The 57,671-nt window shown below is 63.0% G+C and carries 34 protein-coding genes (1 of these 34 running past the window's edge); 20 read left to right on the top strand and 14 right to left on the bottom strand.

What is annotated here, in order from left to right; all coding sequences use genetic code 11:
• The 3 genes from ASC85_RS15280 to ASC85_RS15270 all read left to right on the top strand — a co-directional run.
• Nucleotides 1-8,992 carry the 3' portion of a non-ribosomal peptide synthetase gene (locus ASC85_RS15280; protein WP_057450165.1) on the top strand. It extends 4,547 nt beyond the left edge of the window, so 8,992 of the gene's 13,539 nt are visible here — the last part of the coding sequence; its start codon lies beyond the left edge, outside the window; its stop codon occupies nt 8,990-8,992.
• Nucleotides 8,989-12,216 carry a non-ribosomal peptide synthetase gene (locus ASC85_RS15275; RefSeq protein ID WP_057450164.1) on the top strand — a complete coding sequence of 1,076 codons (3,228 nt, stop codon included), beginning with the start codon at nt 8,989-8,991 and terminating at the stop codon, nt 12,214-12,216. The genes ASC85_RS15280 and ASC85_RS15275 overlap by 4 nt, the downstream gene beginning before the upstream one ends.
• A gap of 439 nt (nt 12,217-12,655) precedes the next feature.
• Complete coding sequence (locus ASC85_RS15270) at nt 12,656-15,136, top strand: TonB-dependent siderophore receptor (protein ID WP_057450161.1); 2,481 nt, start codon at nt 12,656-12,658, stop codon at nt 15,134-15,136.
• 296 nt (nt 15,137-15,432) lie between these two features.
• On the opposite strand, the gene ASC85_RS15265 is transcribed toward ASC85_RS15270, so the two are convergent.
• The 5 genes from ASC85_RS15265 to pvdM all read right to left on the bottom strand — a co-directional run bounded on the left by ASC85_RS15265 (nt 15,433) and on the right by pvdM (nt 25,057).
• Nucleotides 15,433-19,572: a non-ribosomal peptide synthetase gene (locus ASC85_RS15265; protein ID WP_057450195.1), complete on the bottom strand. Its 4,140-nt coding sequence runs from the start codon at nt 19,570-19,572 to the stop codon at nt 15,433-15,435.
• 35 nt (nt 19,573-19,607) lie between these two features.
• Nucleotides 19,608-21,266: a cyclic peptide export ABC transporter gene (locus ASC85_RS15260; RefSeq protein WP_057450160.1), complete on the bottom strand. Its 1,659-nt coding sequence runs from the start codon at nt 21,264-21,266 to the stop codon at nt 19,608-19,610.
• A gap of 243 nt (nt 21,267-21,509) precedes the next feature.
• Nucleotides 21,510-22,385, bottom strand: a complete 876-nt coding sequence (gene pvdO, locus ASC85_RS15255) for a dihydropyoverdine dehydrogenase (RefSeq protein WP_057450158.1) — start codon at nt 22,383-22,385, stop codon at nt 21,510-21,512.
• 24 nt (nt 22,386-22,409) lie between these two features.
• On the bottom strand, nt 22,410-23,690 hold the full coding sequence (gene pvdN, locus ASC85_RS15250) for a pyoverdine-tailoring periplasmic protein PvdN (RefSeq protein ID WP_057450156.1): 1,281 nt from the start codon (nt 23,688-23,690) through the stop codon (nt 22,410-22,412).
• The gene (pvdM, locus tag ASC85_RS15245) at nt 23,687-25,057 is read right to left on the bottom strand and encodes a pyoverdine-tailoring dipeptidase-like protein PvdM (protein WP_057450155.1); all 1,371 of its coding nucleotides are present in this window, start codon (nt 25,055-25,057) and stop codon (nt 23,687-23,689) included. The genes pvdN and pvdM overlap by 4 nt, the downstream gene beginning before the upstream one ends.
• A 268-nt stretch (nt 25,058-25,325) precedes the next feature.
• On the opposite strand from pvdM, the gene pvdP reads away from it, so the two are divergent.
• Complete coding sequence (pvdP, locus tag ASC85_RS15240; protein ID WP_082534385.1) at nt 25,326-26,942, top strand: pyoverdine maturation tyrosinase PvdP; 1,617 nt, start codon at nt 25,326-25,328, stop codon at nt 26,940-26,942.
• Between the two features lie 74 nt (nt 26,943-27,016).
• On the opposite strand, the gene ASC85_RS15235 is transcribed toward pvdP, so the two are convergent.
• Genes ASC85_RS15235 through ASC85_RS15225 form a run of 3 tightly spaced genes read right to left on the bottom strand, consistent with a single transcriptional unit; the run spans nt 27,017 to nt 31,541 of the window.
• A complete protein-coding gene (locus ASC85_RS15235; protein WP_057450152.1) occupies nt 27,017-28,411 on the bottom strand; it encodes an efflux transporter outer membrane subunit in 1,395 nt (464 codons plus the stop codon).
• A gap of 10 nt (nt 28,412-28,421) precedes the next feature.
• Nucleotides 28,422-30,392 carry a MacB family efflux pump subunit gene (locus ASC85_RS15230; protein WP_057450150.1) on the bottom strand — a complete coding sequence of 657 codons (1,971 nt, stop codon included), beginning with the start codon at nt 30,390-30,392 and terminating at the stop codon, nt 28,422-28,424.
• The gene (locus ASC85_RS15225) at nt 30,393-31,541 is read right to left on the bottom strand and encodes an efflux RND transporter periplasmic adaptor subunit (RefSeq protein WP_057450148.1); all 1,149 of its coding nucleotides are present in this window, start codon (nt 31,539-31,541) and stop codon (nt 30,393-30,395) included.
• A 469-nt stretch (nt 31,542-32,010) separates the two neighbouring features.
• Between ASC85_RS15225 and ASC85_RS15220 the strand changes: the two genes are divergently transcribed.
• From ASC85_RS15220 to ASC85_RS15170, 11 genes are all read left to right on the top strand, one after another.
• Nucleotides 32,011-32,493, top strand: coding sequence for a sigma-70 family RNA polymerase sigma factor (locus ASC85_RS15220; protein ID WP_057450146.1), 483 nt, complete (start codon nt 32,011-32,013; stop codon nt 32,491-32,493).
• Nucleotides 32,494-32,637: 144 nt separating this feature from the next.
• The gene (locus ASC85_RS15215) at nt 32,638-33,972 is read left to right on the top strand and encodes a lysine N(6)-hydroxylase/L-ornithine N(5)-oxygenase family protein (RefSeq protein ID WP_057450144.1); all 1,335 of its coding nucleotides are present in this window, start codon (nt 32,638-32,640) and stop codon (nt 33,970-33,972) included.
• A 282-nt stretch (nt 33,973-34,254) separates the two neighbouring features.
• Nucleotides 34,255-37,467 carry a transporter substrate-binding domain-containing protein gene (locus ASC85_RS15210; RefSeq protein ID WP_057450142.1) on the top strand — a complete coding sequence of 1,071 codons (3,213 nt, stop codon included), beginning with the start codon at nt 34,255-34,257 and terminating at the stop codon, nt 37,465-37,467.
• A gap of 295 nt (nt 37,468-37,762) precedes the next feature.
• Nucleotides 37,763-38,197 carry a response regulator gene (locus tag ASC85_RS15205; protein ID WP_057450139.1) on the top strand — a complete coding sequence of 145 codons (435 nt, stop codon included), beginning with the start codon at nt 37,763-37,765 and terminating at the stop codon, nt 38,195-38,197.
• 114 nt (nt 38,198-38,311) lie between these two features.
• Nucleotides 38,312-38,926, top strand: a complete 615-nt coding sequence (locus tag ASC85_RS15200; RefSeq protein ID WP_057450193.1) for a response regulator transcription factor — start codon at nt 38,312-38,314, stop codon at nt 38,924-38,926.
• Between the two features lie 141 nt (nt 38,927-39,067).
• Complete coding sequence (locus ASC85_RS15195; RefSeq protein ID WP_057450138.1) at nt 39,068-39,934, top strand: pirin family protein; 867 nt, start codon at nt 39,068-39,070, stop codon at nt 39,932-39,934.
• Between the two features lie 192 nt (nt 39,935-40,126).
• Nucleotides 40,127-41,569, top strand: coding sequence for a mechanosensitive ion channel family protein (locus tag ASC85_RS15190; protein WP_057450136.1), 1,443 nt, complete (start codon nt 40,127-40,129; stop codon nt 41,567-41,569).
• A gap of 269 nt (nt 41,570-41,838) precedes the next feature.
• Complete coding sequence (locus ASC85_RS15185; protein WP_003203930.1) at nt 41,839-42,279, top strand: carboxymuconolactone decarboxylase family protein; 441 nt, start codon at nt 41,839-41,841, stop codon at nt 42,277-42,279.
• Nucleotides 42,280-42,487: 208 nt separating this feature from the next.
• A complete protein-coding gene (locus ASC85_RS15180; RefSeq protein WP_057450134.1) occupies nt 42,488-42,988 on the top strand; it encodes a sigma-70 family RNA polymerase sigma factor in 501 nt (166 codons plus the stop codon).
• 37 nt (nt 42,989-43,025) lie between these two features.
• Nucleotides 43,026-44,009, top strand: a complete 984-nt coding sequence (locus tag ASC85_RS15175) for a FecR family protein (protein ID WP_057450132.1) — start codon at nt 43,026-43,028, stop codon at nt 44,007-44,009.
• A 97-nt stretch (nt 44,010-44,106) separates the two neighbouring features.
• Entirely contained in the window at nt 44,107-46,545 is a 2,439-nt protein-coding gene (locus tag ASC85_RS15170; protein WP_057450130.1) for a TonB-dependent siderophore receptor, read from the top strand.
• A gap of 133 nt (nt 46,546-46,678) precedes the next feature.
• Here the strand turns inward: ASC85_RS15170 and ASC85_RS15165 are convergent, their stop codons facing one another.
• Nucleotides 46,679-47,830: an MFS transporter gene (locus ASC85_RS15165; RefSeq protein WP_057450128.1), complete on the bottom strand. Its 1,152-nt coding sequence runs from the start codon at nt 47,828-47,830 to the stop codon at nt 46,679-46,681.
• 169 nt (nt 47,831-47,999) lie between these two features.
• Between ASC85_RS15165 and ASC85_RS15160 the strand changes: the two genes are divergently transcribed.
• Nucleotides 48,000-48,992 carry a diaminopimelate epimerase gene (locus ASC85_RS15160; protein ID WP_057450126.1) on the top strand — a complete coding sequence of 331 codons (993 nt, stop codon included), beginning with the start codon at nt 48,000-48,002 and terminating at the stop codon, nt 48,990-48,992.
• 208 nt (nt 48,993-49,200) lie between these two features.
• Here ASC85_RS15160 and codA read toward each other — a convergent pair whose 3' ends face one another.
• The 5 genes from codA to ASC85_RS15135 all read right to left on the bottom strand — a co-directional run bounded on the left by codA (nt 49,201) and on the right by ASC85_RS15135 (nt 54,496).
• Entirely contained in the window at nt 49,201-50,448 is a 1,248-nt protein-coding gene (gene codA, locus ASC85_RS15155) for a cytosine deaminase (RefSeq protein WP_057450124.1), read from the bottom strand.
• Between the two features lie 12 nt (nt 50,449-50,460).
• Nucleotides 50,461-51,732, bottom strand: a complete 1,272-nt coding sequence (gene codB / locus ASC85_RS15150; protein WP_057450123.1) for a cytosine permease — start codon at nt 51,730-51,732, stop codon at nt 50,461-50,463.
• A gap of 190 nt (nt 51,733-51,922) precedes the next feature.
• Nucleotides 51,923-52,753, bottom strand: coding sequence for an alpha/beta fold hydrolase (locus tag ASC85_RS15145; protein ID WP_057450121.1), 831 nt, complete (start codon nt 52,751-52,753; stop codon nt 51,923-51,925).
• Between the two features lie 224 nt (nt 52,754-52,977).
• Nucleotides 52,978-53,334 (bottom strand): 6-carboxytetrahydropterin synthase QueD, encoded by a 357-nt coding sequence (gene queD / locus ASC85_RS15140; RefSeq protein ID WP_003203918.1) that lies wholly within the window; start codon nt 53,332-53,334, stop codon nt 52,978-52,980.
• Between the two features lie 82 nt (nt 53,335-53,416).
• Nucleotides 53,417-54,496 (bottom strand): hypothetical protein, encoded by a 1,080-nt coding sequence (locus ASC85_RS15135; RefSeq protein ID WP_057450120.1) that lies wholly within the window; start codon nt 54,494-54,496, stop codon nt 53,417-53,419.
• Nucleotides 54,497-54,821: 325 nt separating this feature from the next.
• On the opposite strand from ASC85_RS15135, the gene ASC85_RS15130 reads away from it, so the two are divergent.
• The 4 genes from ASC85_RS15130 to ASC85_RS15115 are packed head-to-tail and all read left to right on the top strand — an operon-like array spanning nt 54,822 to nt 57,419.
• Nucleotides 54,822-55,130 carry a PepSY domain-containing protein gene (locus ASC85_RS15130; RefSeq protein ID WP_014337433.1) on the top strand — a complete coding sequence of 103 codons (309 nt, stop codon included), beginning with the start codon at nt 54,822-54,824 and terminating at the stop codon, nt 55,128-55,130.
• Nucleotides 55,130-55,441 carry a PepSY domain-containing protein gene (locus ASC85_RS15125; protein ID WP_057450117.1) on the top strand — a complete coding sequence of 104 codons (312 nt, stop codon included), beginning with the start codon at nt 55,130-55,132 and terminating at the stop codon, nt 55,439-55,441. The genes ASC85_RS15130 and ASC85_RS15125 overlap by 1 nt, the downstream gene beginning before the upstream one ends.
• Nucleotides 55,441-56,109, top strand: a complete 669-nt coding sequence (locus ASC85_RS15120; protein WP_003203909.1) for a response regulator transcription factor — start codon at nt 55,441-55,443, stop codon at nt 56,107-56,109. The genes ASC85_RS15125 and ASC85_RS15120 overlap by 1 nt, the downstream gene beginning before the upstream one ends.
• A complete protein-coding gene (locus ASC85_RS15115) occupies nt 56,106-57,419 on the top strand; it encodes a sensor histidine kinase (protein ID WP_057450115.1) in 1,314 nt (437 codons plus the stop codon). Before ASC85_RS15120 ends, ASC85_RS15115 begins: the two co-directional genes overlap by 4 nt.
• The last annotated feature ends 252 nt before the right edge of the window (nt 57,420-57,671 follow it).

The following is a 57,671-nucleotide window of genomic DNA, read 5'->3' as shown; positions in this document are numbered from 1 at the left end:
GGGCCAGCACTGGCTCAACCTGCTGCACGGCTTGGTTCAGGACCTGCAACGGCCTGTTGCGCAGTGGGCGTTACTGGACGCTGACGAGCGTCGGCACATGCTCGTCGACTGGAATGCGACGGCGGTTTCCTACCCGCTGGATCGCAGCGTGCACGGGTTGATCGAAGATCAGGTACGGCGGACCCCGGACGCTCCTGCGCTGGCTTTCGGCACGCAACGCCTGACCTACGCCGAGCTTAACGCCCGGGCCAACCGGTTGGCGCACCGGTTGATCGACCAGGGTGTCGGTCCGGATGTGCTGGTGGGTATCGCCGTGGAACGTTCCCTGGACATGGTCCTGGGGCTGTTGGCGATTCTCAAGGCCGGCGGTGCCTATGTGCCGCTGGACCCTGAATATCCACGGGATCGCCTGGCCTATATGTTCAAAGACAGCGGCATCGGTTTGCTGTTGACCCAGCAGCATCTGTTGGAGCAGTTGCCGATCCCGGACGGGCTGCGCAGCCTGGTGCTGGACCTGCCGGACGACGGGCTGTACGCAGGCCGCGACAGCAATCCGGGCGTCGAGGTCCACGCTGAAAACCTCGCGTATGTGATCTACACCTCCGGTTCCACTGGCAAGCCCAAGGGCGCGGGCAATCGTCATTCGGCCCTGGTCAACCGGCTGTGCTGGATGCAACAGGCCTACGGGCTCGATGCCACGGACAGCGTGCTGCAAAAAACGCCGTTCAGTTTCGACGTGTCGGTGTGGGAGTTCTTCTGGCCGCTGCTGACCGGCTCGACCCTGGTGGTGGCCGCGCCGGGCGTTCATCGCGACCCGAGGCAACTGATCGAGCTGATCACCGCGCAGCGCATCACCACGCTGCACTTCGTGCCGTCGATGTTGCAGGCATTTGTGCAAGACCCAAGGGTGGCCGAATGTACCAGCCTGAAGCGCATCGTCTGCAGCGGTGAAGCCCTGCCGGTGGATGCCCAGCAGCAGGTGTTCGCCAAACTGCCGAACGCCAGCCTCTACAACCTCTACGGCCCGACCGAGGCCGCCATCGACGTGACCCACTGGACCTGTGTCGAGGAGGGGCGCGACAGCGTGCCGATTGGCCAGCCGATTGCCAACCTGGGCACCTACATTCTCGATGATGAGTTGACCCCGGTGCCGGTGGGGGTGATTGGCGAGCTGTACCTGGCGGGCGAGGGCTTGGCCCGCGGTTACCATCGGCGCGCGGCGCTGACAGCCGAGCGGTTCGTGACCGGCCCCTTCGGTCACGGTCAGCGGTTGTACCGAACCGGCGACCTGGCGCGTTACCGCACCGATGGCGTGATCGAATACGCCGGACGCATGGACCATCAGGTGAAAATCCGTGGTTTGCGCATTGAGCTGGGGGAAATCGAAGCGCGCCTGGCCGAACACGATGAGGTGCGCGAAACCGTCGTCATCGCCCAGGACGGTACTTTGCTGGTGGCCTACCTGGTGCCCACCGGCGCTGAACTGCTGAGCGCCGAAGACGCTGTTCGCCAGGCGCTGCAAGGCCGCCTCAAGGCGCATCTGAGTCAGTCGTTGCCCGACTACATGGTGCCGCAGCATTGGGTTTGGCTGGAAAAAATGCCCGTCAGCCCCAACGGCAAACTGGAGCGCAAGGCGCTGCCCAAAGCGGATATCGGCGCCAGCCCCAAGGCTTACATCGCGCCGAATACAGCCATCGAACAGACGCTGGCCGGTATCTGGCAAAGCGTGCTCGGCCGCGAGCAAGTGGGTGTCAGTGACAACTTCTTCGAGCTGGGGGGCGATTCGATTATCTCCATCCAAGTGGTTAGCCGGGCACGTCAGGCCGGGATCCATTTCAGCCCCAAGGATCTGTTCGTCCACCAGACCATCCAGGGACTCGCCAGCGTGGCGACCCTGGGTGACAGTGGTCCGGGCGTTGACCAGGGCCCGGTGACGGGGAATGCGGTGTTGCTGCCGTTCCAGCAATTGTTCTTCGAACAGGACATGGCCGAGCCGCATCACTGGAATCAGTCGGTGCTGCTCAAGGGGCTGCGACCGGTCCACGCCGGGCATCTGGAGCAGGCGTTGCAGGCGGTGGTGACCCATCACGATACCTTGCGCCTGGCTTTCGTGCGGGAGAACGATGCCTGGACCGCCCGCCATCAAACCCTCACCGAGCAAGCAGCGGTTTGGCAGCGCTCACCGCTGTTGTGGACCGCCGAGGTGGCAGATGCCCCGGCGCTCGAGCGCTTGGCCGAACAAGCCCAGCGCAGCCTGGAACTGGAAAGCGGCGCCTTGTTGCGTGGGGTATTGGCAAGTCTGGCCGATGGCAGCCAACGGCTGTTGCTGGTGATTCATCACCTGGTGGTGGACGGTGTGTCCTGGCGCATTCTGCTGGAAGACCTGCAACAGGCTTATGAACAACTGCAAGCCGGTCAGGCCCCGAAACTGCCGGCCAAGACCAGTGCCACCCAGGCCTGGGCGCAACGCTTGAAAACCCATGCCGGCAGCGCGGCGCTGCAGGCCCAGATGGCTTATTGGCAAGGGCAACTTGAGGGCGCTCGCAACGATTTGTCCTGTGACCGGCCTGAGGGTGAATTGCGCAGGTGTCATGAGGCGCAGGTGCAGACGCGTCTGGACAAGGAGCAGACCCGACGACTCTTGCAGCAAGCGCCAACGGCCTACCGCACCCAGGTCAACGATTTGCTGTTGACGGCGCTGGCCCGGGTGATCGGTCGTTGGACCGCCGATGCCTCGACCTTGATTCAGCTGGAGGGTCATGGTCGTGAGACGCTGTTCGATGGCCTGGAACCGGATCTGGACCTGAGCCGCAGCGTTGGCTGGTTCACCAGCCTGTTCCCAGTGCGGCTGACACCGGCGGCGACCCTTGAGGATTCGATCAAGGCGATCAAGGAGCAATTGCGCGCGATACCCGATAAAGGGCTCGGCTTCGGTGTGCTGCGTTACCTGGGGGATGAGGTGACACGTCGCACCCTGGCGGCGCTGCCCATGCCGCAGATTACCTTCAATTACCTGGGACAGTTCGACAGCGGATTTACCGATGACGCCGACGGGCTGTTCATTCCGGCCAGCGAACCGGCGGGCACGCCACAGAGCCCTTTGGCGCCGCTGGACAATTGGCTGACGCTCAACGGCAGCGTCTACGCGGGCGAGTTGAGCATTGACTGGACATTCAGCGCGCAGATGTTCGATGAGTCGACGATCCAGGCGCTGGCCTTGGATTATGGTCGGGAGTTGCAGGCGTTGATTGACCATTGTTGCCAGGCGCAGCATCAGGGTTTCACACCGTCGGACTTCCCGCTGGCCGGCTTGAACCAGACCCAGCTGGACGCATTGCCACTGGAGCCGCGGCAAATCGAAGATATCTATCCGTTATCGCCGATGCAGCAGGGCATGCTGTTCCATTCGCTGTATGAGCAACAGGCCGGTCACTACATCAACCAGCTGCGGGTTGACGTCCAAGGGCTGGACGTCGAGCGCTTTCGCCAGGCCTGGCAAGCGGCCATGGACGCCCATGAAGTGCTGCGCAGCAGTTTCGTCTGGGAGGGTGATTTCAAGCGGGCGCTGCAGGTCGTACACAAACAGATGGAGGTTGCGTTCCTGTTCCACGACTGGGACGCCAGAGCGAATCCCTCTCAGGACCTGAACGCCCTGGCGTTGGCGCAGCGCCAGCAGGGTTTCGAGCTGGACGCGGCGCCGCTGTTGCGCTTGGTGGTGGTGCGTGTGGCAGGGGACCGCTATCACCTGATCTACACCAGCCATCACATCTTGATGGACGGCTGGAGCAACTCGCAGTTGCTCGGTGAAGTGCTGCAACGCTACAGCGGTCAGGCACCGGCCCGGTCGTCCGGACGCTACCGGGACTACATCGACTGGTTGTCGGTCCAGGACCCACAGGCCAGCGAGCAGTTCTGGACGGCGCAACTGGCCGAACTGGACGAGCCGACCCACCTTGCCGGAGCCTTTGCCCGGGATCATCGCGGCGAGGCAAGCGACGGTCACGGCGAACACGAGCAGGTGCTCGATACCCAGGCCACGGCCCGGCTTCATGCCTTTGCCCGCGAGCAGAAAGTGACGGTCAACACACTGGTGCAAGCGGCCTGGCAGTTATTGCTGCAACGTTGCACCGGGCAATCGGTGGTTGCCTTTGGCGCCACGGTGGCCGGACGCCCCGCGCATATTCCCGGCGTGGAGCAACAGATCGGTCTGTTCATCAACACCTTGCCGCTGGTTGGCAGCCCGCGGGCGGAGCAGAGCATCGGCCAATGGTTGCAAGAGGTCCAGGGACGCAACCTGAGCTTGCGCGAACACGAGCACTCGCCGCTGTTCGACATCCAGCGCTGGGCCGGGCAGGGCGGTGCGGCGCTGTTCGACACGTTGCTGGTGTTCGAGAACTATCCGGTGTCCCAGGCGTTGCAGCAGGGCGCCCCGGACACGCTGCGCTTCGGCGACGTGGCCAATCACGAGCAAACCAACTATCCACTGACCCTGGCGGTGAACCTGGGGGACACGCTGTCGTTACTCTTGAGCTACAGCCACGCCAGCTTCGCGTCAGAAGACATTGCCAGGATCGGCCAGTGCCTGCGTCATCTTCTGGAGCAGATGGTGCTCGGCGGTGAGCGGTTGGTGGGGCAGCTGTCATCGCTCGATGCAGGACAGCAACGGGCCCAGCAGGCTTGGAACACCACCGCGACGCAGTACCCACTCGATTGCAGCGTGCAGCGACTGATTGAAGCGCAGGTGGCTAAAACGCCTGATGCGTGTGCCCTGGTATTTGCCGGGCAACGGCTGAGCTATGCGACCCTCAATGCCCAGGCCAACCAACTGGCCCATGTACTGATGGAGCAAGGCGTCGGACCGGATGTGTTGGTGGGTATCGCCGTGGACCGTTCGGTGGAAATGGTGGTCGGCCTGCTGGCGATCCTCAAGGCCGGTGGTGCCTACGTACCGCTGGACCCTGAGTACCCCGAGGATCGCCTGGCCTATATGGTCGAAGACAGCGGTATTGGATTGTTGCTGACCCAGCGTCACTTGCTTGAACAATTGCCGGTGCCCACAGGCCTGCGCAGCCTGGTGCTGGATCAGCCGGGCGACTGGCTGGCCGGCCGCAGCGAGGCCAATCCGGCGGTCGAGCTGCATGGCGAAAACCTGGCCTATGTGATCTACACCTCCGGTTCCACCGGCAAGCCCAAGGGCGCGGGTAACCGGCATTCGGCCCTGGTCAATCGGTTGTGCTGGATGCAGGACGCCTATCGGCTGGACGCCAGTGACCGTGTGCTGCAAAAAACGCCATTCAGTTTCGACGTATCGGTCTGGGAGTTCTTCTGGCCATTGCTGACCGGCTCGACCCTGGTGATGGCGCCACCGGGTGCCCACCGCGATCCGGAGCAACTGATCGAGCTGATCACCACGCAGCAGATCACCACCTTGCACTTCGTCCCTTCGATGTTGCAGGTCTTCATGCAAGACCCCGCGGTCGGCGGTTGCCAGAGCCTGACGCGGATTATTTGCAGCGGTGAAGCCTTGCCGGTGGACGCCCAATCGCAGGTGTTCGCCAAATTGCCGGCTGCCGGCCTGTACAACCTGTACGGTCCCACCGAAGCGGCCATCGACGTGACGCATTGGACCTGCGTGGACGAGGGCCGCGACGCGGTGCCGATCGGTCAACCGATTGCCAACCTGAGTACGTTTATCCTCGACCACAACCTGGCGCCGTTGCCGGTGGGGGTGACGGGCGAGTTGTACCTGGGCGGTGAAGGCCTGGCTCGCGGCTACCATGCGCGCCCGTCGTTGACGGCCGAGCGCTTCGTTACCAGCCCATTCGGTAACGGCGCACGCCTGTACCGCACCGGAGACTTGGCGCGCTACCGTGCCGACGGCGTCATCGAATACGCCGGGCGCATGGACCATCAGGTGAAAATCCGCGGGCTGCGCATCGAACTGGGTGAAATCGAGGCGCGCCTGGCCGAACATGCCGAGGTTCGCGAAACCGTGGTGATCGCTCAGGACGGCACGGTGCTGGTGGGTTATGTGGTGCCGCAATCCCCGGCGATATTGAGCGCCGATGGCAATGTTGGCCATGAATTCGAGCAGGCATTGAAGACCCATTTGAGCCAGCATCTGCCGGACTACATGGTCCCGCAGCACTGGGTACTGCTCGAACGCCTGCCGGTGAGCCCTAACGGCAAACTGGAGCGCAAGGCGCTGCCTCGCTTCGATGCCAGCCAGGCGCAGCAAGGCTTCGCGGCGCCCGAAGGGGCGTTGGAGCAACAGATTGCCGGTGTCTGGCAAGAGGTACTGGAGCTGGAGCAGGTCGGCCGCAACGATCACTTCTTCGAGCGCGGTGGCCACTCGTTGCTGGCGACCCAGGCCGTTTCACGCTTGCGCCAGTTGACGGGTTATCCGTTGAGTCTGCGTGACCTGTTCAATCATCCGCAGCTCAAGGCGCTGGCGGTCCTGATGGCCGGGAAGGTGGAGGGACAGGTTCGCGCGGGTGATTCCCGTGAGGTTCGGCTCAAGGCCCATGGGCCGCGGCGCTCGGCACCGCTGTCGTTGGTGCAGCGGCGTTTGTGGATCGCCGAACAGTTGTCCGGCGGCACTTCGGCGTATGGCATGCCCGTGGCGCTGCGCCTGTGCGGTGGGTTGTCGGTACCGCACCTGATGGGTAGCTTTGCTGAAGTGGTGCGCCGCCATGACGTGCTGCGCACCGCGTATGTCCAGGACGAAGAAGGCGATCCGCTGGCGCTGATTGCCGATGAGGTGCAGCTGGATTTCCCGCTGATCGATCTGTCCGACCTCTCACCGGCTGCCCAGCAGGAGCAGGTGGTTCGGGCGACGCTGGAGAACGCGCGCACCCCTATCGACCTGGAGCAGGCACCGCTGCTGCGCGGGCGGATCCTGCGCCTGGGGCCGAGCGAACATGTGTTGTTATACGCCATGCATCACATCATCTTCGATGGCTGGTCGATGGGGCTGTTGATCGACGAACTGGTGCAGGTCTATGAAGCGTCCCTCACCGGTAAACCGATGCCGCTGGCACCCCTGGAGGTTCAGTACCAAGACTTTGCGCTGTGGCAGCAGGCGCTGGAAGAGCAGGGCGTCCTGGCGCGTCAGGCCGAGTACTGGAAACACCGCCTCAGCGGCTACGAGGGACGCCTGGACCTGCCGCTGGACAGCCCTCGGGGCCAGACAGCGTCCTATGACGGCGATGCGCTGCAGTTCCAGCTTTCCAGCGGGTTGAGCGGGGCATTGCGCCGGTTGTCCAGCGAAGTCGGGGTCACGCTGTACAGCACGCTGCTGGCGTCCTTCCAGGTGCTATTGCATCGGGTTAGCGGGGCGCAAGACCTGGTGGTCGGCGCCGACGTGGCGGGTCGTGAACAGCCGGAGCTTGAGCGGCTGATCGGTTTCTTCGTCAACGTGCTGCCGCTGCGTTCGCGCTTGGACGCCGATGCCACGTTCGCCAGCTTCCTGGCGCACACCCAGGACAACCTGCTTGGCGCGTTGGAGCATCAGGACTTGCCGTTCGACCAGATCGTCGACGCCTCGGGCGTACCTCGCCACAAGGCCATGAACCCATTGCTCCAGGTGTTGTTCGTGATGAACAACGTGCCGGTGCGCCCTCGGTCCATGGCGGGATTGAACATGGAGTTCCTGCCGGCGCTGGAGACCCATTCTAAATTCGACATGGCGTTGTTCGTTGACGAAGAAGAAGGGCAATTGCGCGGTAATTGGCAATTCGCCACAACCTTGTTCGGACATGAGCGCATTCAGCACCTGATTCAGGCCTGGACAGCCCTGTTGGAACAGATCGTCGCTGATCAGGACATTCAATTGGGAGCTATCAGCATGCCAGTCGACAACGTGGCGGCAGCCGTCACGCCTGCCACCGTCCCAGGGCCCAAGGCCGACAAACTGGGCAAGTTTCTCAAGCGCTCCGTGACACCGCTTGCCACGCCTCGTGCGGCGCGGGTGCGTGAATCACTGGTGGCTGCGCCCCAGCGATTCCCCTTGATGCTGGAGCCGGGTGAGCCCCATCTGGACGTCATTGAGTGGATCCACCAGAACCGGCCGTTGATCGAGCAAAAGCTGGCCGAGCATGCGGGCATTCTGTTCCGCGGTTTCGAGCTGGACGGTATCCAGGGTTTTGAAGCGTTCGCCGAAGCGATACAGCCAGGCCTCTATGGTCAGTACGGTGATCTGCCGAAGAAAGAAGGGGGCAAGAACACCTACCGTTCCACGCCGTACCCCGAGCGCAAGATGATCCTGTTCCACAACGAAAGCTCCCACCAGGACCGCTGGCCGCGCAAGCAGATGTTCTATTGCGAGCAGGCCGCGCCCGTAGGGGGGGCAACCCCGGTGGTGGATTGCCGCTTGATGTTTGAAAAGTTGCCGGCCGATCTTCGCGAGAAGTTCGAAGACAAAGGCCTGCTCTACGTACGCACCTTCACCGACAAACTCGACGTGTCGTGGCAGCACTTCTTCAAGACCGAAGACCGCCTTGAAGTGGAAGCCCGTTGCCGGGCGGGTGGTATCCAATGGCGCTGGCTCGATAACGACGAATTGCAGACCCGCACACCGGGGCCCGCGATCATCACCCACCCGATCACCGGGGAGAAGTCGTTCTTCAATCAGGTGCAATTGCATCACATCTATTGGCTGGACCCGGACGTACGGCAGGACTTGTTGTCGATGTTCGGTCTGGAGCGCATGCCCCGGCACGTGTATTACGGCGACGGCACACCGATTGAAGACGAGGTGATGGCGCGTATCGGTGAGTTGTACGAAGCCTGTGCGGTGCGTTTCGACTGGCAGAAAGGCGATGTGATCCTGCTGGACAACATGCTGGTGGCCCACGCCCGCGATCCATTCGAGGGACCACGCAAGATCGTGGTCGCCATGGGCGACATGTACGAGCGCAGCAGTCTTGAGCGTTCGTCGGCCGCCGGGCAAACCGCCCAGGGCGCACTCAATACCGAGGAAGCTGGAGCATGAACGAGAACACGATGGATGCGTACAACCCGGGTTTCGCCCTGACGCCCGAGCAACAACGGGCACTTGAGCAACTGTCCAGTACGGCGACCAGCGGCCAGGCGTTGCGCTGGCTGGACGTGCTCATTGACGGCGATCTCGATCCGCAGCGATTACAGGCCGCCTTCGATACGCTACTGGCGCAGCAGCCGATGCTGCTGACGCAGTTGGCCAAGGTCGCCGGTTTCCACGGTTTGCGTCAGGCCGCCGCCAGTGCCGGGCGTTTCCCTCTGACGATACGGGCGGGGGAGCAGCAGGCCGAGGAAGTCCAGGCGCAGATCAGCGAATCGATGAGCCGTGCTTTTGTGATCGGCGAATCCGAAAGCGTCCAGGCCGTGCTTTATCGCTTGGCGCCACGGCAATGGCGACTGGTGCTGGGCATCGTCCGTTCCAGTGCCGATGCGCAGTCCCTGAATCTGCTGCTTGAACACGTACAGCAAGCGTACGCCGGGGGCCAGGTGGCGCAAGACGAGGCGCCGGGCGAGTTTGCCCAGTACCTGGAATGGCGCAGCGAAGTGGTGCTGGATGAAGACGCCGCCAGCGCACGAACCTACTGGCAGCAACACCTGCAAGGCGCGCAGGTGGATATCGCCACGCCATGGTTGGCGGCGCGGCGTGCCAGCGGTGAGGCCGGTGCCGCCGACACCCGCGTCTCGCTGCCCCTGGCGCCGGCGCAAAGTGAGGCTTTGCAACGCCTCACCGAGCAGCTTGGCCAGCCGCTGGCCACGCTGCTGCAAGGCGCGTGGTGGGCGTTGCTGGGACGTTTGAGCGGGCTTGAACAGGCCTTGGTCGGCGTGCGTCATGACAGCCGCGACGACTATGAATACTTCGCCAATGCCGTGGGCGTGTTCGAGAAAACCCTGCCGCTTTGCGTTTCGTTGCCTGCCACCGTGTCGTTCAGTGAGTGGTTGGGCGAGCTGGCGGCGCGTCTCGAAGCGCATCGCACCTGGCAGGAATACTGGGCGCCGGAACTGTCACCGGATGCGGCGTACCCGGCCTACGGCTTTACGGTAGGGCAGGCGAGCCCTGCCGGGAATAGTGGCGGTCTGAACTGGGTTGCCTCAGCGCCCGCGCGCGTGCCGGCAGAACCGTTCGAGTTGCTGTTGCAGGTTCAATTGAACGGTGCCCAGCGGCTTGTCGCCGTCGATCTGTATTACGCCAGCTCGCATTATTCAGCGGCCTCGGCCAACGTCGTGCTGGAGCAGTACGGTGTGCTGTTGGACTCGATCCTTGCCGCTCCCCACGCTGCACTGGCGCAGCTTGGCCTGCTCGGTCACGCCCAAGCGCAGCGCTTGCTGGCGATCAACCCGCCGATGCAGGCCTTGGCGGATAATCGTTATCTGCCGCAGCGCATCGCCGACCTGGCGATTCTTACACCGGACGCCATCGCCCTGAGCGACGCCCTTTCGCAACTGAGCTATGGCCAGTTGCAAGCCCAGGTCGACAGCGTGGCGCTGGGGCTCAAGCAGCAAGGCGTGGGCCGCGGTTCGATTGTCGCGCTGGCGTTGCCGCGCTCGGCGGATCTGGTGATTGCAATGCTGGCGAGCTGGCGCATCGGGGCGGCGTATCTGCCACTTGACGTGCAGTGGCCCCAGGCGCGCCAGGCGTTGATGCTGGAACAGGCCGGCGCGGTACTGTTGCTGACCGATGCGGCGCATCTGCCAACCTGGCAGGACCAGCCGTATAACGCGCTGACAGCGGCGCAGTTGAGTCAGTCGCCGGCGGCATTGCCAACGCTCGCCACCCAAGGCAATGACATCGCCTATGTATTGTTTACGTCCGGTTCCACCGGGGTGCCAAAAGGTGTGGTGATCGAGCATCGGCAATTGCTCAACTACACCGCCCAGGCCAGTCAGGCCCTGGGGCTGGCGCAGTGCAAAAACGTCGGGTTCAGTTCCACCGTGGCGGCGGACCTGGGCAACACGGCGTTGTTTGGCGCGTTGTTCAATGGCGCCACCCTGCATGTAGCCAGCGACGAGCAAATGCAGGACGGCGCGTTGTTTGCCCAGTACCTGCAACAGCAACGGATCGACTGCCTGAAAATCGTGCCGTCGCACCTTGCGGCGCTGCTCGACAGTGAGCAGGCGACCCTGCCGCATACGCTGATTCTGGGTGGCGAGCCGATTGCGCCGACGCTGGTCGAGCGCATCTCGCGGTTGCGCAGCGATTGCCGGGTGTTCAACCACTACGGGCCGACCGAAGCCACGGTCGGAGTGATGATTCATCCGGTGTCGCTGGACGGCGCTGCCGACGATTGTTCGGCGCTGACCCAGGTGCTGGGCAACAACCAGGTCTACGTGCTGGATGCCGATCTGCATTTGGCGCCGGAGGGGGTGCTGGGCGAGGTGTACCTGGGCGGTGCGCAGTTGTGCCGGGGTTACCTGAATGCCGAGGCCGATGAGCAGACGTTCATCCAGAGTCCGTTTGATCCGGCGCAGCGTTTATATCGCACCGGCGACCTGGCGCGTTATCGCCCGGACGGGGCGATCCAGTTGCACGGTCGGCGTGATCAGCAGGTCAAGGTGCGTGGGTTCCGTATCGAGCTGGCAGAGATCGAGGCCGAGCTTCTGCGCCTGCCACAGGTGGCCGAAGCAGTGGTGCTGCCGGCGGCGTCGGCCGAGCAGGGGCTGTTGGCCTTTGTCGTGGCGCAGCAGGGGCGGTCGGCGGGCTTGCTGGACGCCGCGCGCGCTGAACTGAGCGCGCGCCTGCCCAGCGTGATGGTTCCCCAGCGCATGCAACTGATCGAACAGTTCCCACGACTGGCCAACGGCAAGATCGATCGCAAAGCGTTGCCACAGTTGGCCGATGTCGCGGCGGATGACCAAGACGCTGCGCCGCGCGATGCGCTGGAGCAATTGCTCGCCGCACGCATGGCGCAATTGCTTGGGCTGGAGCGATTGGGCATCGACCGCGACTTCTTCGCCGCCGGTGGGCATTCGTTGCTGGTGATCAAGTTGGTGGCCGGTATCCGCAAGTTGTTGCAGTGCGAAATTCATCCGGGGCTGGTCTTCGATCATCCGACCGTGGCGTCGTTGGCACTGGCCTTGCGAGCGCTGGAGAGCAGTCCGGGGCAACTGGAAAAAATGGCCCAGGTGCGCCTGCGCATGGAGGCGATGAGTCCCGAGGAAAAGGCGCTTCTGACCGAACAGGCTCGGCAGCTGCAAGCCGCCAAGGCTGCGATCTTTTGATTTGATCGTTCCCACGCTCCTGCGTGGGAATGCATCCCGTGACGCTCTGCGTCACCTCCCTGAAGCGGAACGCGGAGCGTCCCAGGCGGCATTCCCACGCGGGAGCGTGGGAACGATCGATTAAAAAGGCCGGCGCCCATAAGCGTCGTTTTTTTTATTTTCTTCGCGAATGATAAATAAACTCATTCCGGTTTTTGGCAAGTGCTGCGTCTTACTTAGGTATGTGGGCAAATCAGGTCGGGCAGGACGTCCAGGCACCGGGTCTGTCCAGCAAAGATTTCGCCGTCGTCCAGCAGATGACCGCGCCCGGGGAGGGGCCGGTCGGCCACGCACTGACCATTGCCCTGGGGCAATCGACCGTGCGGGTTCACGTGTGCTGGCGAGCGGCGGGCCCTTCGGCCCCATGGACTTTTACTTCTACCAATAATAGAGAGCATTGATGTCAGCAATTCATGAGTTGAAACCTCTGTTCAAGGCACTCGTCATGTCCCGCAGCGTGCGTTCGCGGCGGGTGTTGGCCGGTCTGGGGTTGGCCTGCGTACTGCCACTCAGCGCTCAGGTGATGGCTGAAGACGTCAGCATCAACATCCCTGCGCAACCGCTGCCGCAGGCATTGCAAGCGTTCGGTCAGCAGACCAACCAGCAAGTGATCTATAACGCCGCCGACATGGCCGGCCTGAAAAGCACCCGCGTCAGCGGCAAGATGAGCCCGCAGGCGGCCATCGCCGAATTGCTCAAGGGCACTGGGGTGCGCTACAGCCTCGAGGGCAACACCTTGATGCTGATGCGCGGCCCTGCCACGGGAGGCCTTGAGCTGGGTGCGACCACCATCAACGCACAAGCGTTGGACGCGACGACCGAAGGCAGCAATGCCTACACCAGTAACGCCGTGACCATCGGCAAGGGCACCCACACCCTCAAGGAAATTCCCCAGTCGATCACCGTGATGACGCGCAAGCAGATGGATGACCAGAACCTGGTCAGCCTCAAGGACGCCGTCAACCAGACCACCGGCATCGTCGGTCTGCAGGGCGTCGGCCAAGGCATGATCCTGTCGTCACGCGGTTTCCAGATTGACGATTGGCAATACGACGGTGTGCCGATCCTGCGTAACAACTATTCGCTGGGCAACTGGGCGACCCAGGACCTGATCTTCTTCGACCGCCTGGAAATCATGCGTGGCGCGGCCGGCTTGCTGCAAGGCACCGGCAGCCCCGGCGGCGCCGTCAACCTGGTGCGCAAGCGTGGCCAGAGCGCACCGACCGTGACCCTGACCGGCAAGGCCGGGTCTTGGGATCACTACGGCCTGCAATTGGACGCTGGCGGCCCGTTGAACCAGGCCGGCAACATCCGCGGCCGCGTGGTCATCGACGAAGACCAGAGCAACTCGTTCGTCGACCATGCATGGACAACGACTCACTCGCTGTACGGTGCGTTGGACGTCGACCTGAGCGAAGACACCACCCTGGGCTTCGCGGTCAGCCAATCCGATGGTGAATCGCGCGGCAACATCCGTGGCCTGCCACGCTACGCCGACGGTTCGATGCCGGACGTGTCGCGTTCGACTTACACGGGTGCGCGCTGGAACCGTTCAGAAATCGATGTCACCACCTACTATGCCGACCTGGAGCATCGTTTCAACGAGGACTGGGCGTTCAAGGTGGGTGCCGTGTACATGACCGAAGACAACCAGGCGAAAAACCAGCGAACGCAAAATGGCGGTGTCGGTCTCAACCCTGATGGCACAGGTGTGCAATATGCTGACTTCGTGACCGATTTCCAGTCGACAAAGTCTGGTCTCGACATGAACCTGAACGGCAAGTTCGAAGCCTTGTCGATGGAGCAGGAAGTCATGCTGGGCGGCAACTTCTCGCAGTTGGAGACGGATGATAAATTCGCCCGGACTTTCAACAACAGCAGCGACACGATCTTTGACCTGAACAACAACCGTCCGGACATCAGCTACGAGGGCCTGATCAACAGCCCGGGCGGGCGAGGCACTCTCAGCAAATACGATATCCGCCAGAAGGGTGTGTACGGCACCTGGCGCGTCAAGCCGGTCGACGATCTGACGCTGGTGCTGGGTTCTCGGGTCAGTTGGTATGACTTCAGCTACAAATCGAAAACCGAAACTGCGGCCAACGGTATTACTCGCAACGACCCAAGCACCGGAACTGAAACCGGCGTGGTCACGCCTTACGGCGGTATCATCTATGACCTGAGCCGTGAGTGGGCGGTTTACGCCAGCTACACCGACATCTTCCAGCCGCAAACCGAGCACGATACCAACGGTACGGTGCTCAAGCCCATCGTCGGCACCAACTACGAAGTCGGCCTCAAGGGTGAGTTGATGGACGGTCGGGTCAATACCTCCTTGGCCATCTTCCGTTACGACCACGAGAACCGTGCCATCGACGACAGTTCTGATCCGGCGTGTGTTAACTCGGACTGCTCGGCAGCCTCGGGGAAAGTGCGTAGCCAGGGTTTCGATGCTGAAATCAGTGGTGAAGTGATAGACAACCTGCAGTTGTTCGCGGGCTACACCTTCAACACCACCAAGTACCTGAAGGACCCGGACAACGAAGGCAGTATCTACAGCACCTGGACGCCAAAACACATGCTGCGCGTGTGGGGCAACTATCAGTTCACCGGCGACTGGAGTCGTGTCAGCACCGGCTTGGGCTTCACCACCCAAAGCCATACGATGGTTTACGACTATGACCGTGAAATCCCGGGTTATACCGTATGGAACGCCCGCGTCGGCTACCAGCTGACGCCGGAAATCGCTTTGGCGGTCAATGCCAACAACCTGTTCGACAAGACGTACCTGACGTCCGCTTACAACCAGCTCAATGGCAACAACAACTTCGGTGATCCGCGTAACTTGATGTTCTCGGTGAAGTACACCCCGGAGTTCTGATTCTTGCGAGAGTGAGATAGACCCGCCTTGTGCGTAGTGCTGGTCACTAAAAAAACGGCGCTTCTTCAGAAATGGGGAACGCCGTTTTTTTGGGCTTTTTTTGAGGCTTTTTTTTGGGGTGGGATGGTGTGTATATCCGTTACCGAAGAAACGGATATACACACCACCCCTGAAATCCGGCAACCCAGTGTGTCAGGCAAATTGAGTTCAGGGCTTTAGGTCTGCTGCGCAGCCCAGCGGGAGCAAGCTCCCTCGCCGCAAAAGCTCTCTCATCACAGTATCGGCTATTGGCGCTATTACCCTTCCACCGCACTGGCCAGAAAAACCTCGACCAGCGAATCCAGCAACCCGTCATCAAAGATCATACTGCGGTGACGCAACGGAGAATGCACCGAGCATTGCAGCTCCCCGGTCAGACTGTATCCCTTGATCAAGCCCTCGCAGAATGCCAGTTCTTCCGGCGTTTTTTCCGCCTGTGTCCACCAGCAGCTGGGGCGTACCCGTACCGGTTTGAAGCTGAACCCGTCAAAAGCTTCCAGCAACCGATCATGCACCGAGAACGCCTGGGCATTCATGACTTCATCCTTGACGCTCTGCACGATTGACAGCAAGTCGCCTCGCTCCGGCTCGATCTGGCTGGCGGCCCACTCATGGAAGGCCTGGACCGTGCTGTCGGGGTGCGCTTGTCGGTAAGCCGCCGTGCGTTCGGTGAGGGTTGGAAACAGCAGGTCGAAGTATTCGATGGCCTCAAGCAGATCCTGGGAGGCCGGATCGGCGGGTTCATCGTCTGGCAAATGCCGATGACGCGCCAACGTCGCTGGATACAAGTGTTCAGGAATCGTGCTATCCACCAGACCGAGGAAACTGACGGTGTGGCCCTGGCTTTCCAGCGTCGCCGCGATGTCCAGCGCAAGGGTCCCGCCCAACGACCAGCCCATCAGGTAATACGGGCCTTGGGGCTGGGCGGTGACGATTTCCCGGCTGTAATCGGCAATCATCTCGTGCCAGGCCTCGGGGCTCGCCTGGGGTTCGCTGAAGCCGCGGTGCATGACGCCAAAGGTGCGCGCCCGATGTTCGAGTTTGCGCGCCAGCGGCTGGTAACAGAACACGATGCCCCCACTGGGATGCAGGCAAAACAACTGCGGCGCGCTGCTGGGGGCGGTGTTCAAGGGGACCAGGCATTGGGTCTGCTCCCGATGTTCTTGCGAAATGAACAGCGCCAGCTCCGCGACGCTCGGGTTGGCCAGCAACGCTTGCAGGCGCACGGTGATGTTCAGGCGTGCCTTGAGGTTGGCGATCAGCTCAATCGCCAGGATCGAATGCCCGCCCAGTTCAAAGAAACTGTCGTTGATCCCCACGCGTTCAACCCTGAGGGATTCTTGCCAGAGCTGCGCCAGCGCCTGTTCCAATTGAGTACGCGGTGCCACGTAATCGGTCTGCCGAAGACGGGCGTCAGGTTCCGGCAAGGCCTTGCGGTCGAGCTTGCCATTGGCATTGAGCGGCCAGTGATCAATGAACACCAGGTGACTGGGCACCATGTAGTCCGGTAACTGCGCTTTGAGGGCGGCCAACAGACTTTCCCGTAGCCCGACCATGGACGCTTGCGCGGCAATCACGTAAGCGACCAGTTGCAGGCCCGCCGGGCCTTCATGGGTCAACACGACACAATCCCGGACCGCCGGCAGTGTTTGCAAGCGTGCCTGGATTTCGCCCAATTCGATGCGGAATCCGCGGATCTTGACCTGGTGATCCAGGCGCCCGATGTATTCGATGCTGCCGTCGCTACGGTAGCGTGCCAGGTCGCCGGTGCGATACAGGCGTCCACCCGGCAGCGGATCGAACGGGTCGGGGATAAAGCGACTGGCGGTCAGGTCGGCGCGCTGGTGGTAACCACGGGCCAGGCCGGCCCGGCCGACATGCAACTCCCCGACGCAACCCTTGGGGACGGGGTTCAGGTGCGCATCGAGCACATACCAGGACAGGTCGACGATGGGCTGGCCAATTGGACTCGCGGTCTCGCTGTTCAAGTCGGCGATCGACAGCGGCCGCCAGGTGACGTGGACGGTCGTTTCCGTGATGCCATACATGTTGATCAACTGCGGCGTCTGGTCGCCGAACCGTTCGAACCAGGGGCGCAAGCTCTGCACATCAATGGCTTCGCCGCCAAAAATGACCTGGCGTAGCCGGTGGCCAAGCGGCTGATTAGGCTCGCAGGCGACTTGCAGCAACGACCTGAACGCTGAGGGCGTCTGGTTGAGCACGGTGATGTGTTCCTGGCAAACCAGGGCGTAGAACTCCTGCGGCGAACGACTCACCGCGTGGGGCACGATGACCAGTCGGCCGCCGTGCAGCAGCGCGCCAAAAATCTCCCACACGGAAAAGTCGAAGGCATAGGAATGAAACAGGCACCACACATCCTGGTGATCGAAGCTGAACCAGCGGTCAGTGGCCCGGAACAATCGGCTGACGTTGTGGTGCGTCAGCAATGCGCCTTTGGGCTGGCCGGTCGAGCCTGAGGTGTAAATCACATACGCCAGGTTATCCGGGTGCATCGGCACCTCCGGATTGTGTTCGGGATAGTCGCCCTCGACCTCGACGGGGTCGAGCGACAAACAGTTCATGTCGGCTGGCAACGCCAACGATTCACGCAGATGAGCCTGGGTCAGGATCTGCGTCACGCCACTGTCCTGGATCATGTAGGCCAGGCGATCGGCCGGGTAGGCCGGGTCCAGCGGCACGTAGGCGCCACCGGCCTTGAGAATCGCCAGCAGGCCAATGATCATTTGCGGCGTACGCTCGGCGGCGATGCCGACCAGCACGTCGGGCCCGACGCCTTGCTCGATCAGCCGATGGGCCAGTTGATTGGCCTGTCGATTGAGCTCGGCATAGCTCAGGTGCTGCCCTTCAAAGGTCAGTGCCGTGGCGTCACCCGTGGCGGCGGCATGGGCTTCGATCAACGAGTGCAGGCAGTGTTCGCGGGGCAGCCGGGTTGGCTGGCGGTTCCAGTCGTGCAGGGTGTGCTGCCCTTCCTCAGCGCTCAGCAATTGCAATTCGCCGAGGGCGCGTTCAGGTGTTTCGATCAGGTCCTGCAACAGGTTCTGCCAGTGGCCGGCCATGCGCTCGATGGTTTCAGTGCGGTAGAGATCACGGCTGTATTCGAACGTCGCCAGAATCTGCTGCTGTGAATAATCGACATCCAGCGACAAGTCGAACTTGGCCTGGCTGTCGCCTGTGTCAAGAAACTCCAGGGCCAGTTCGCCTTTGGGCGAGATCGTCAGGGGCGGTGAGCCGGTGCGCCAGTTGAACAAGACCTGGAACAAGCCCTGTGCGCCGGGTTGCAGTTGATCGAGGATCAGCTCCAGTGGGTAGTCGGCATGTTCCAGCGCGGCGAGGGACTGGGCGCGCAAGCTGCGCAGGAAATCCAACGCTCCGTGGCTCGAGTCGATCCGCGCCCGATACACCTGGCTGCTGACAAAGAACCCCACCAGGTCCTGGCTTTCATGGCTGTTGCGGTTGGCGTTGGGCACGCCGACGGTGAAGTCGTCCTGGTTGCTGTAGCGGCCCAGCAACAGCTGCCAGGCAGCCAGTGCCACCACGAAAGGCGAAAGGCCCTGGTGTTGGCAGAACGCGTCCAGGGCCCGGGTCACTGCGGGGGCAAGTGTTACGTGCACACGTCCGGCCCTATGCTGCTGGCCGACGGTGCGGGGGAAATCCAGGGGCAGTTCCAGCGTGGGCAGGTCGCGGCCCAGGTAGTGGCTCCAGTATTCACCGCTGCGCTGGCAGGCTATGCCCTGCAAATACTCGCCTCGCTGGTGGGTGGCGTAGTCGGCGTATTGCAGGGACAGCGGCGGCAGCGGTGACGGATCACCGAGCAAGGCCTGAGCGTAGGCCTGGGTCATGTCCTGCATGAGGATCGTGTTGGACCAGGCATCGGAGACGATGTGATGCATGTTGAGCAGCAGCACATGTTCGTCGCTGCCCAGCCGCAGCAGCGTTGCCCGCATCAGCGGCGCACGGGTGAGGTCGAACGGTTGCCGGGCGTGCTGCTCGATGCGCTGTGACAATGTCATGGCATGAGCCTGGGGTGCGAGCTCATCGAGGTCTTCCTGGTGCAGGATGAGGCAGGCGTTGCGCTCGACCACCTGGACCGCCGCACCGTCGAGGTCATTGAATGCGGTGCGCAGGATGTCGTGGCGGTCGATGACCCGATTCAGCGCCCGTTCCAGGGCCTCGGCATTGAGTTCGCCCGTCAGGCGCAGGGCGCGCGGCAAGTTGTAGGCCGACCGGGCCGGGTCTCGCTGATGCTCCAGCCACAAGCGTTGCTGGGCGAAAGACAGGGGCGCGCGGTCCAGCCGGCGGCTGGACCCGGCGTGCATGTCGCCAGCGACATCATCGAGCAGCAGCATCAGCAGATCATCATCTAGCAGTTCGTTCATGGTGTTCTCGATAAACAGCATTGCGTCGGACGGGTTCAGGCAAAGGCCGCCGGAGATTTTTCAGTGACCACCTGACCGGCCTGCATGCGGACCAGTTGATCGGCAATGTCGAAATAGCGGTCGTCGTGGGAAATGACGATGATGGTTTTGCCCAGCGCCTTCAGTTCCGGCAGCAGCTCGGTATAGAAAACCCTGCGGAACACCGGATCCTGGTCGGCGGCCCATTCGTCGAACACCAGCACTGGGCGCTCCTCAAGCCAGGCGTTGAGCAAAGCCAGGCGCTTGCGCTGGCCGGTGGAGAGGTCGGTGGTGCTGAAGGCGCCGTCCTGAATGCTGACCTTATGGGCGATTTCCAGGCGCTCCAGGTAGCGGTTGGCGTCTGTGGGCACCTGCTGGTCGCCCTGGACCAGCTCATCGAACAGGTAATAGTCGGCAAAAATCGTGGTGAACAACTGACGATAATCGTCTCGTTGAGCGGCCCCTACCGGCGCGCCGTCCAGGAGGATTTCGCCGCCCTGGGGGAAATAGAGGCCGAGCAGCAGTTTGATCAGCGTGGTCTTGCCGCCACCGTTTTCACCGACGATGAACACAATGTCACCTTGGGCGATGGACAGGTTGACCGGTCCCAGCGCGAAGGGTTGGCTGCCTTCGACCACCGGGAAGGCGTAGTGCACATCACGCAGTTCAAGCTGCTGGATCGTTGGTTTGGAAACGCTCTTGTCGTCTAGCAGCAGGTGCGGCTCTGGTGAGGAAAATTGCTCGTCAAGCTCGGCGATACGCTTGAATGCAATGTTCGCCCGGCTGATCACCGGTAAGGTCATCACCAGGTATTCCAGCGGGCCCTTCATGTACAACAGCACCAGCACGAAACCACTGAGCACGACCTTGTCCGTGCCCAGCCACAGCGATTGCAGGGCCAGGACCAGGCCAATGACCACAAAAAACAGCATCGAGCCGAAAGTCTTGGCCACCACGAAGGTGTTGACCGAACGGATATTGGTGTCGCAGATGTAGTCGGCGGTCGCTTCGATGCGCTGGCTGAACATGCGCTGGCGGCGTGGGCGATGAATGCGCAGTTCCTTGGCCCCGGCGGCGATAGCGCCGTAGTGTTTCTGCAGCGCGTCTTCGGCCTCCCGGGCGTCTTCGAAACCCCTGATGCCGCGGGCGCGAGCCAGGTACTGCACAACCGTGCCGATCACTAGAGCCACCAGCAGCAGCAAAAACATCGGCACTGACAGATAGGCCAGGTAGCCCAGGCAGCCGAGGGTTACCGTGAAGGCGATGGCCAGTGGCGCGAAAGAAAACGCGAAGTCGCTGACGGTGTTGACGTCATGGGTCAATACCGGAATGAGCCGATGGCTGCGGTAGCGTTCGATCTGTTCGATGGGGGCCAGCAGGACTTTCTTGCCCAGGGATTTACGCAGCTCGGCGATGATGTTCTGGCCGACATGGTTGGTGCCGATATCTGAAAGAATTGAGGTCAGCAGCGCCGCCGCACAAAGCCCCGCGAACGTCGCCAGCACCTGGGGCGTGGGCGTTGTGGCAGCGTTCAGGGCGTCGTTGATGGTTGCCAGCAGGGCAGTGATGCTCAGGCCGCCCAACATGCCCAAGAGGATCGAGCCCACGACAATCAGCCGGAAGGGTTTGAGCAGGGTGAACAATTCATTGATCACCCCGCGTTTTGGTTGGCTCATGGAGGTTTCCCTGCTAGATGAAAAAGGGCGAAGGCCATCGCGGGCGTTCACCGCATGGGCTGGAGGACGCAGGCACGCCGGGTTGGGACGCGCCCACCTGTAGAACGATTGGGGGGGAGGGGAATTTATCCTGTGGGAGCAAGGCTTGCCCGCGATGAAGTCGACGTGGTTTTCTGTGAAATCGAGGTGTCTGCATCGCGAGCAAGCTTTGCTCCCACATGGAAAAGCTGCTCTGCGCGCAGCCTACATATCCCGCGCCACCCGGAAACCGATCCAGTCGCCGCGGTCGCTTGGCACCAGTGCGTTGCGGTTGCCGGAGCGGGAGAACACTGGCGCCTCGCCCCAATCATTGCCGCGGATGCGTTTGAATTCGCACTTGCCGGTCAGCCAGGCGCTGCCATCGCTTGGGGCGCCCACATAGTTTTCGTTGTAGCAATCGGCGGTCCATTCGTAGATGTTGCCATGCATGTCGTACACGCCGAAGGCGTTGGGTGCGAAGCTGCCGGCCGGGGCGGTGAAGTTGTAGCCGTCGGCCGCACCGTAGGTGTTGGCGTGCTGGGCGATGCTGTATTCCTTGCCCTCGTCGAACGGGAAGGGGAACGGGCCGGTGCTGCCGCCGCGTGCCGCGTATTCGCGCAGGGATTCGCTGACCAACCGGTATTGCTTGCCGGTCTTCTTCGACAACCACGCCACGTAGGCATTGGCCTCGGCGAAATCCATGCACACCGCCGGGTGCCGGTCGGTGTACTGCTTGCGCGGGTCACTGCCCTGGTAGTCCGGGATGCCGGCCTTGCAGGCGCGACCGGGACGTTTGTCGCCATCGGGCATCGTGTAGCCGGTGTCGTGCAGGTAGGCGAACCATTCCCCCTTGAGCACCTGGAATCGACTGATCGCCAGCGGCTTGGCGAACGTCACCGGGTGCATCGGACCTTCGTCGGGCTCGCGTCCCACTTCGTTTTCCGGGGTGCCCATCTGGAAGGTGCCGGTGGGCAGCACGACCATTTCCGGGCAGTCCTTGCAGTCGCGAAAGACCTGGCCCGGTTGCGAGGCCTGGGCGCCGGAGGGCAGCAGGGCGGTGAGGGCCAGTGCCGGGAGTAGCTTCAAGGAAAAACTGTTCATCCATTTCTCTCGTTAAAGTCAGGTTCAGAGTGTCTTGGCCAGCAAGCCCATGAAGCGATCGATCTCGGCTTCGGTGTTGAGCAACCCCGGCGCGGTGCGGACCACCGGCCCCGCATCGCGATGCACGGCGTCGGCGATCACGCGGTTCTTCATCAGGTAGGCGGCGACCTCGTCGCTGTCGCGGCCCTTGACCCGGAAGAAGGTGAAACCGGCGGACAGGTCTGGGCTCAGCGGGGTGACCAGTTCGATCTGCGGCTGCGCCACCAGCTGTTTTTTCAGATAGCTGTTGAGGGCATGGATGCGCGCCTGCACTTCGGCCTTGCCCAGTTGCAGGTGCAACTTGAACGCTTCGTCCGCCGCCCAGCGATGCTCGAAAGCGTGATAACCGCCTGGGGTCATGGTGGTGGAAAACGCCGTGGCTTCGGAGAAGGTCGGGATGATTGGCGTGACGTACTTGAGCTCTTCGCTGCGGCTGCACACCAGGCCGGTGCCGCGCGGGCCGAACATCCACTTGTGGGTGCCGGCGATGAAAAAATCGCAATTCATGGCGGGGAAGCTCAGGTCCTCGACGCCGAAACCGTGCACGCCGTCCACCACATAAATGATCCGCTGCTCTTCGCTGCGGCCCCGGTTGTGCTTGTCCACCAGGGCGCCGATCTTGTCGATCGGCAGCTTCACGCCACTGCCCGAATGCACCCAGGTCATGCCCAACACCCGGGTTTCGGGGCGGATGTTGCGGTCGATGGCCGTGAGGATCTGTTCATGGCTGGCGTCGTGGGCGTTGTCGAACAGCTTGATCTTGCGCACCCGTGTGCCAGTCCGTTGCGTGCGCAGGTCGAGAATGGTGTGGGTGGCGTAGTGTTCGTGGGCGGTGGTGAGGATTTCCTGATCGGCCGCCACATGGGCGCCGCCGTAGATCATCGACAGGCCTTCGGTGGTGCTGCCGGTGAGGGCGATCTGTTTCGGGTTCGCTTGCAGGTAGCGGCCGGCCCAGATGCGGACGTTTTCCTCGCGCTCTTCGGTGACGCCCAGGTCCCAGTCCATCAGCAGCCCCGGATTTTTGTCCAGGGCGGCGCGGTGTGCTTCGATGGCCTCGCGCACCGGGCGCGGGTGGGTGGTGACCAGGAAATTGGAGAAGTGCAGGTAGTCCGGGTCCTGGTTGAACAGCGAGCGCAGTTGCGCCCATTTATTCTTCGGCAGCGGCGGCAGAGAATCGGCGCTGGCCGTGGCGGGCAGGCTGGCGGTGAGGGGCAGGCCGGCGGCGAGGATCCCGGCCTGCTTCAGGAAAGTGCGACGTTCATTCATGGCTGGACGGTCTTCTGGGTCGAGGCGATGGCGGGGCGGGAGGCTTTCTGGACCTGGTCCCAGACCCGCAGGAAATTGCCGCCCCACAGTTTGGCGATGTCGGCTTCGGAGTAGCCGCGGGTCAGCAGCTCGGCGGTGACGTTGCGGATGTCGCCGACGTTCTCCCAGCCTTTCACACCGCCGCCTTCGTTGAAGTCCGAACTGATGCCGACGTGGTCGATGCCAATCTTGCGCACGGTATATTCGATGGCGTCCCCCAGGTCCTTGAGGCTGGCCTTGGGTTCCTCTTCGAGGATGCCGTAGAGCTGGCCGGCGTATTCACCGAACTTCTGTTCCGGCCACGCCGCGATGATCGGGTCGCCGGGCATCAGCGCCATCGCCAGGTTGGGCAGCGGTGGCAGGTCGAAGCGTTCGCGCAGGGCGTTGAGTTTGTCCTGGGTCTTTTGCGTCAGTGGGCGCAGGTATTGGGAGAAACCGACGATCTGCACCACGCCGCCGCTGGCCTTGATCAGTTGCATTTCCTTGTCGCTGAGGTTGCGCGGAATGTCCACCATCGCCCGTGGCGCCGAATGGGACGCCACCAGCGGGGTGCGGCTCAGTTGCGCGACTTGCTCCAGGGCTTGGGTCGACATCTGCGACACGTCAATGATCACGCCCAGGTCGTTCAGGCGCGTCACCGCTTGCTTGCCGATGTCCGACAGGCCGCCGAGGGCGTCGGGCGAATCGTTGAAGAACGGTAGTGGACGCGAGGAGTCGGCCCAGTCGTTGTTGCCGATGTAGCTGAAGCCGAACATGCGCATGCCCCGCGCCGTCCACAGGTCCAGCAGGTTCAGGTCGTGGCCCAAGGGATAGGCGTTGAGCATGCTGATGAAAATCGCGAACTTGCCTTCGCCGTGCAGGCGGCGAAAGTCATCCGGGGTGTAGGCGATGGCGACCTGGTTGGGAAAGTCCCGGACCATGCCGGTGATGATCTTGTAGCGCACCTCCTGCTGGTTGCGCGCTTCCTCGACGAAGCCGGCGGTGGGCTTGTGCGGCGCGTTGGGACCGTTCCACAACTCGGGCCAGCCAAACACCGTCAGGGCCGCGCCGGACAATTGCCCGCGGTTGGCTTTCACCAGGTCGAACTGGCCGCTGCCGTCCTTGTCGGCTTCGTTGCCGGCGGTGCCGAAATCCAGCGGCACGGTGATGTGGCTGTCGAAGGACAGCAGGCGTTCGTGCAGCTCCCTGGCTTCTTTCATCACCTTGACCGGGTAGCCGGGATTGTCCCGCCACCAATGGTCCCAGGCCGCGACGCCAGCACCGACGGCCAACGCCAGGGCCAGGGGCAGGCCAATGAAAAGAGCCTTTTTCGAACGAGGTGTTGTCATTGCCGATCTCAGTCAGGTTCGCCTTGGAAGGACAGGCGCGGGGGCCTTTGCTATCTGGGGAGAACGAGTGATCGGCGGGGAAATTTAGGCGTTCTCAAGGCCGCCATCGCGAGCAAGCTTTGCTCCCACAGTGGAATTGCAACGTGCTTCACCTGTGGGAGCAAAGCTTGCTCGCGATGAGGCCCTCACAGCTGCCTATAAATTTGTCAGCCCCCCCATCGTTCTAGCTTGGATAAAGCCCGCTCCAGGGCCGAACACAGGTAAGGCAATGACGATTTCTCGACGATGGTTCATGGCAGGCCTGGCGCTGACCGGTGCCGCCGTGCCTGCGGTGTATTACGGGCATCGCGAACTGACCCGGCCGGATCCGAGCATCACCCCCGGCGAGGCCTCGTTCGACGTGGCTGACGTAGCGGGCCAGCGCCGGGCCGATACGTTGCGGGGCATCTGGACGATCCGTTTCACCGGCCGCGACGCCGGCCTTGAAGGCTTGCCCCAGGACGATCTGCAGGTCTTCCTCGATATCGGCCAGAGGGGCCGTGGCCTGGTGGGTTACCTCGACAGCGCCGATCGCTTGCGTGGCGCCGATGAACCGCGTTACCGGGTGTTGGGCGACCTGGCCGGCACCGACCCGAAGCAACTGAGCTGGCGCCTGATAGGGGCTCAGCACAACGCGCCGGACTATGAATTCACCATGACCCTGGACGAAGTCTGGGCTGGTTTCGGCAATGCCGGCAGCGCCACCCTCAGCGGTCGGGTGTTGCGCCTGGACCGCCCCCTGGCGCTGCCTGAACTCGACAACCATTTCATCGCCGTCAAGCAGCGTTTCCCCGAGGCCCGGGAGCGCACGCCGCTGAATCCGGCGCTGCTGGCCTGGCTGGTGTCGCCCGAGCATCGGCTGTTCCACCAGCTCTGGCACGCCTCGCGGGACAAATGGCACACCCTGGACGAGGACAAGCGCAATGCCCTGCGTGGCATCGGCTGGCAGCCCGGCCCCCGGGACCAGGAACGTGATGCCCGTGGCCCGCGCAAGGATCGCAACGGTTCCGGCGTGGATTTCTTTTTCATGCACCGGCACATGCTCGGCACCGCCCGTTCGTTCCAGCCGTTGCCGTCGTGGCCGCGCTTCCCCTTGCCGCAACCGGAGCTGGAACGCGATCGCCTTGGGTTCGCCCGCTACCTCGATAACCACGATGGCACGGCCTTGCCGCCCACCTGGCTGGCCGATGGCGACGCGCAGTACGCCCAGTGGGTCAGCGACATCAAGACCGCCGAGACCTACCACAGCAATTTCCAGGTCTGGGAATCGCGCTACTGCGACCCGCGCTACCTGTCGAAACTGACCCTGGGTCAGTTTGGTTCGGAAGTGGAATTGGGCCTGCACGACTGGCTGCACATGCGCTGGGCCTCGGTGCCGCGTGATCCGTCCAACGGCCACCCGGTGCCGTTCGCCCGCGACCCGGCGGACTTCGCCCAGCGCTGGTACGCCCCGGAGAATGACTTTCTCGGCGATCCGTTTTCCTCCCACGTCAACCCGGTGTTCTGGGCCTTCCACGGCTGGATCGACGACCGCCTCGAAGACTGGTTTCGCGCCCACGAACGTTTCCACCCGGGGGAAGTGAGCCGGCTTGAAGTCAACGGCGTGCCCTGGTTCGCCCCGGGCCGCTGGGTCGAAATCGCCGACCCCTGGCTGGGCCCGGACACCCACGGTTGCAGCACCATACCGGGGCTGCAGGTTGGACGCTCGGTGGAGATGGACCCGGAAACCATGAAACTGGCGCTGCGCATCACCTTCGGCAGCAATGACAAAAAGCTCTCCGAACTGTTCCGCCGCGTGCCGCAACGGCCGTGGTATGCGCGCAATCTCAAATCCAAACCGGTTTAACCCTTCCTAACTGGATGAACACCATTGACTGATCGTTCCCATGCTCTGCGTGGGAACGATCGAAATGTAAAGGCCTACATGACCTGCCAACCCCCACCCAACGCCTTGTACAGCGCCACGCTCGCCTGCACCCGCGCCAATCGCAATTGCACGTTCATGTCCTGGGCGGCGAAGAGGGTGCGTTGGGTTTCCAGCACGGTGAGCAGGTCTTCGGCACCGGCCTGGTAGCGGCGTTGGGCGATGTCGAAGGCGGTCTGGGCCTGGTGCAGTTCTTCGCTTTGCCATTGCCGTTGGCGGTCCAGGCCGTTGATGCCGTTCAGGGCTTTTTCGACGTCGGCGAAGCCGTTGATGATGGCGGCGCGGTACAGCTCGAGTAGTTCCTCCTGACGCGCGGTGGCTCGGTCTCGTTCGGCGCTCAGGCGGCCGTTGTTGAAGATCGGCGCGGCCAGGCCGGCGCTGAGGTTGTAGACGTTGTTGCGCAGCAACTGGTCGGCGATGTCGGCGCCGGTGGCGAGGCTCAGGCCCAGGGTCACGCTGGGCAGCATGGCGGCGCGGGCGACGGTGATGTCGGCCTGGGCGGCGGCGAGGCGGGCTTCGGCGGCGGCGATGTCCGGGCGACGGCGCAGCAGTTCGCTGGGCACGCCGGCATCGATGGCCGGCCAGTGCAGGCGGTTGAAACTGTCGTCGTCGAGCCTGACCGACTGCACCGGTTGCCCCAGCAGCGTCGCCAGGGTAATCAAGGCTTCGCGGGCCTGTTGCTGCACTTGGGGCAGTCGGCGTTGCTGGGCCGCCACCAGGCTTTTTTGCTGGGACAGTTCCAGGGCCGTGGCGCTGCCGGCGTCGTAGCGGGTCTGCACCAGGTCGAGTACACGCTGGGCGTTGTCCAGGTTCTGTTCGGCGATGCGCTGTTGCTCGCGCAGGGACAACGCCTGGGTGTAGCTGTTGGCAACGCCGCTGAGCAGGGTCAACTCCACCGTCGCGCGGTCGAACTGGCTGGCCGCCAGCGTGCTCAGCGCGCTGTCCCGGGCCGCCCGCTTGCCGCCCCAGAAGTCCAGCTCATAGGTGGCACTGAGGTTGGCGTCGTAGTAGTCGATGGTGCGGTTGTTCCGATCCACATCCAGCTGGCTGTAGCCCTTGCCGCGCAACAATTCCTGGCGATTGCCGTTGAGTCCGGCCGTGACCGCTGGCAGCAACGGCGCGCCGGCGATCACCGCGCTGGCCTGGGTCTGGCGCACCCGGGCCATGGCGGCGGCCAAGTCGTGGCTGTCCAGGCGCGCTTGCTCGATCAAGCGGTTCAATTGCGGGCTGCCGAAGTGCGTCCACCATTGCTGGTTATCCGCTCGGACGCCGGGCGTATCGAGGTTCTGCCAGGCCGGTGGCGGTTGGAGGCCGCTGTCTGGTGCCGACAAAGGGGTGCCGCAGGCCACCAGTAAAAGACTGGCGGCCAGGAGGGTTAGGTGGACTTTCATAGCGTGGGGTTCATTCACTGGTGAGGGCCGCGACCGGGTCGAGGCGGGCGGCCTTGCGGGCCGGCATGAAACCGAAGACGACGCCGGTGACCAGCGCGCAGCCAAAGGCACCGAACACCGCCAGCCATTCGAAGGCCACGGCGATCTTGCCCAGCAGCAACGCGCCGCCCACCAGCAGGGCCAGGCCGATACCGGCGAGCCCGCCGACCACCGAAAGCATCACCGCTTCGGTGAGAAATTGGCGCAGGATGTCGCGCTGCCGGGCGCCGGTGGCCATGCGGATACCGATCTCGCGGGTGCGTTCGCGCACGGTCATGAGCATGATGTTCATCACGCCGATGCCACCCACCAACAACGAAATCGCGGCGATGGCGCCGAGCATCAGCGACAGCGTGCCCTGGGTGCGCGCCTCGGCCTGGATCATCGCGGCGTTGTTGGTCAGCTCGAAATCCTGCTTGCCGTCGTGCAGGCGCAACAGCGTCCGGGAGACCGCCTGTTCGGCTTCCTTGACCTTGCCTGCATCCCGCGCGGCGATCACCACGTACTCGGGATGACGGGTGCCGAACAGCCGCACGCTGGCGGCGGAGTAGGGGATGGCGATGCGATTGTCGGCGTCCGAATCCCCGGAGCTGGCGCCTTTTTCCGCCAGTACGCCGACCACCTGGAATGGCATGTTCTCGATCAGGATGTAGCGGCCGATGGGGTCGGCGACGTCCTTAAGCAGCTTCTGCCGAACCTTATGGCCGATCACCGCCACCGCCGCGGCGCCGCGCTCGTCGGCATCGGTAAAGTAGCTGCCCTCGGCCACCGGCCAATTGAAGATGATCGGGAAGTTCGTGTCGTTGCCACCGACGTAGCTGGTGTGGTCGAGGTTGCCGAAACGCACGCTGGCTTCGGCACCGTTGACCGGCATGATCCGTTGCACCTCGGGCAGGGCGGCGAGGGCGGCCAGGTCGTATTCGCTGATGATGCCCTTGGTGGCGCGCGGCGTGGGCGCGATGCCGTTGAGGTAGATGATGTTCGAGCCGAAGGCGCCCATCTGGGCCATGACCTGGCGTTTGCTGCCTTCGCCCACGGCCAGCATGACCACCACCGAGGCCACGCCGATGACGATGCCCAGTAGCGTCAGGGCGGTGCGAAAGCGATTGATCCACATGACCCGCCACGCCGCTTGGACCGCGTCCACCAGCTCGCCTTTCCAGGCGCCGTTGTGTTCGCTGCCGGCACTCAGGCGCTGGCGCAGGTCCACGGCTTGCAGTGCCTTGGGATTGGCTTGTACGTCGCTGGGCAAGGAGCTGGCGCTGTCGCTGATGATCAGCCCGTCGCGGATCTCGATGATGCGCTTGGCCCGGGCCGCCACTTCGCGGTCGTGGGTGATCAGGATCACCACATGGCCCTGGCTCGCCAGTTCGTCGAGCAAGGCCATGACTTCGATGCCGCTCTGGCTGTCGAGGGCGCCGGTGGGCTCGTCGGCGAGGATGATGTGGCCGCCATTCATCAATGCCCTGGCTATCGACACTCGTTGCTGCTGGCCGCCGGACAATTGATGGGGGCGGTTGCCGGTACGGCTGGCCAGGCCCAGGCGCTCGAGCAGGGCGCTGGCCCGGGCATGGCGCTCGGCGGCCGAGGTGCCGGCGTAGATGGCCGGCATCTCGACGTTTTCCTGGGCGGTGCCGGAGGGGATCAGGTGATAGCCCTGGAACACGAAGCCGAACGCCTCGCGCCGCAACCAGGCCAATTCATCGCTGCCCAGATTGGCGACGTCTTCGCCAGCGAAACGGTACTCGCCGCTGGTGGGGCGGTCGAGGCAGCCGAGGATGTTCATCAAGGTGGATTTGCCGGAGCCGGACGCGCCGACAATCGCCAGGAATTCCCCAGCGTGAATGGCCAAGTCGATGCCGCGCAGCACCTCCACCCGAGGGCTGTCGCCACCGCCGTAGGCCTTGCGAATGTCCCGCAGTTCGATCAGGGGCGTGCTCATTCAGCCTCCGCTGCCGGTGGCCGGGCCGATCAGCACCCGGTCGCCTTCGCTCAGGCCGTCGACAATTTCGGTGCGCAGCCGATCGCTGACGCCAGTGCGAACGGTGCGTGGCTGGACATCGCCATTGTCGGCCAGCACCCGCACCTGGCCGGCGTCCTGCAAGGCGGCGATGGGCACGGTCAGCACGTCCTTGGCTTGGGCAGCGACGAAAAACACCTGGGCGGTCATGTCGGTCATCAGCGCGCGGTCGGCGTTGTCGACGTCGAGCAACACGGTGTAGAGCACCACCCGTTCGCTGCCGCTGCGCCCACCGCTGGGGCTGCCGCCCTGGCTGGCTTCCAGCGGACGCGGCGGCACCGGGAGGATCTGGCGAACGGTGCTGCTCCAGCGCCGGCTGCCGCCGGCCAGGGTGGTGAAGTAAGCGGTCATGCCCGGTTTGACGTGGCCGATGTCGGCTTCCGAGACTTCGGCCCAGACGGTCATCGGTGACAGGCGCGCGATGCGCAGGATCAACGGGGTTTGCTGCTGGGCGTTGAGGGTCTGGCCTTCCCGGGCACCGACGGCGACCACGGTGCCGCTCATCGGCGCATAGATGCGCGTATAGCCCAGCTCGGCCTCGTCGCTGCGCAGGCTGGCCTGGGCCTGGCGAATCTGGGCCTGGAACATGTCGATGCGCGCCTGGGTCGCCCGTACTTCGGCCTGGGCGGTTTGCACGTCTTCCTCGCGGGTGGCGCCGCCGGCCTTGAGTTGCTGCTGGCGGCGGGATTTCTGCTGCGCCAGGTCGTGCTGGGCGCGCTGTTCCTGGAGCTGGGCCTTGAGGTTCTCGATTGAAAAACGCCCGGCGTCGAGCCGGGCTTTTTGCGTGGACGGGTCGATTTCGACCAGCAACTGGCCTTCGCGCACCTCGTCGCCGGCTTCCACGTGAATCTTCTGGATCTGCCCGGACGCCTGGGCGCCGACGTCGACATAACGCCGCGGTTGCAGGGTGCCGAGGGCGGTGACGCTGTTTTCGATATCGCCACGGGTGACGGGCGCGGTGACCAGGGGCGCCCGGCTTGGCGCCACCGCTTGCCACGCGGCGAAGGTCACGGCCGGAAGCAGGGCGAAGGTGAGAAGCCAGGCGCGTCGGGTAGGGCGGGGACGTTTCATGCAGGGTTCCGGCCGGTGATATCGGGCCCGTCCCAGGAAGGGCAGGGACGGGAGGCTGTTCTGGTAGACGAGCGCTCGGCGCGGGAATTTACTGGTGTGAAACACTTGTAGGAGCTGTCGAGCGAAGCGAGGCTGCGATCTTTTGATCTTTTGATCTTTTGATCTTTTGATCTTTTGATCTTTCGCTTCGAACTCAATTGGCAGTGGAAAGATCGCAGCCTCGCTTCACTCGACAGCTCCTACACAGCTCCTACAGAGTCCAGCGGGAGCAAGCTCCCTCGCCACAAAGGCGATTGACTTGGCGCCAGTAGAAATGAACGAATCAGCCTTGATACAAACCAAAGCTTTAAATCTATATGAGAATTACTATAAATTACGCGATTGAATCTGCCACTATCGTGCCATTGCCTGTCCCGGGCATGCCGAGTGGGCACAGGGATAGCGGTCGCAGCCATTGCGCACGGGAGTCATGTTGGAAAACTACTATCGCGAGCTGGTGTGTTTCCTGAACGCCAGGCTAGGCAACCGCCAGGCGGCCGAGGATGTGGTGCATGACGCTTATGTACGGGTGCTGGAGCGCGCCAGTGACATTCCCATTGAACAGCCCCGGGCATTCCTCTATCGCACGGCATTGAACCTGGTGATCGATGGGCATCGGCGCAATACCCTGCGCCAGGTCGAATCCCTGGAGGTACTGGACAGCGAAGAGCGCTTCTTCACCCCGTCGCCCCATTCCAGTCTCGACCACGGCCAGCGCCTGGACATGCTCCAGCGTGCCCTGGCCGAGCTGCCGCCGCTGTGCCGCGAGAGCTTTCTGCTGCGCAAGCTCGAAGGCCTGTCCCACCCGCAAATCGCCGAGCGCCTGGGCATTTCCCGGGCGCTGGTGGAAAAACACATCGTCAACGCCATGAAGCACTGCCGCGTTCGCGTGCGGCAGTGGGACGCGCATTAATCTGCCCACGCCGGTCGCCTCGCGGTAAATTTTTTTTCATTGTCCTCGTTCATCTCAACAGACGACTTGCCGGCCTCACAAACGCTGGTCAGTTCCCCAGGCTTTTCGCGCCCTGTTGAGGGGCTTTTCCAGAGGACACTGGACATGACACAGGCAATTGCATCGCCCATCGTTCACGACTTGATCGGCATTGGCTTCGGCCCTTCGAACCTGGCGCTGGCCATCGCGTTGCAGGAGCGGGGGCCGGTCCAGGGTGAACTGGACGCGCTGTTCCTCGACAAGCAGGCCGACTACCGCTGGCACGGCAACACCCTGGTGACCCAGAGCGAGTTGCAGATTTCCTTCCTCAAGGACCTGGTGACCCTGCGCAACCCCACCAGCCCGTATTCGTTCGTCAATTACCTCAAGCACCATGGCCGCTTGGTGGACTTCATCAACCTCGGCACCTTCTACCCGTGCCGCATGGAGTTCAATGACTACCTGCGCTGGGTGGCCGGGCACTTCACCGAACAGAGTCGTTATGGCGAAGAAGTGCTGCGCATCGAACCGCTGTTGCACAATCAGCAGATCGAGGCGCTGCGGGTGATTTCCCGCAGTGCCCAGGGCGAGGAATTGGTCCGCACCACCCGGGCGCTGGTGGTCAGTGCCGGCGGTACGGCGCGCATCCCCGAGGCGTTCAAGGCGTTCAAGGATGACGCGCGGGTGTTCCACCATTCCCAGTACCTGGAGCGCATGGCGGGCCAGCCGTGCGTGAAGGGCCAGCCGATGAAGATCGCGATCATCGGCGGTGGACAGAGCGCGGCGGAGGCTTTCATCGACCTCAACGACAGCTTCCCTTCGGTGCAGGTCGACATGATCCTGCGCGGCTCGGCCCTCAAGCCGGCGGACGACAGCCCGTTCGTCAACGAAGTGTTCTCGCCGGAATTTACGGACCTGGTGTTCCAGCAACCCCACAGCGAGCGCGAGCGCCTGGTCAACGAGTACCACAACACCAACTATTCGGTGGTGGACATCGACCTGATTGAACGCATCTACGGGATTTTCTATCGCCAGAAAGTCTCTGGCATCGCCCGTCATGCGTTCCGCACCCTCACGACGGTGGAGAAGGCCACGGCCAGCGACGCCGGCGTGGAACTGGCGGTGCGCAACAACGCCACGGGCGAACTGACCGTGCGCCGCTATGACGCCGTGGTGCTGGCCACCGGTTACGAGCGGCAGATGCACCGCACCCTGCTGGAGCCACTGGCACAGTACCTGGGGGATTTCGAGGTGGATCGCAACTACAAGCTGATCACCGACGAGCGCTGCAAGGCGGCGATCTACATGCAGGGCTTCTGCCAGGCCAGCCATGGCCTGAGCGACACCTTGCTGTCGATCCTGCCGGTGCGCGCCGATGAAATCGCTGGCTCGCTGTATGAGCACGGGAACCATCGCGGGCAGGCGCGTCAGGTGCGCGATTTGCTGCTCGCCGCTGTGTAGGAGCTGTCGAGCGAAGTGAGGCTGCGATCTTTCCCCAAACACTTGAGTCCCAAGTGAAAGATCAAAAGATCGCAGGCTTCGCCAGCTCCTACAAAACAACCAAGCCAGTCAGGAAATTCTTCAGAAATTTCCTACACTCACTTCACAGCCTGCTGCTGTTTGAAAGGCTCGGTTCGCTGTTCCCTCGTATTGGCAGTCTGAACCCCTCAGCCGGTTCACCCTGACGGAATGTGCAGTCGGGGTGCGCCGGGCCGACTACGCCAAGCGAAACACCCTGACCAGATGATGTTGCTTTTACGCACAGGCCTGATGGCGCTGTTGCTGGGCTCATTGAGTGTGACGCCAGCGCTGGGCGCGGCGCCTGAGACGTTGCAGGTGCTCGGGCGCTCCCATGTGGATGATTATTCGGTGTCCCTCGCCGCCGCCGACTGGGCCTGGCTGCGCCAGAAGGGCACGTTGCTGCTGGGCGCCTCGGCGCCGGACTATGCGCCGTTCAGCATCACCGGCAATGGTCGCGACTATGAAGGCCTGACCGCCGACTATGCGCAATTGCTCGGGCAACTCCTGCACGTCAAGGTACAGGTCCGGCGCTATCCATCCCGTGCCGAATCGCTCCAGGCCCTGCGCGGCGGTGAGATCGATATGCTCGGCACCGCCAACGGCTTCGAAGCCGCCGATCCGGACCTGGCGATGTCCCAGGCCTATGCCGATGACCTGCCCACCCTCGTGGCCCGCATCGACGACAGCCAGGACTTGCCCAGCGACCTGGCGGGCAAGCGCGTGGCGATGCTGTATCACTACTTGCCGCCGGAGACGGTCGAGGCGTTTTATCCCGAGGCTTCCTTGCAGCTGTTCCCCTCGACCTTGAGCGCCATCGGCGCCGTGGCGTTTGGTCAGGCCGACGTTTACCTGGGGGATTCGATCAGTTCCAACTACCTGATCAGCAAGAATTACCTGAACAATATTCAACTGGCCGATTTCTCGCGCATGGAAGTGCAGCCGTTCGCCTTCGCGGTCAGCCGCGACAACGCGCGCCTGTTGCGCATCATCAATGCCGCGCTGCAAGCGATTCCCGCCAGCGAACACATGAGCATCCTGAGGCGCTGGAGTGCCGGCGGCGCAAGCATGCCGGGTCAGCAGGCGCTGCATTTCAGTGTCAAGGAGCAGCGCTGGCTGGATGCCCACCCACGGATCAAAGTCGCCGCCAACGAAAACTTCCTGCCGCTGACGTTCTTCGATGAACAAGGTCATTTGCGCGGCATCGGCGCCGATGTGCTGGCGAGGATCAGCTTGCGCACCGGTTTGAAATTCGACGTGCAGCGTGGCGGTTCGGTTGACGATTTGATCGGTCAGATCAAGAGCGGCAAGGCCGATGTCTTGGCGACCGCCATACCCAGCACCGAACTCGAAGACGAGTTGCGCTTTACCCGACCGTACCTGACGAATCCGTTCGTGCTGGTGGTGCCCGCTCGGGCCAAGGGCCCGCTAACCCTGGACCAGATGGCCGGCAAGCGCCTGGCGCTGGTGCGCGGCAACGTGTTGCGCGAGTTCCTGCTGGAGCAGTTCCCCGGCGTGCAGTTGGTGACGGCACAAAACACCGCCGACGCCATGGCCATGGTCGCCGCCGGCACGGCGGACGCTGCGATCAATCCGCTGATCAGCGCCCGCTACATGATCTCCCGCCAGTACCGCGACAAGCTGCAGGTCACCAGTACCGTCGGCACCTTGCCCGCGCGCGTTGCGTTGGCGACGAACCGGGGCGCATTGGAGCTTTACTCGATTCTCGACAAGGCGCTGTTGAGCATTTCTCCCGAAGAGATGGACGAGCTGACCAACCGCTGGCGCAGTGAGGTGGTGATCGACGACAGTTACTGGCTGCGCAACCGCACCACGATTCTCCAGGGGTTCACCGTCGCTGCGCTGCTGTTGCTGGTGACCTTGGGCTGGGTCATTTACCTGCGGCGCCTGCTGGAGCAATTGCGCGTCGCCAAGGAAAGCGCCGACGATGCCAATCGGGCCAAGACCACCTTCGTGGCGACCATGAGCCATGAGATCCGCACACCGATGAACGCGGTGATCGGCCTGCTGGAACTGGCCCTGAAAAAAGCTGACGAGGGCGTCGTGGACCGCTTCGCTATCGAGGTCGCGTCGGGGGCCGCCCATGGCATGCTGGACTTGATCGGCGACATCCTCGACATCGCCCGCATCGAGTCGGGCAAGCTGTCGCTGGCGCCGCAACGGGCCAATCTGCACGAATTGACCGAGTCGGTGGCGCGGATTTTCGAGGGCCTGGCCCGGCAGAAACACCTGCGCCTGCAACGGGTGCTGGACGCCAGGGTCAACCGTGACGTGTTGATCGACCCGTTGCGCTTCAAGCAGATCGTCTCGAACCTGTTGAGCAACGCCATCAAGTTCACCGACCAGGGCGAGGTGCGCCTGAGTGTGCGCGGCGAACCGGACGTTGAACACGGGCGCCTGGGCATTTGCCTGCGCGTCGAGGACACCGGCTGCGGGATTTCGCCTGAGGACCAGCGCCGCCTGTTCAGCCCCTTTACCCAGGCCAGCCACACGACCCAGTCGGCCCGCAGCGGTTCCGGGCTGGGGCTGGTCATCAGCCGCACGTTGTGCGAAATGATGGGCGGCACCCTGACGTTGCGCAGCGTGGCGGGGGCGGGCACGCAGGTCGAGATCCTGCTGGACCTGCCCCTGCTCGATGCCTTGCCGGCCGCGCCGCCTGTCGACGCCGAGGCGCTGGTGCCGGGCCGGGCGCTGAGTATCCTGGTGGTCGACGATTACCCGGCCAATCGCTTGCTGCTGTCCCAGCAACTGGGCTACCTGGGCCATCGTGTCCAGGAGGCGCGGAACGGTGTCGAAGGTCTGAATGCCTGGCGCAGCGAGCACTTCGATGTGGTCATCACCGATTGCAACATGCCCTTGATGAGCGGCTACGAACTCGCGCGCGCCATTCGCGACGAAGAGCGTGCGCAAAACCTCTCGCCCGGGGTGATCCTGGGGTTCACGGCCAATGCCCAGCCTGAGGAAAAGGACCGCTGCGCCGAGGCTGGGATGGACGATTGCCTGTTCAAACCCATCAGCCTTCGGGCGCTCAACGCATGCCTGGCTTCGGTCACGCCGGACGTGGGGGCGCCTCAGCCCGAAGATGGCATCGACTTGACCAGCCTGGAACAACTGACCGGTGGCGACACGACCGCCATCAGGGCACTGCTGGAGGAACTGCTCAGCAGCAATGCCGACGATCTGGCGCGACTGTTGCAGCTGTCCAGCCGACAAGACTTGCCGGGCCTTGCGGACCTGGCGCACCGGATCAAGGGTGGGGCACGGATCGTCCAGGCGCAACGCCTGATCGCCGCCTGCGAGGCGCTGGAAAGCGCTTGTCGGGGCGGCGACACGTTGCTGCTCGCCCAAACCGTGGAAGATATTCGCCAAGCCATCGAACACCTGGCGGAGCAACTGAAAACCTACACGGAAGAGTAGACGCTGTAGGAACTGGAGGAGCTGTAGGTGTAGGAGCTGACGAGTGCAACGAGGCTGCGATCTTTCCCCAGACACTTGAGTCCCAAGCGAAAGATCAAAAGATCAAAAGATCGCAGGCTTCGCCAGCTCCTACAAAAGCGTCGAGCATAGGGTGAACTCCCTGGTCGCAGGGGCTTGGTCTGTCATCATTTTAGGAATAGTCCTACATCGCCTTTCAAAAGCTTCCTCTAGCCTGACGACCCTTAATGTTCTTGAGCCGGTTTCTACCTGGCGCGTTGCTATTGGAAAGCTTGCCATGCCGAACAAAGCACTCCGTATCTTGATTGCCGACCCCCACCATGCTCATCGAATCGTGCTGGAGCGCCTGTTCAATCAACAGGGCTATTTCCGGATTGTCCCCGTGAGCCATGTGCAAGAGTTGCTGACGCTGGTGGAGTACGGCAGCGAGCCCTTCGACCTGATTGTCGTCAATGCCGGGCTGGCAAGCGGGGCGTTGGACTTGCACGATTTTGTTATCTATAGCCCACAGGTTCGTCACGGGATGATTTACAACGCGCAGCCGGCCAGTCTGTCGCCAGTGCCGGTCGCGCGCCGATCGAGCATGCACTTGAGCCAGGCGCCACTGCCTGACCTTGCCTCCCTGCGGCGCCTGATGGAGCAGGTCGACCCTCAAGCCTGTGAGTCGCTGCAACCGTGGACGCGCGCCCTCAGGCAGGGCCATGGACGCTGAGAAAGACCGCTGGTCTGCACTGTCGGATCTGACAGGTGGCAGGGCCTGGCGCTTGTGCAAGAGTCCGGTGCAGTCATGGCGCCGGTGCCGTTTGTAATGACCTGGGGAATTGCCTTGAAAGACGTGTTGATCGTGGATGACCACCCTGTCATACGAGGGGCGCTGCGGCTTGTTTGCCAGAATGAGGCGTTCACCCACATCCGGGACGCCAGCGGCGCGGCTGACGCCAGGGCCCTCATCAAGGAGTGCGCGCCGGACCTGGTGATCCTCGACCTGGTGATGAACGGTTTCGATGGCCTGGACCTGCTGGTCTGGATCATGGCCCAGTTCCCTGAGTGCAGCGTGCTGGTATTCACTTCCCAGGATGCGCAGCACTTCTGCAACCGCTGCATCTCGGCCGGGGCCCGGGGCTTTGTGACCAAGAAAAGCGACCTCAAGGAGCTGACCAAGGCCATCCAGGCCTTGAAGTCCGGTTATGCCTATTTTCCACAGATGTCCGTCAGGCTGGATTTCCAGCAGCGCAGCGAACAGCAGGCGCTGGAAAGCCTCTCCACCCGCGAGTTGTCCATCCTGCGCATGCTGGCCATGGGCATGCGCGGCAAGGACATCGCCGAAAGCCTGTTCCTGAGCCCAAAAACCGTCAGCACCTACAAGACTCGCCTGCTGGAAAAGCTCGGCCTGAAATCCTTGGTGGGGCTGTCGGAGTTCGCCAAGCGCAATCATCTCTAACTGAATTGACCCCAAACCCACAGTTTTTCAGTCGTTCTCTAAATAGAACGCTAAAGCCGGTTTTTGCAGTCTGGTGCTGCAAAGGTGTCGGTTCTAAGCTGTGTCCATTGAATCGCAGCAGCTGATTTTTGGAGACGCAGCATGAAAAACATCATCGGCCTCTACACCAGTCCGCGGCCCCATTGGGTTGGCGATGGCTTCCAGGTTCGCACGCTGTTTTCCTATGACAACCTGGGCAAGCACGTCAGCCCGTTCCTGCTGCTGGACCACGCCGCCCCGACTGAATTCACGCCCACCACCGAGCGTCGTGGCGTCGGCCAGCACCCGCATCGCGGTTTCGAAACCGTGACCATCGTCTACCAGGGCGAACTGGAGCACCGTGACTCCACCGGCAGCGGCGGCAAGATCGGTCCCGGCGACGTGCAATGGATGACCGCCGCTTCCGGCATCATCCACGAAGAATTCCACTCCGAAGCCTTCGCCCGGCAGGGCGGGTTCATGGAGATGGTCCAGTTGTGGGTCAACCTGCCCGCCAAGGACAAGATGGCCCCGGCCGGCTACCAGACGATCCTCAAGGGCGACATTCCGAACATCGCCCTGAAGGACAACGCCGGCCGCCTGCGCCTGATCGCCGGGCGCTTCGAAGGGCATCAAGGCCCCGCCAGGACCTTTACGCCCATCGATGTCTGGGACATCCGCTTGAATGCCGGGAAGAACCTCGTCCTTGACCTGCACGAAGGCCACAACACCGCCTTGGTGGTCTTGCGAGGCTCGGTCCAGGCCAATGGTCGCGAACGGGTCGAGGCCGGGCAGATGGCCCTGTTCGACCGGGCTGGCGACCAATTGAGCCTGCAAGCCAATAACGATGCCGTGGTGCTGCTGCTCAGTGGCGAGCCGATCGACGAACCCATCGTCGGCCATGGTCCGTTCGTGATGAACAGCGAGCAGGAAATCCACCAGGCCTTCAACGATTTCCACTCCGGGCGTTTTGGTCGGATGGATGACTGAACGCTAACTGAGCAGCAATACGAATCCATTGTGGGAGCGAGCCTGCTCGCGAATGCGGTGTGACAGTCAAGTCATCATTGAATGTCCTACCGCATTCGCGAGCAGGCTCGCTCCCACAAGGATTTGGGCGTTCGGTACACTCTCGTCAAATCTGTGCCAATCTTCGCCAATCGCTTTCCTGGAGCTGTCCCGATGCTGTCTCTGATCTCCGAGCACCCGCTGCTCTGTGCCCTGGCGCTGCTGGTGCTCGACCTGTTGATGTGGCGCCTGGTCAGTGCGGATCGGATCTATTGGAAAGTCGGCGCAAGGCTGGTGATTTTTTCGCTGTTCAGCGTGTTGCTGTTCAACGAAGGCCTCAACCCCATGGTCCCGGCGCAGTGGGTCGAGGATGTGCCGCGGCACTTGGCCGCAACCGGTTTGCAGATCGCCTGGTGGCTGTTCGCCGCGCGAACCCTGACGGTGCTGATCGGTGCGGCGATGATGCAACGGGTCGGCCACACCGGGCGGTTGTTGCAGGATTTGCTCGGCGCGGTGATTTTCCTGATCGCCGTCATCGCCGCAATGGCCTACGTGCTGGATCTGCCGGTCAAAGGCGTGCTGGCGACGTCCGGCGCGATGGCGATCATCGTCGGCCTGGCCTTGCAGAGCACCCTCAGCGACGTGTTCTCCGGGATCGTGCTCAACACCACCAAGCCCTATCAGCTCGATGACTGGATTTCCATCGACGGCACCGAAGGCCGGGTCACTGACATCGACTGGCGAGCCACGCGCTTGCAGACCGCCCAGGGCAGCATGGCGGTGATCCCCAACTCGTTGGCGGCAAAAGCCAAGGTCATCAACTTCAGTCGACCCAGCGACGTCCATGGTTTGTCCATCAGTATCCAGGTCAGCCCTCACGCGCGGCCACAAACCGTGATCGACGCGCTGGAGCGGGCGATGATCGGCTGTCGTTCCTTGCTCGCCAGCCCGGCACCCAGCGTGACGCTCAAAAGCAGCGGCAGTGGCGGGGCGGAGTACGAGATCAGCGGGTTCGTTGCCTCCATGGCCCAGAAACGCACGGTGCGCAACCAACTGTTCGACTTGGCGTTCCGGCATTTGCAGGCGTCGGGCGTGAGCCTGTTGTCCACCAGTGAAAGCGCGGTGCCCCAGGAGGTGTCGCGACCCCGGGCGTTGCTGGAAAGCTCGAATATTTTCTCTACCTTGCGCCAGGACGAGAAAGATACCTTCAGCCAGAACATGACTCTGCAGACCTTCCGCGCGGGTGATGTGATCCTGGCGGCCGGGGAGGTCAGCGATCATCTGTTCATCATCGAGTCCGGGGTGGTCAGCGTGACCCTCATGCGCAACGGCCAGCCAATCGAGGGCGGGCGCATGGGGCCGGGGGAGGTGATCGGCGAAGCCGGGATCGTCGCCGAGCAAGCGGCGCTGGCGAATTTTACCGCCAAGACTTTCTGCACCCTGTACCGCATCGAGAACAGCTACCTCAAGCCTTGCCTCGAGGCCCGTCGCGACATCAACGACGCGATGAAAAACCTGCTGGACGTACGCATGCACCTCGCCCAGAACCTGACCCGCGAAGCCCCCAAGCCGGTCGCCAAGAAACGCTTCCTGCAGTGGTTGCGCAGCCGGGCCTGAACCGTATCTGAACGACAAGCACCGCTCCCTCGCTGTGTGGGAGCAAAGCTTGCTCGCGAAACAGGCGCCTCGATCTCTGAAGGACTGCATCGCACCCATCGCGGGCAAGCCTTGCTCCCACAATTCCCTCGCCACGATAGATTCGTGTTCTTCCCAAAGGATTAGCATCGGTCTGCCATTGGCCACCCGAACTTCCCAACAATTGGCTATTTGTACCGCGCCACTGCGCCGCTAACGTAGCGCTACACCCAATTGTCCTGGAGTTCATCATGCAACCGCGCATCGATTTCTACACCGCGTCCCCTGACGCTTTCAAAGCCATGCTGGCCCTGGAAACCGCCGTCTCGAAGCTGGGCCTGGAGAAGTCCCTGCTGGAGCTGGTCAAGCTGCGCTCCTCGCAAATCAATGGCTGCGCTTTCTGCATCGACATGCACACCGCCGATGCCCGCAAGGACGGCGAGACCGAGCGTCGGCTGTACGCCGTGACTGCCTGGCGTGAAGCACCGTTCTTCACCGGCCGCGAGCGCGCGGCACTGGCCTGGACCGAAGCCCTGACTCGCCTGAGCGACACCCACGCGCCAGACGCTGACTATGCCTTGCTGAGCGAGCATTTCAGCCCCAAGGAAATGGTCGACCTGACCGTGGCGATCAACGCCATCAATGGCTGGAACCGCTTGGCAGTGGGCTTTCGCAAGATGCCTGAAGCGTAGTCAGCAGAAAAAAATACCTGTGGGGTGAGCCTGTGGGAGCACACCTGTGGGAGCAAAGCTTGCTCGCGATAGTGGTCCAATAGTCCATGCCCCATTGACTGACACACCGCCATCGCGATCAAGCTTTGCTCCCACACGGATTTAATCGGTTTGCTTCGCCTTAATAATAACAATTACTATTCACGCCCCGTTCCCACAGCGCGCCGTGATGACCCCCAAGCTGCCCCGCAGACCCGGCTTTTTCGAGCATTACGAAGAGTTGATCGGCACCTGGACCCGTCGCCTGCGCAATCGCCAGCAGGCCGAGGACCTGGCCCATGACACCTTCGTGCGGGTGCTTGAGTCCGATTCGAGCGGGGTCGAGCAGCCACGGGCCTATCTGCATCAGACGGCGCGCAACATTGCAGTGGATGGCTATCGGCGCGAAGATCGACGGGGGGCCATGGAAGAGGCTGTCATCGACCCTGGTCAGTCGTTTTCGGGCGACCCGGAGCACTTCATGCACGCGATCCAACTGGCGGACTCCATCGAGCGGGCGCTTGTCGAGCTGCCGGCCAACTGCCGCACGGTGTTCGTCTGGCAGAAGATCGAAGGCCTGACCCAGGCGGAAATCGCCGAGCGCCTGGGCCTGTCAAAAAACATGGTGGAAAAGTATATGATCCGCACCCTGCGGCATCTGCGCGATCGCCTGGACGGGCCTGGCCAATGATCCGTCGCCATCTTCCACCTGAGCCACAGGACCTTCCATGATGGATAGCCGTGAATGCCCGTGCGGGCAGGACAGGGTTCGCGACGCGGCGGCGCAATGGTTCGTGCGTTTGCAAGCGCCCGCCATGAGTATCGAGGAGCGCCAGGGTTTCGAAGCCTGGCTGGACGAACATCCCAACCACCGCGACGAAATCCAGTTGCTCCAGGGTATCTGGAGCGCCACCGACCTGTTGCCCAAGGAACGCCTGCAAGCGTTGTGCGAAGCCCCCGCCAAGCGTCCCCAGCGCCGGCCATTGTTGCGCTACGCGGTGGCCGCCGGGCTGTTCGCGGTGGCGCTGGGGTTGGGGCTGTTCAGTGGCTTGAGTTCTTCCACCGACTACAGCGGTGAATACGCCACCGCCTTCGGTGAGCGTCGGCATATCGCTTTGCCGGACGGCTCGGTGATCGACCTCAACAGCCGCAGCCGCGTGCGTATTGAGTTCGCACACCATCAACGCCGGGTGGAGCTGGCCGAAGGCGAGGCCTTGTTCACGGTCGAGCATGATGCCGGCCGACCGTTCACCGTCGATGCGGGCAACGGCCAGGTGACAGTGACCGGGACGCGCTTCGACGTACGTCGCGATGCCGACAAGACCCGGGTAGCGGTGGCACAGGGCAGCGTCAAGGTCCAGGGCCGCGCCGCGGCCCAGGCGCAATTCGTCAGCCTGACGGCGGGTCTCGGCACCCAGATCGATGCCCTGGGCACAGTCGCCACACCTTACGCGGTCAACGCCGAGGCGATCACCGCCTGGCGCAACGGCAAACTGGTGTTCGACAACGCACCGCTCAAGGAAGTGGCTGAAGAAGTTTCCCGTTATCGCGCCCATCCAGTGCGGGTCGGCAGCGCGGCGGTGGGCAACCTGCGCCTGACCAGCGTGTTCCGCGCCGACGATCCCGAGGCTCTGCTCAAGGCGTTGCCGAACATTCTGCCGGTGGCCGTGCGCAGCCTGGATGACGGCAGCCAGGAAATAATTGCGAAATAAATTCAGGTTTTTTCCGAGTTCATCGTCTTCTTGTCCAACTGCAACTGGTTTGCATTAACAGACGCGTATTCTTGCGATCAACAGGACAAGGTTCGACGTGAAAACCCTCGCCAAAAACAACAACCGTACCCCGTCACGCTGGCTGCCACTGGCCCTGACCCTGGCGGTCAGTGGCGCATTGCCCCAGGCGTTCGCCGACCAGGCCGCCACCGCCATTCACATCCAGGCGCAGCCGTTGGGCCAAGCCTTGAGCCAGCTCGGCCAGCAAACCGCGTTGCAGGTGTTCTTCAGCCCCGAGCTGGTAGCCGGCAAGCAAGCGCCGGCGGTGGACGGCAACCTGTCCCCGGAAGCGGCCTTGCGCCAACTGCTGCAGGGCAGCGGCCTGCAATACCAGATCGATGACGGTTCGGCGACCGTGTTGCCGGCGCCATCGGCCTCCAACGCTGGCCCGTTGGAGCTGGGCGCCACTGAAATCCAGGTGGTCGGCGACTGGCTCGGCGACGCCAACGTCGAGGTGGTGCAGAACCACCCCGGTGCGCGTACGGTGATCCGCCGCGAAGCCATGGTGGAGCAAGGCGCGATGAACGTCGGCGACGTGCTGCGGCGCGTACCGGGTGTGCAAGTGCAAGAGGCCAACGGCACCGGCGGCAGCGACATTTCCCTGAACGTCGGCGTGCGCGGCCTCACCTCGCGCTTGTCGCCACGCTCAACGGTGTTGATCGATGGCGTGCCGGCAGCGTTCGCGCCCTACGGCCAGCCGCAACTGTCCATGGCACCGATTTCCGCGGGCAACCTGGACAGCATCGACGTGGTGCGCGGTGCCGGGTCCGTGCGCTATGGGCCGCAGAACGTCGGCGGGGTGATCAACTTCGTGACCCGCGCGATCCCGGAAAAAGCCACCGGTGAAATCGGCACCACCCTGGAAACCTCCCAGCGCGGCGGTTGGAAGCACATCGACACGGCTTTCCTCGGCGGCACCGCCGACAACGGCCTGGGCGTGGCGCTGTTGTATTCGGGCGTCAACGGCAACGGGTATCGCCGGAGCAACCAGGGCAACGACATCGACGACGTGATTCTCAAGACCCATTGGGCGCCGACCGATGTCGATGACTTCTCGCTGAATTTCCACTACTACGACGCCAAGGCCGACATGCCCGGCGGCCTGACCCAGGCCCAATACGACGCGGACCCGTACCAGTCCGACCGCGACTGGGACAACTTCAGCGGCCGGCGCAAGGACGTGTCGTTCAAGTGGATCCGTGAGATCAACGAGCGCACCCAGGCCGAGGTGCTGACCTATTACTCCGACAGCTACCGTGGCAGCACCATCGCTTCCCGGGACCAGCGTAACCTGGTGTCCTACCCGCGCACCTATTACACCTTCGGCATCGAGCCCCGGGTGTCTCACGTGTTCGACCTGGGCCCCACCACCCAGGAGGCCAGCGTCGGTTATCGCTACCTCAAGGAAGGCATGCACGAAGAGGCCAGCCGCCTGGCGTTGCGTAATAACGAACCGGTGGTGCGTCCGGGGGCCGACGGCCATGTCTACCAGGATCGCACTGGCGGCACTGAAGCCCACGCGGTCTACATCGATGACAAGATCGACGTCGGCAAGTGGACCATCACCCCGGGCATCCGCTTCGAAAGCATCAGCACCGAATGGCATGACCGCCCGGTGCTCGACACCGCCGGCCGCCCGGTGCAGGAAAAACGCCGCAGCATCGACAGCAACGAACCGCTGCCGGCCCTGAGCGTGATGTATCACCTGTCCGATGCCTGGAAGCTGTTCGCCAACTACGAGACCTCGTTTGGCAGCCTGCAGTATTTCCAGCTCGGCCAGGGCGGTGACGGCAACAACACGGCCAATGGCCTGAGCCCGGAAAAGGCCAAGACCTACGAGATCGGCACGCGCTACAACGATGACGTGTGGGGCGGGGAAGTGACGCTGTTCTACATCGACTTCGACGACGAGTTGCAGTACATCAGCAACGACGTGGGCTGGACCAACATGGGTGCGACCAAGCACCAGGGCCTGGAGGCTTCAGTGCATTACGACATGGCCGCGCTCGACCCACGCCTCGAAGGCCTCACCGCCAACGCCGGTTTTACCTACACCCGTGCGACCTACGAAGGCGAGATCCCGAGCTTCAAGGGGCGTGACCTGCCGTTCTATTCCCGGCAGGTGGCCAACGTGGGCCTGCGCTACGACGTCAATCGCTGGACCTACAACCTCGACGCCTTTGCCCAGTCCAAGCAGCGCTCACCGGGCAACAGTGTGAACGCCGATGGCAGCTTCAGCGGCGACTACATCACCGATGGCACGGCCGATGGGCAGTACGGCGACATGCCGGGCTACGTGCTCTGGAACCTACGCGCCGGCTACGATTTCGGCGCGCAGCTGTCGAACCTGAAAGTCGGCGCCGGGGTGAAAAACCTGTTTGATCACCAGTACTACACCCGCTCCAGCGACAACAACTCAGGCATTTATGTCGGCGCACCGCGTACGTTCTTCGTGCAGGCGAGTGTGGGGTTCTGATCGGGTCAAGGGTTGAGTGAGCCTTACGCTGTGGGAGCTAAGCTTGCTCGCGATGCAGACGCCTCGGTCTCAAAAAAGGACCGAGTCATCTTCATCGCGGGCAAGCCTTGCTCCCACAAGGTCTGTAGGGAACTCAGACCTTCAACACCTTGCCACTGGCCGCCACCGCCACCAGCGATATCGCAATCAACCCGAAGGCAATGCTCAAGCTGCTGCCATGGGCGACGAAGCCGATCAGCGCCGGGCCGGCGAGGATGCCGGCGTAGCCGATGGTGGTGATGGCTGGAACAGCGATGGCCTCTGGCATCAAGGTCTGTTTGCCGACTGCGGTGTAGAGCACCGGCACGATGTTCGAACACCCGGCACCCACCAACGCATAGCCCAGTAGCGCGGCTTGCCACATCGGTGCGAGGGTCGCCAACAGGAACCCGGCTGCCGCGATCGATCCGCCATAGATGATCACGCGTTTGGCCCCCAGGCGATGCACCACTGAGTCGCCGGTCAGCCGGCCGACGGTCATGGTCAGCGCGAAGGCGGCATAACCCAGCCCGGCATAGGCGGTATCCACCGCGCGTTCGGTGGTCAGGAACACCGCGCTCCAGTCCAGCACCGCGCCTTCGGCCAGGAACACGATGAAGCAGAGGATGCCGATGAACAGCACCACGCCGTGAGGAATGGCGAACGCCGGTCCCGAGCTTTCACTGCCGTAGGGCAGCAGGTGCGGCGCAGCCTTGAACAGCGCCACCAGCAGCACACCATTGACCACCAGCGTCGCCCCCAGCGGCGAAAGCCCCAGGCCAAGCAGGGCGCTCACACCCGCCGCGCCAATGATCCCGCCGAGACTGAACATGCCGTGGAAACCCGACATCATGGTCTTGCCACTGGCCCGTTCGACGATCACCGCTTGCAGGTTCACGGTCGAGTCCACGGTTCCGAGCCCGGCGCCAAACAGGAACAAGGCGGCCACCAGCCAGGGTAGGGAAGTCATCGTTGCCAGCAACGGCAACGCCAGGCAAATCAGGAGCGTGCCGCCGCTAAGCACCCGCCGGCAGCCGAACCGCGTCGCCAGTGCGCCGGAAATCGGCATCGCCAGGATCGACCCGACCCCCAGGCATAACAGCAGTAACCCGAGGGTGCCTTCATCCAGGTTCGCCCGTACCTTGGCGTAAGGCACCAGCGGCGCCCAGGCGGCGATGCCGATGCCGGCGATGAGATAGGCGATGCGGGTGGACATCTGTTCCAGGCGTCCGGGAATAAAGGTGGGCGGGGGCGTAATGGCAGTCATGAAACGTCCTTGGCTTTCGGGCGGTGCGGTGCGGCGGGTAGGGGCCTATGCTTGCATATCCACTGACCGCACCGCGACCCCAAGGTGCCGGCCAACGTGCAGGCTTTGCTCCCACAGCCTTTGCCAGCATAAAGTACCGGCCCCTGCTGGCTGATACCGGGTTTGGTCCATGACGAAGTTTTACGACGCGCGCGGCAATATCTATGGAGTCGTTTCACCGCAGCAGGTCCGTGACCACGGCATCGATCTGCCCCAGTCAGCCGTCCAGGCTGCCCAGGCACGTGAGTCCTGGGCAACGGCTGCCGTGCACGCGTTCTGCGCCTGGGCACCGGATGAGGCGCCGCCGGACGCCAAGGCCCATCGCAGTGACGGTCTGTTGATCGGCCCGTTCCAGAGCGAACCGCCTTTTGATCTGTTGATCGTCAACACCGACGGCACCCTGGCCGAGCGCAGCGGCAATGGCCTGACGATTTTCTCCCAGGCGTTGCAAGCGCAAGGCTTGATGCCGGGCGCGGGGGAGTGTGTGCTGCAGGTTCATCACGATAAGCCCGACGGCTTGTCACCGCTGCCAACCTCGGTTCGTGCCGCTGAATTCAACGGCGTTCAAGGCTTCTGGCTGGACCTGGGCAAACCGCTGTTCGGGGCCCAGGCTGTTGGCGCCCAGGAGGTCGAGAGCGTGCTGTTCAACCAGTGCGATGTCAGCCGTGTGGCGGCGCTTTACCGGTTGAACCCAGCGTGGGGCCACAGCCAGTTCGTGAGCCTCGGCAATCCTCATTGCGTGACGCTGGTGGCCGGTGTCGAGGCATTGCCGGGCAATTCGCAGATGCGTGCTGCGGCGCTGTCGCAAAGCCTGACTCGGATTGCTTATGCGGCGCCCGGTGGGGCCGGCGTCCCGTGCCCGAGGGGGGTGAATCTGCAATGGGCCTGGCGCGAAGCCGAAGGGCGAATCGCAGCTCGGGTGTTCGAGCGGGGCGAGGGGCCCACGGCTTCCTCGGGCACCAGCGCCAGTGCCGTGGCCAGCGCGGCGTGGCGGGTGGGCTGGGTGCAGGCGGGGGCGGTGAGTGTGGTGATGCCGGGGGGGACTGCGCCGATTTTGCTGGAAGAAGAGGCGGGTGAGTTGCTGCGGGTCAGGTTGTTTGGGACGGCGCGGCTTGTGCCGTAGCGTTTTCTGGATGTTTTGCGGTGTGGCCGATGCCGCTATCGCGAGCAAGCTCGCTCCCACAGGGGATCTTCAGTGGATAGAAATGTTGTATCCGACACAGATCCATTGTGGGAGCGAGCTTGCTCGCGATAGCGACGGGTCAGTCACATCCATATCAACGGGTAGACCGCCATCGCGAGCAGGCTCGCTCCCACAAGGTATTGGGGAGTCAGCCTGGCTGCTGCGCAAACTCCACCAACGGCATCTGCCGCTTCATCAGCACTTCACCGTTGCGAATCGAATAGAGCGGCAAGCCCTGGCTGCGGATCACTTCGTAGTCACTGTCCGCCGACAGGATCAGCAGGTTCGCCGGGCGCCCGGGTTCCAGGCCGTAGCGCTCGCCCAGGGCCATGGCCTTGGCGCTGTTGTCGGTGACCAGGTCGAGGGCGCTTTGCAGGTTGCGGTAGCCGAGCATGTGGCAGATATGCAGCCCGGCTTCCAGCACCCGCAGGATGTTGCCGTTGCCCAGCGGGTACCACGGGTCGACGATGGAGTCCTGGCCGAAGCACACGTTCATCCCGGCTTCGAGCAGTTCATTGACCCGGGTGACACCACGGCGTTTGGGGAAGTTATCGAAGCGCCCTTGCAGGTGAATGCTTTCGGTCGGGCAAGAGACAAAGCTGATGCCCGAGTGCCCGAGCAGGCGGAACAGTTTGGCGCAGTAGGCGTTGTCGTAGGAGCCCATGGCCGTGGTGTGGCTGGCGGTGACGCGCGCGCCCATGTCGCGGCTGCGGGCTTCTTCGGCGAGCACTTCGAGGAAACGTGAGTGCGGGTCATCGGTTTCGTCGCAATGCACATCCACCAGGCAGCCGGTGCGCTCGGCCAGGTCCATGAGGAATTTCACCGAGCTGACGCCCTGGTCGCGGGTGTACTCGAAGTGGGGAATACCGCCCACCACGTCGGCGCCCATGCGGATCGCTTCTTCCATCAGCTCGCGGCCGTTGCGGTAGGACTCGATGCCTTCCTGGGGAAACGCGACGATCTGCATGTCGATCAGGTGACGGCTTTCCTCGCGCACTTGCAGCAGCGCCTTGAGCGCCGTGAGCTCGGGGTCGGTCACGTCGACATGGGTGCGCACATGCTGGATGCCATGGACGGCGAGGGCCTGGATGGTTTTCTTGGCGCGGGTCTTGGTGTCTTCCTCGGTGATGGTGGCCTTGCGTTCGCCCCAGCACTCGATGCCTTCGAACAGGGTGCCGCTCATGTTCCAGCGCGGTTCGCCGGCGGTGAGGGTCGCGTCCAGGTGAATGTGCGGTTCGACGAAGGGCGGGACCACCAGGTTGCCGCCGGCGTCGAGGTCTTCCGGGCCGAGGCTGGGGGCCTCGGTCTGGCGGGCGATGTTGGCGATCAGGCCGTTTTCCAGGTGCAGTTCATGCAAGCCTTCACGGTTACGCAGACGGGCGTTGATGATGTGCATCAGGCGAATCCTTTAGAGGTCTTGTAGGGGAGCGTCAGCGGCGCGAGTACCCATTACGCTGATCAATAGCACATACGTTAGCGCGCCGGCAGCGATTCCTACCAGTGGCGCGACCCATGGCGAATTGAACGCCGCGACGGTGCCAACCCCGTAGGCCAACAGCCCGGGCCAGTTGAACGCCGGCAGTTGCGCCGCGGCCAGGCGCGGGTAACGACCACGCCAGCGGAAGAAGAAATCGGCCATGATTACCCCGCCGATGGGTGGGATCACCGTGCCCAGCAGGATCAGGTACGGCACCAGCAGATCGTACATGCCCAGCAGCGCCAGCAGCGTGCCGATCACCGCACCGCCCAGGGTTACGGTTTTGCGCCGGCGGGTGCGCAGCAGGTTGCAACCGGCCACGGCGAAATTGTAGATGGTGTTGTCCTGGGTGCTCCAGATGTTGAGCAGCAACATGGCCATCGCTGCCATGGCGAAGCCCTGCAACAGTAGCACCTCGACCACGTCCGGTTGTTGATAGACGATGGCCCCGTAGGCGCCGATCAGCACCATCAGGCCGTTACCCAGGAAGAAGCCGATCAGGCTCGCCAGCACCGCGACCTTCGCCGAGCGGGAGAACCGCGTCCAGTTGGTCGCCTGGGTCGCGCCGCTGACGAAGGTGCCGAACACCAGCGTGATGGCGGTGGACCAGTCGAGGCTGCCCGTCGGCACGATCGCCAGCAAGCCATCGAGGCCGCCGACCTTCACCGTCGCGACCCACATCGACAGCATCAGCAGCAACATCATGGCCGGCACGGCGATGTAGGAGAGGATTTCCAGCCCGCGATAACCGACATAGGCCGTGGCACAGAAGCCCAGGCCGAACAGCACCATCAACCCGAGCACGGTGCCCTCGCTCAATTGGAAATACTTGCCCAGCACCACCGCTGCGGTCGCCGTGCCCCAGGCGTACCAGCCGATCTGGGTGAAACCCAGGATCAAGTCGCTGAGCTTGCTGCCCACCTCGCCGAAACAGAAACGGCCCATCAGCACCGAATTGAGCCCGCTCTTGAAGGCGATGTAGCCCAGGCCGGCGGCGTAGAGGCCCAGCAGCAGATTGCCGATGACGATGACCGTGAGCATTTCGGCAAAACCGAACGCCACCCCCAGCTTGCCGCCGGCAAACATGGTGGCGGTAAAAAAGGTGAAACCCAGCAGCACCATGGCCGTGGAGGCCAGGCCTTTGCGAGCGTGCATCGGGACTTCGCTCAAGGGATAGTCATTGCCCGGATCGTTCTGAGTCATGTGGCGGTCCTTGCGGATGAGGGATGTCGCAAGCGTGCAGCGGCCGTGCCAAGCGAGTGATCGCGAGGTTATTTATAGACAATCCTGGGGATTGGGTGGGCGCAGGGATCGAAAGCGGTGCGGCGGTGGTTCAAGTTGGAACACAAATTCCACTACCCATGAAGGCCCCCAAAGGGAAATGCAGTGTTCTTCAGGTCGAGGAATGCAACGCCAGGAACCGCAACACCGCTGCGACGACGGCTTCCGGCGCGTCTTCCTGGACCAGGTGCCCGGCGTTCGGGATCGGGTGCAATTGCGCGCCTGGAATCAGCTTGTGCAGGGCCCGGCCGCGTTCGATGGGGATCCACTGGTCATCCTCGCCCCACAGTATCTGGGTCGGGCAGCGTACGGTCGGGTATAGGCCCTCGGCTTCGCGGGTATAACACTCGTCCATCTGCGCAATCTGCCGGTAGAACGCCGCCTGACCCGGCTCGCCAAGCCACGGCTGCACGTAGGGCGCCAGTTCCGCGTCCGGGATGTCCCGTTTGATCGCACCGCGGATATAGGTCGGCACGATCGCCCGCTGGATGTAGTCGGGCAGGCCGCTGAACGCCGCTTCATGCTGGCGTACATGCTGGACAAAGGGTGAACCCCAGGGCGACAGCGCCACCGGGTCGATCAGGGTCAGGCTGCGGTAGTCCTTGCCATTGAGCAGGTGCGCGCGCAGGGCCGTGGCGCCGCCAAAGTCATGGGCCACCACGTCCGGGCAGTCCAGGCGCCAGTGCTCCAGCAGTTGCGCGAGTAGCTGGTTTTGCACGCCGAGGGACACATCGGCATCCGGTTGCGCGGACTGGCCATACCCCAGCAGGTCGAAGTAATGCACCGTGTGGGTAGCGAAGAACAGCGGGGCGATGCGGTGCCACACGTAGGAAGAGAAGGGTGTGCCGTGGACAAACACCAGCGGCGGGCCATCGCCGTGGATGGCGTAGCGGATGGGGTGTCCGTTGAAGTCGTATGTTTGATCCAGCGGCCAGTGGGTCATGCTCGATACTCCCCTGAGAATGGTCAGGGGATGGAGCATAGGCCAATGCGATTCAGCAGGGGAGACATCCTTGCCCCCGCCCGGCCGTAGGAGCTGTCGAGTGCAACGAGGCTGCGATCTTTCCCCAGACAATTAAGTCTCAAGCGAAAGATCAAAAGATCGCAGGCTTCGCCAGCTCCTACAGAACCCAGCGGGAGCACGCACCCTCGCCACAAGGGATTTGGCTATTCGCCGTGGTAGATGCAACCGCTGGTGCAGGTCTCATGGATGCGGATGGCGCTGAGTTCCGGCAGCAACGGCTTCAGTTCATTCCAGATCCACTTGGCCAGGACTTCGCTGGTGGGGTTTTCCAGGCCAGGAATGTCGTTGAGGTAGTTGTGGTCCAGGCGCTCGTAGAGCGGCTTGAAGATCGCCTTGATTTCCGAGAAGTCGCGAATCCAGCCGGTGTGCGGATCGATATCGCCGCTCAGGTGGATCGCCACCTTGAACGAGTGACCGTGAAGACGGCCGCACTTGTGGCCGTCCGGCACGTGGGGCAGGCGGTGGGCGGATTCGAAGGTAAACTCTTTGAAAATTTCCACAGGTTCGGGCTCTTTAGATATCGGTCGCGAGGCAGGCGGCGCAGTTTATCAGTTTGATAACGGCGTTGCGCGACCGTGCTGACTAAAGGGTCAGCAAACGCTCGCCCAAGCCGCCGTTGGCCGTCAGCTCGAGGAACTCATCACCGAGCCGGCGGCTCTCGTCCATCGCCGTGCGCCAGTACTGGCGGCGGCTCGGGTCATCGCCCATGAAACGCTTGAAGTCGTTGCGGTCTGGCAGTTTGCCGTAGGGCAGGCGCGCCAGGTATTCACGGGACGGCGCCAGCAGCAACACGTCTTGCAGGCGGTCGACGTTGCCCCGGCGCCACGGCAGGCCCTTGTCGAACCAGCCGGGAATGACCCGGTCGGTGAAGTGCGGGTACAGCACGATGTCCTCGCCGCTGTACGGCAGGTCGAGGTGGTAGTCCAGCAAACCGCCGTCGCGGTAGGTGCCGGCACCGGCACCCGGCAGGTCGCGCACGCCTTCCATGACCATCGGGATCGAGCCCGAGGCCAACAGGGCCTGGCGCAGGTTGCCGGCGGCCAACGGAACGAAGCGCGACGGAAAGTCATTCAACGGATGCAGGGGCGGGGCCAGGCGCGGGTCATGGATGATCAGCCGTTCGAAATGCCGCGACAGCCGTGCCCGGCCTCGCAGATTGTCGGCGATCACCGACGACAAGCCCAGGCCCAACCGGCCGCGATGATCCTGGGCCAGCAGGCCGTGGCTCTTGACCACCATGATGTTGAGCCGGTATCGCAGGTTATCGAGGATCGAAGCGTCGCGGCCGTCGAGCAAATCATCGAGCATGCGTTGCGAGCTCTGGCTGACCCCGGCCATGGTCACGCCTTTGGCGAAGCTTTGTTCGTTGTACAAGGTGCCCAGGCGCCGGATTCCCTCGGCGGCGTCCGGCAGGCAGGCGCTGGCGAAGCGCCAGGCCCCCACCGAGGCGCCGATCAGCGAGCGCTCCCGGGGTGCGGCGGGCAGCCACTCGCCGAACAGCGCCAGGTCCAGCCCCTGGATGCCCAGGGCCTTCGGACCACCGGCAGCGCCCGGCAAAATGCCGACGTCGGCGGCGTTCAAGCCGGCCTGGCGAATCCGCCCGAATGCACGGGGGCCGGCCTTGAGGGTGAGGGCGGGAAACTTGATGTGGATGGCGGTCATACCGGTCTCATGGTCTAGCGGGTGCAGCGATTATAGGGCGTCCTGTAGGAGCTGCGTAGGAGCTGCGTAGGAGCTGTGTAGGAGCTGTGTAGGAGCTGTGTAGGAGCTGTGTAGGAGCTGTCGAGTGCAACGAGGCTGCGATCTTGCCCCAGACAATTGAGTCGCAAGCGAAAGATCAAGATCAGGATCAAGATCAAGATCAAAAGATCGCAGCCTTCGGCAGCTCCTACAGGGGGAGAGGAGTTTTCCATGATGGCAATTCAGTTTCAGTTAAGTTCATCCCGATACAGTCCCCCCGGTAAAGATTATAAGAAGGAGATAACCCATGAACCGCCTGACTGCCTTTTTCATCGCGACCCTCATGGCACTCGGTACGAGCCTGGCTCACGCCCGAGACTTGAACGCGGACGAAGCCCGCAAACTGCAAGACGCTGGTACCATCCTGTCCTTTGAAAAACTCAACGCCGCTGCCCTGGCCGAACACCCTGGCGCCACCTTGACCGATACCGAGCTGGACGAAGAGTACGGCAAGTACATTTACCAGGTGGATCTGCGCGATACGAAGGGCATTGAGTGGGATCTGGAATTGGACGCCACCAACGGCAAGGTGCTCAAGAATCATCAGGATACGTAATGAAGCTTAATCTGCGCGTCCATAGTCGATGGGCGCTGGCGCTGCTGGCGTTCTGTTCGCTGGCCGTGGCCCGGGACCTGGATCAGGACGAGGCCCTGCAACTGCGTCAGCAGGGGGTGATCTTGCCGCTGGAGCAACTGCTGCAACAGGCGCTGGACCTGCATCCCGGGGCCAAACTGCTGGAAGCCGAGTTGGAGGAAAAACACGGCGTCTATATTTATGAGGTCGAGCTGCTGGACACCGACGGCGTCGTGCGCGAATTGGACCTGGAGGCCGCGACCGGCCGCTTACTCAAAGATAAGGAAGACTGATGCGCCTGCTTCTGGTGGAAGATCACGTGCCCCTGGCGGACGAACTGATGGCCGGGCTTGCACGCCAGGGCTACGCCGTCGACTGGCTCGCCGATGGTCGCGACGCGGTGTATCAGGGCAGCAGCGAACCCTACGACCTGATCATCCTCGATCTCGGCCTGCCGGGCGTGCCGGGGCTCGACGTGCTGGCCCAATGGCGCGCTGGCGGCCTGGCCACGCCGGTGCTGATCCTCACCGCACGCGGGTCCTGGGCCGAGCGCATCGAAGGTCTCAAGGCCGGGGCCGACGATTACCTGACCAAACCTTTTCATCCCGAGGAGCTGCAGTTGCGGATCCAGGCGTTGCTGCGCCGCTCCCACGGCCAGGTCAACCAGCCGACGCTGAAATCGGCCGGGTTGCACCTGGATGAGAGTCGCCAGTGCGTGGTCCGCGACGGCACCGACATCCAGCTCACGGCGGCCGAGTTCCGCCTGTTGCGCTATTTCATGCTGCATCCCGAGCAGATCCTTTCCAAAAGCCATCTCGCCGAACACCTGTATGACGGTGAGACCGAGCGCGATTCCAACGTGCTGGAAGTCCACGTCAATCACCTGCGGCGCAAGCTGGGGCGCAGCGTGATCGAAACCCGTCGCGGCCAGGGTTACCTGTTCGGCGGGCAGGCGCAGTGAGATCCATCCAGCGGCGCCTGAGCCTGGGGTTGATCGGTGTGATGGTGGTGGTCGGCCTGGTCCTGGCACAGACCAGTCTGTGGCTGTTCGAGCTGGGTTTGCAGCGTTACCTGGAAGCCGGGCTGCGCAACGACAGCGAAAACCTGCTGGTGGCCCTGGTGCGCGGCCCGCAGGGGCTGCAACTGGATGAACGACGCCTGTCGCCGGCCTATCAACGGCCGTTTTCCGGGCATTATTTCCGTATCGATTTTGCCGATGTGCACTGGCGCTCCCGCTCCCTGTGGGACCAGGAACTGCCGCGGCTCGACCACCCGGGCCTGCACAGCAACCTGCAACTGGGGCCTGAGGGCCAGAAGCTCTTGGTGCTGCGCACCGACTATCGACGGCTGGGCCAGGCGATTTCCATCAGCGTGGCCCAGGACTACACGCCGGTGCGTGACAGCTTCCGCCGGATGCAGCAGATCGGCCTCGGGCTGGGGTTGGCGGGGCTGCTGTTGATTCTGTTGCTGCAACGCATCACCGTGCGCCGCGCCTTGCGTCCGCTGGACCGGGCGCGGGAGCAGATTGCCCAGTTGCAGCGCGGGCAGCGTTCGCAACTCGACGAACAGGTGCCACGGGAGCTGGAACCGCTGGTGGCGCAAATCAACCATCTGCTGGCCCACACCGAAGACAGCCTCAAGCGTTCGCGCAATGCCCTGGGCAACCTCGGCCATGCCTTGAAGACCCCGCTGGCGGTGCTGCAAAGCCTGGCGTCGAACGAGAAGCTCGACCCGTATCCCGAGTTGCGCAAGCTGTTGCTCGAACAACTGGAGCAGGTCCGCCAGCGCCTGAACCGGGAACTCAACCGCGCCCGCTTGTCCGGGGATGCCTTGCCCGGCGCGCACCTGGACTGCGACGCCGAGCTGCCGGGATTGCTGGCCACACTGAATATGATCCACGGCGAACACCTGCACCTGAGCTACGTCGCCCCGCCAGGCCTGCACCTGCCCTGGGACCGTGAAGACCTGCTGGAGCTGTTGGGCAACCTGCTGGACAACGCCTGCAAATGGGCGGACGCCGAGGTGCGTCTGACCATGACCGAGACAGTCGACGGGTTCAGCCTGGCCGTGGAAGACGACGGCCCGGGCATCCCCAAGGATCGCCGCGACCAGGTGTTCAGCCGCGGCACGCGGCTGGATGAACAGACCGATGGACACGGCCTGGGCCTGGGCATCGTGCGGGACATCGTCGACACCTGGGGTGGCCTGCTGGCGTTGGATGACAGCGAGTGGGGCGGGTTGAAGGTGGTGATCGAACTGCCCAAGCGCTGACAGCTATTTCATGGCACCCCTCTCTGTAGGGCGAGCCTCTGTGGGTGGGGCGGGCCTGTGGGAGCAAAGCTTGCTCGCGATAGCATTTTTAAACCCGGCACAGATGTTGTAGGTGACGATGTCATCGCGAGCAAGCTTTGCTCCCACAGACTCGCTCCCACATCTATGGTTACCCCCTTTTCTGCAATACTGTTCTTGATGCGTGTTTGGCTTGCTTTCATCTATCCGGCGTCTGAGTGGGGTATAGGCCCC

It is taken from the genome of Pseudomonas sp. Root401 (assembly GCF_001425105.1).
In the GTDB taxonomy this organism is placed as follows: Bacteria; Pseudomonadota; Gammaproteobacteria; order Pseudomonadales; family Pseudomonadaceae; genus Aquipseudomonas; species Aquipseudomonas brassicacearum.
This window is presented reverse-complemented; position numbering and strand designations above follow the sequence as displayed.

What these genes read in the sequence shown, in the direction of transcription:
- ASC85_RS15195 (WP_057450138.1), top strand. Translation starts at nt 39,068, where the DNA reads ATGAAAAACATCATCGGCCTCTACACCAGTCCGCGGCCCCATTGGGTT.
- ASC85_RS15265 (WP_057450195.1), bottom strand. Translation starts at nt 19,572, where the DNA reads ATGAACGAACTGCTAGATGATGATCTGCTGATGCTGCTGCTCGATGAT.
- ASC85_RS15235 (WP_057450152.1), bottom strand. Translation starts at nt 28,411, where the DNA reads ATGAAAGTCCACCTAACCCTCCTGGCCGCCAGTCTTTTACTGGTGGCC.
- ASC85_RS15205 (WP_057450139.1), top strand. Translation starts at nt 37,763, where the DNA reads ATGCCGAACAAAGCACTCCGTATCTTGATTGCCGACCCCCACCATGCT.
- ASC85_RS15160 (WP_057450126.1), top strand. Translation starts at nt 48,000, where the DNA reads ATGACGAAGTTTTACGACGCGCGCGGCAATATCTATGGAGTCGTTTCA.
- ASC85_RS15215 (WP_057450144.1), top strand. Translation starts at nt 32,638, where the DNA reads ATGACACAGGCAATTGCATCGCCCATCGTTCACGACTTGATCGGCATT.
- pvdN (WP_057450156.1), bottom strand. Translation starts at nt 23,690, where the DNA reads ATGAATGAACGTCGCACTTTCCTGAAGCAGGCCGGGATCCTCGCCGCC.
- ASC85_RS15120 (WP_003203909.1), top strand. Translation starts at nt 55,441, where the DNA reads ATGCGCCTGCTTCTGGTGGAAGATCACGTGCCCCTGGCGGACGAACTG.
- ASC85_RS15210 (WP_057450142.1), top strand. Translation starts at nt 34,255, where the DNA reads ATGATGTTGCTTTTACGCACAGGCCTGATGGCGCTGTTGCTGGGCTCA.
- ASC85_RS15180 (WP_057450134.1), top strand. Translation starts at nt 42,488, where the DNA reads ATGACCCCCAAGCTGCCCCGCAGACCCGGCTTTTTCGAGCATTACGAA.
- ASC85_RS15165 (WP_057450128.1), bottom strand. Translation starts at nt 47,830, where the DNA reads ATGACTGCCATTACGCCCCCGCCCACCTTTATTCCCGGACGCCTGGAA.
- pvdM (WP_057450155.1), bottom strand. Translation starts at nt 25,057, where the DNA reads ATGACAACACCTCGTTCGAAAAAGGCTCTTTTCATTGGCCTGCCCCTG.
- ASC85_RS15225 (WP_057450148.1), bottom strand. Translation starts at nt 31,541, where the DNA reads ATGAAACGTCCCCGCCCTACCCGACGCGCCTGGCTTCTCACCTTCGCC.
- pvdP (WP_082534385.1), top strand. Translation starts at nt 25,326, where the DNA reads ATGACGATTTCTCGACGATGGTTCATGGCAGGCCTGGCGCTGACCGGT.
- ASC85_RS15190 (WP_057450136.1), top strand. Translation starts at nt 40,127, where the DNA reads ATGCTGTCTCTGATCTCCGAGCACCCGCTGCTCTGTGCCCTGGCGCTG.
- ASC85_RS15175 (WP_057450132.1), top strand. Translation starts at nt 43,026, where the DNA reads ATGATGGATAGCCGTGAATGCCCGTGCGGGCAGGACAGGGTTCGCGAC.
- codA (WP_057450124.1), bottom strand. Translation starts at nt 50,448, where the DNA reads ATGCACATCATCAACGCCCGTCTGCGTAACCGTGAAGGCTTGCATGAA.
- ASC85_RS15185 (WP_003203930.1), top strand. Translation starts at nt 41,839, where the DNA reads ATGCAACCGCGCATCGATTTCTACACCGCGTCCCCTGACGCTTTCAAA.
- ASC85_RS15260 (WP_057450160.1), bottom strand. Translation starts at nt 21,266, where the DNA reads ATGAGCCAACCAAAACGCGGGGTGATCAATGAATTGTTCACCCTGCTC.
- ASC85_RS15125 (WP_057450117.1), top strand. Translation starts at nt 55,130, where the DNA reads ATGAAGCTTAATCTGCGCGTCCATAGTCGATGGGCGCTGGCGCTGCTG.
- ASC85_RS15275 (WP_057450164.1), top strand. Translation starts at nt 8,989, where the DNA reads ATGAACGAGAACACGATGGATGCGTACAACCCGGGTTTCGCCCTGACG.
- pvdO (WP_057450158.1), bottom strand. Translation starts at nt 22,385, where the DNA reads ATGAACAGTTTTTCCTTGAAGCTACTCCCGGCACTGGCCCTCACCGCC.
- codB (WP_057450123.1), bottom strand. Translation starts at nt 51,732, where the DNA reads ATGACTCAGAACGATCCGGGCAATGACTATCCCTTGAGCGAAGTCCCG.
- ASC85_RS15230 (WP_057450150.1), bottom strand. Translation starts at nt 30,392, where the DNA reads ATGAGCACGCCCCTGATCGAACTGCGGGACATTCGCAAGGCCTACGGC.
- ASC85_RS15220 (WP_057450146.1), top strand. Translation starts at nt 32,011, where the DNA reads ATGTTGGAAAACTACTATCGCGAGCTGGTGTGTTTCCTGAACGCCAGG.
- ASC85_RS15135 (WP_057450120.1), bottom strand. Translation starts at nt 54,496, where the DNA reads ATGACCGCCATCCACATCAAGTTTCCCGCCCTCACCCTCAAGGCCGGC.
- ASC85_RS15130 (WP_014337433.1), top strand. Translation starts at nt 54,822, where the DNA reads ATGAACCGCCTGACTGCCTTTTTCATCGCGACCCTCATGGCACTCGGT.
- ASC85_RS15145 (WP_057450121.1), bottom strand. Translation starts at nt 52,753, where the DNA reads ATGACCCACTGGCCGCTGGATCAAACATACGACTTCAACGGACACCCC.
- ASC85_RS15270 (WP_057450161.1), top strand. Translation starts at nt 12,656, where the DNA reads ATGTCAGCAATTCATGAGTTGAAACCTCTGTTCAAGGCACTCGTCATG.